This window comes from Micromonospora sp. SCSIO 07396 (assembly GCF_053667945.1).
The window spans coordinates 1,227,445-1,285,115 of sequence record NZ_CM132210.1 but is presented as its reverse complement, the minus strand read 5'-3'; the positions used below and the strand labels follow the sequence as shown (position 1 = coordinate 1,285,115).

Below are 57,671 nucleotides of genomic sequence, written 5' to 3'. Positions count from 1 at the left end.
CGTCGCCACGGCGAGGCAGCCGATGATGACCGTCAACGACAGCCAGATCGGGATGTGCGGGGCCCAGCCGATCGGCTCACCACCGTTGAGGAACGGCAGGTTGTTGTCGGCCAGCGCCTCCAGCACCAGCTTGACGCCGATGAAGCCGAGCACCACGGCCAGGCCGTAGCTGAGGTAGATCAGCCGGTCGAGCAGCCCACCCACCAGGAAGTAGAGCTGACGCAGGCCCATCAGCGCGAAGACGTTCGCGGTGAAGACCAGGTACGGCTCCTTGGTGATCCCGAAGATCGCCGGGATCGAGTCCAGCGCGAAGATCAGGTCGGTGGTGCCGATCGCGATCATCACCACCAGCATCGGGGTGAACAGCCGCCGGCCCGCCTCGTGGGTGGTGAGCTTCGCGCCGTCGTAGTCCCGGGACAGCGGCAGCGCCTTGCGGCTCCACCGGATCAGGACGTTCTCCTTGAACTCGTCCTCCTCCGGCTCGCCCTGCCGGGCCAGGTTGATCGCCGTGTAGATGAGGAACGCGCCGAAGATGTAGAACACCCAGGAGAACTGGGAGATCAGGGCCGCACCGGCGGCGATGAAACCACCCCGCATGACCAGGGCCAGCACGATGCCGATGAGCAGCACCTTCTGCTGGTATTTCCGGGGCACCCGGAACCGGGCCATGATGATCACGAAGACGAAGAGGTTGTCCACCGAGAGGCTGTACTCGGTGAGCCAGCCGGTGTAGAACTGGCCGGCCACGTCGCCACCGGCGGTGACCCACAGCCCCGCGCCGAACAGCAGCGCCAGGCCGACGTAGAAGCTGACCCAGAGGCTCGACTCACGGACGCTGGGCTCGTGCGGCCGACGACCGATGATGAAGAGGTCGGCCAGGAGCACCGCCGTCAGTGCGACGAGGGTTCCCGCCCACACCATTCCGGACACGTTCAATCCATTCCTCCGGCAGACACGCGGCGTCGGGCACACCGTACGCCGCGTGACGGCGAGGTGGGCGACGACGCACACACTGGTGACTGTCGGAGGTCTCTTCCGCCAGCGACCCGCAGGCGGGGCGCTGACCGGCGGAGCCGGGTCGAGCTGTCGGGGGACGCTCGACCGTGCTGACGACTCCGTCGCGGGGGAATACTCCCCTCCTCGGCCGCCATTGTTCACCATCGAGGGCTGCGGGCGCATCTCCTGCGGCGTGCATTGCCGGCAGCATCACGTTCCGACGCCAGGCCGACACCCCGGGCCGGGTCGTCCGTTCCGCTTTTTGCCTGCTCCCGGTGTTCGGTGTGCCGGACGGCCGCGTGCCGTGCCACATCGCGCAAGGCGTCCTAGGAGGCTAGGTGTAGGCGGGTGGGTGACCGGTCGCCCCGGCACACCACCGACGCGCCGCTCCGTGGCAGGCTGTCAGCATGGTGCTTGAGGTCGCGCTCATCGACGTACTGCCCGGACACGAGGACGATTTCGCCGCCGCCTACGCGCAGGCGCACGCCATCATCGTCGCCGCCGAGGGATGCCGCTCGGTCCGGATGACCCGGGGCATCGAGTCCCCCTCCCGGTTCGTGCTGCTGGTCGAGTGGGACTCGGTACAGGCCCACGAGGACAACTTCCGGGCCACCGAGGCGTTCGACAGGTGGCGGGCGCTGATCGGCCCGTACTTCGCCGGCCCGCCCCGGGTCGAGCACTTCCTCGACGTACCGGCCTGAGCCGGCCCGGGAGCGCGTCCCCGCCGCCGGGCAGCCTTGCGTCGGCGTTCCGGCGGCCGTCCGGCAACTTCCCGAAAAAATCCACCTTGGTCGATCAGATTCTGTCGTACCCCCGGGTTACCGTGCGGCGCACGCGCGGCAACCGGCCCTGACACGTTCGGGGGTGCCGGGTCCGGTGGTCGCGCGGCGAAGCCCCCTGGCCGCCGGCTGCCCGGCTACCGGCCCGACCCCGTCGCGCGCCACCGTCGGCCACCTCCGGCGGTGCGCCGACGGGAGTGGCACACACGGCGGGGAGTCGCCGCAGGTCCGCCCCCAGGCGCACCGCCGACGCCGCCCCACGAGCGGCTCACCAGCGATGCCCCGCCTGATGGCGCACGGGGCGACAGACCGGCGGAGACGTACGCGGGGTGGGCGGTCGGAGGCCGCCGTGCGGGGTTAATCCGTGGCGTCGGGACCGACCGGTCCGGTTGACTGCCCGGATGACCGCACGGGTGTTCCTGGTGACCGGGGTGAGCCGACGGGTCGGCATCGGCGCGGCAGTCGCCCGCGCCCTCGCCGCCGACGGGCACCGGCTGTTGCTGACCGGGCTACCCGGCTACGACGAGGCGCAGCCCTACGGCGGTGATCCGCAGGGCGTACCGGCGCTGCTGGCCGAACTGGGCGACGCCGCCGCCCACACCGCCGCCGACCTGCTCGACCCGGCCGCCCCGGCCGCGCTGGTCGCCGAGGCGGTACGCCGGCACGGCCGGCTCGACGGCGTGGTGGCGGCACACGCCTACTCCACCCGCACCAGCCTGGGCGGGTTGGACGCCACCGAGATCGACAGGCACCTGCTGGTGAACGTCCGGGCCACCCTGCTCCTGGCCGACGCGTTCGCCACCGCCTTCACCGCCGGGTCGGGCGGCCGGTTGGTGCTCCTGTCCAGCGGCCAGCGCCTCGGCCCGATGCCCGACGAGCTGGCCTACGCGGCCAGCAAGGCCGGGGTGGAGAACCTCGCCACGCAACTCGCCCCGGTGTTGATGCCCCGGGGGATCACCGTCAACTGCCTCAACCCCGGGCCGACCGACACCGGTTACGCCCCGCCCGAGGCGCACGCCGCGGTGGCGGCACTCTTCCCGTCCGGGCGTTGGGGCACCCCGCAGGAGGCCGCCCGGTTGGTGCGGTTCCTCTGCTCACGGGAGGCGGACTGGATCACCGGCCAGGTCATCGACTCCGAGGGTGGCTTCAACCGCTACCGGTGAGCCCGGACCGGCCGCCCGGCCACCGCCGTCCAGGCTCGGGGGCGCAGTCCCGAGGGCCTCCCGACCGTCGCCGCCGCTCGCGTCGTCCGCCGCCGGCCCGGCGGTCAGGGCGGCGACCCGGCGGCGGAACAGTTCCACCGTCTCCGCCGTGCTGAGCGCGGCGGCGGACAGCCAGCCGGTCATCCGGTCGTAACGACCGACGTCCGCGTCGGAGGCCAGCCGTACGTCGGTGGTCAACGCCTCCAGCATCACCGTGCGCGGATCGGCCGGGTCGGGGAACGAATAACAGGAGAAGGCGGTCAACGGGTACGCCCCACCGCGCGGGGCCGCCGTCCCCGGCACCACCCGGATGGTGACGTGCGGCAGCTCGGCGAGGGTCAGCAGGTGCTCCAACTGCTCGTGCCAGACGTCGGCGGGCAGGCCGGCCGGGTCGCAGACCCGCTCGTCGAGCAGGGCGGTGTAGTGCGGCGGTTCGGGGCGACGCAACAGCCCCTGCCTGGTGAGCCGGGCCCGCAGGTCGGCCTCGACGTCGACGTCCGGGTGCAGCAGCCGGCCGGCCGTGATCCGCAACCTGGCGTAGCCGGGTGCCTGGAGCAGGCCGGGCAGCACCGTCGGCTGGTACTCCACGATGGTCGCCGCGCCCGCCTCCAGCTCGGCGTAGGTGCGCTGCCGCTCGCTCATCTCGCCGAGCGCCTTCCACCAGCCGCGCCCGGTCGCCGCGTCGCGGGCGATGACGATCAGCGCCTCACGCTGCGGCGACGGAACCTCGTAGATGTCGAGCAGGTCGAGCACGTCGGCCAGGTCGGGTCGACTCTGCCCCAGCTCGATGCGGGACAACTTGGAAGTGGAGGCCCAGCCCAGCCGGGCGCAGACCTGTTCCAGGGTCAGCGCCTCCCGTCTGCGCAACTGGCGCAGCTCGGCGCCGAGCCTCGCGCGTCGAATGACAGGACTCGATGACAATGGCATCCCAGCCTCCCCACGAGGGAGGGTACGCAGGATCATCACCCAGGGCAACATTTTGCTTGCACACCGCAACGCCTATCTGAGTCGTCCTCGGATGACGCCGTCGTCGTCCGGCCCCGAACGGCAGCCCCCCCGTTCCCCACGGCTGCCGTTCGGGGCACCCGGTCAGGGCCGGTAGGTGCCGAACGACCAGACGTTGCCGGCGAGGTCCCGGGCCGCATAGTCCCGGGAACCGTAGTCGGTGTCGAACGGCTCGCGGATGATCTCCGCCCCGGCCGCCCGCGCGCGGTCGTGGTGGGCGTCCGGGGCGTCGACCGCCACGTAGACGGCGTAGTCGTCGTCGGCCGGCCGGTCCGGTCGAACCCGGCCGGTGCCGAGCATGACGATGCCGTCGCCGAGCGCCAGTTCGGCGTGTGCCACCGTCGCGTCCGGGCCGTCGTGCACCGCGTGGACCCGGAACCCGAACGCGGCGCAGAGCCAGTCGATCGCCGCCCGCGCGTCGGGGTACCGGAAGGTCGGGTAGATGTTCGTCATGCGCCGAGTGTGCCGGCCGCCGGTCAGCCCGGATTGGACGAATGGGAACCCGGCCGGCCCAGCGCCGCCGGGGTCGTCCCGGTGAACTCCCGGAACTCCCGGATCAGGTGCGACTGGTCGTAGTACCCCCAGTGTGCCGCCAGCCCGGCCCAGCCGTCCATTGGCCCCGTCCGGCCGTCCACCGACCCGGGACCCTGAGGTGGGGCGGGCCCGGCGGAGGCCGCGTCCTGCCGGCCCAGCGCCGCGTATGCCCGCTGGAAACGCAGCAGCCGGGCGGTTGTCTTCGGGCCCAGCCCCAGTTCCCGGCGGAACCGCGCGGCCAGGTGCCGGCGGCTCCACCCCAGCTCGTCGGCCAACCCGCCGATGCCGATCCGGCCGGCCGAGCCGGTGAGCAGGTCCCAGGCCCGACCGAGGTGCGGATCGACCGGGTCGGCGTCCGCCAGCCGGGCGTCGAGCGCCGCGTCGAGCAGGGCGAACCGGTGTGGCCAGTCCGGTGCCCCGGCCAGCCGGGCCCGCAACCGGTGAAGCCACGGGTCGGGCAACCCGTCGAGTGCCACCGCCCGGTTGGTCAACTCCCCCAACGGCACCCCGAGGACCCGGCGGGCCGCCGGCGGGGTGAGCAGCAACTGCACCCCCGCCCCGGCACCGGCCGTCGAGGTCGTGCAGTAGCCGTCGTACGGCCCGGCCACGAACGAGTCCACCCGGTACGCGCTGTGCGCCGCCGAGCGCGGGTTCAGCACGTCGAGCGGGGCGCCCCAGCCGAGGATGAGGACCACGAACGCGCCGGCCGCCTCGTGCCGTACCAGTGCCGGCGCGTCCCGCCCCGACGCCACGCCCACCGGAGCACCCTCCCGGTAGCCCAGGTACCGGCCCACGACGGGACGCAGCCGTGCCGCCGGCAGGCCGACACGCACCTCGTCCAGCACCGGCCCGTCCGTCACTTCACCCCGGCGGCGTCCATCCCCCGCAGCTCCTTCTTGAGATCGGCGACCTCGTCACGGATCCGCGCGGCCAACTCGAACTGCAACTCCCGGGCGGCGGCGAGCATCTGGTCGTTGAGCTCCTGGATGAGTTGGGCCAGGTCGGCGCGGGCCATTCCCTCCCGCGACGGCGTGCCGGCGGTGGCCCGACTGCGGCTGCGGGTCTCCTTGACCGGGGCCTTGCCCCGGGACAGCTGCCGCGCGGCACCGCCGACCCGGGCGCTCTCGGTGTCCTCCGCCTCCCGGTAGATGTCGTCGAGGATGTCGTGGATCTTCTTGCGCAGCGGCTCGGGGCTGATCCCGTGCGCCTCGTTGTGCGCGATCTGCTTGGCCCGGCGACGGTTGGTCTCGTCGATCGCCGACGCCATCGAGGGGGTGATCTTGTCGGCGTACATGTGGACCTGGCCGGAGACGTTACGGGCGGCCCGGCCGATGGTCTGGATCAGCGACCGGCCGCTGCGCAGGAAGCCCTCCTTGTCGGCGTCGAGGATCGCCACCAGGGAGACCTCGGGCAGGTCGAGACCCTCCCGCAGCAGGTTGATGCCGACCAGCACGTCGTAGTCGCCCTTGCGCAGCTCGCGCAGCAGCTCCACCCGGCGCAGGGTGTCGACCTCGGAGTGCAGGTAGCGCACCCGGATGCCGTTCTCCAGCAGGTAGTCGGACAGGTCCTCGGCCATCTTCTTGGTCAGCGTGGTGACCAGCACCCGCTCGTCGCGCTCGGTGCGCAGCTTGATCTCGTGCATCAGGTCGTCGATCTGCCCCTTGGTCGGTTTGATCACGACTTCCGGGTCGATCAGACCGGTGGGGCGGATGACCTGCTCGACGAACTCGCCCTGGGCCTGCTCCAACTCCCACGGGCCGGGGGTGGCGGAGAGGAAGACCAACTGGCCGACCCGCTCCAGGAACTCGTCGAAGCGCAGCGGCCGGTTGTCGGCGGCACTGGGCAGCCGGAAGCCGTGGTCGATGAGCATCCGCTTGCGCGAGGCGTCGCCCTCGAACATGCCGCCGATCTGCGGGATGGTGACGTGCGACTCGTCGACCACGGTGAGGAAGTCGTCGGGGAAGTAGTCGAGCAGGCAGTGCGGCGGGCTGCCGGGCAACCGACCGTCGATGTGCATCGAGTAGTTCTCGATGCCTGAGCAGAAGCCGACCTGCCGCATCATCTCCAGGTCGTAGGTGGTGCGCATCCGCAGCCGCTGCGCCTCCAGCAGCTTGCCCTGCCGTTCCAGCTCGGCCAGCCGGTCGGCCAGCTCGGCCTCGATGTCCCGGGTGGCCCGCTCCATCCGCTGCGGGCCGGCCGCGTAGTGGGTGGCCGGGAAGATCAGCAGATTGTCGACCTCCCTGACCACGTCCCCGGTGAGCGGGTTGAGGTAGTAGAGCTTCTCCACCTCGTCGCCGAACAGCTCGATCCGGACGGCCAGCTCCTCGTATGCCGGGATGATCTCCAGGGTGTCGCCCCGGACCCGGAACGTGCCCCGCTGGAAGGCCATGTCGTTGCGGGTGTACTGGATGTCGACCAGGCGGCGCAGCAACTGGTCGCGGTCGAGTTCCTGCCCGACGACGACCCGCACGGCCCGGTCGAGGTACTCCTCCGGGGTGCCCAGGCCGTAGATGGCCGAGACGGTCGCCACCACGATCGTGTCCCGCCGGGTGAGCAGCGACATGGTCGCCTTGTGCCGCAGCCGCTCGACCTCCTCGTTGATCGAGGAGTCCTTCTCGATGTAGGTGTCGGTCTGCGGGATGTACGCCTCGGGCTGGTAGTAGTCGTAGTAGGAGACGAAGTACTCGACCGAGTTGTGCGGGAGCAGCTCGCTGAACTCCTTGGCGAGCTGGGCGGCGAGGGTCTTGTTGGGGGCGAGCACCAGGGTCGGCCGTTGCAGCCGCTCGACCAGCCACGCCGTGGTGGCGCTCTTGCCGGTGCCGGTGGCGCCGAGCAGCACGGTGTTACGATCACCACGCCGGACCCGGCGCTCAAGATCATCAATGGCGGCCGGCTGGTCGCCGGCCGGCTGGAACTCGCTGACGACCTGGAAGCGACCGTCGAGCCGGGGAATGTCGAGCGCCATGACCCCCACGGTACGCCGCGGGTCCGACACTTCACCGCGATCGCCGGACAGCCGGTGATCAGCTTCGATATTGCCATTGTGGCCCACATCGCAGCGGGCTAGCCTGGACAGCGTAGGCCGCTCGCGGCGGCCGACCGCGGCGGTGGCCGGGCCCTCGACAGGCTCCCACCGCCCGGCACCTGGGGTCGCAGCACCCGGACATCACCGGCGTGCGCATCCCGCGTGGTCGCGCCCCTGGCGCAGACCGGCCGCCGCGAGCGCCCCTGCACGTCTCCCCCACCCCCACCGGCACCACCGATCCGCCACCGGCACCCCGTCTGCCCCGCAGCGCCCCGTCCGACCCCGGCGGCGTCACTCCGGTCCGGCTGACCCCGGCGGCGTCACTCCGCCCCGGCCGGCCCGTTCAACCACACGTGGACACCTCGCCCGACCAGCCACCACGCCCATCGGGAGCCGGTCCGGACCACCGCCGCGCCGGCCGCCACCACCGCGACGCCGCCGCGGACGGCACACCGGGCCGGCGACGGACCACCCTGGTCGCCCTGGTCGTGGTCGCCGTCACGGCCGCAACGGCCCTCGTGGCCGGCCTGGTCTCCGGCGCACCCGCCCCGACCACCACGGCGCGGGCCCTCACCGACGACGAGGCCGAGCGGCTCGCCGCCGTCCGGGTCGGCACCTACCGGGACGTCCGGGCCGGGGTACGGGTGGCCGTCGGCACCGGGGCCGGGCGCACCGACCTGGTCGGCTGGGTCGACTGGTCCCGCCCGCTGGCCTACCTCGACGTCGGCGGCCCGGGAGCCGGACCGGACCGGGGCCTGGTGCAGGCCACCCCGTCGGCGGTGGTGCAGCGCCCCGACCCCGCCGCGATCGTGGCCCCGGGCCGGCCACCGCTGGTGCCGCCCGGTGACCGCTGGCGGCTGCGGAACCCGGCACCCGGGCGGGGCCTGGGCGGGGCGCTCACCGTGCTCTTCGCCCTCGCCGCCGACCGGGCCGCACCCACCGCTGCGCTGCGCGCCGGAGGCGGCCGGTGGCTCGGCCGGGAGACCCTCGGCGGCGACCAGGTCGACGTCCTCCAAGCGGCGCTGTGGCCGGCTGCAGGACCCGCCACCGGAGCGCCCACGGCCAACCCACAGGCCACCACGGCACCCGCCACCGCCGTGCCGGACGGGCGTCCGGCCGACGACGCCGACCCCCGCTGGTGGGTCGACCGCGACGCGCGGCTGCGCCGCTGGGCGGGTCGGCTCGCCGACGGCACCCCGATCACGGTCGACCTGGACCGGTTCGACCGGCCGATCCCCTGGCCCGTCGACGTGCTCGGCGGCCGGCCCGGCCTGCCCCGCGCCCCCACCGACGAGGAGACCGCCCGGCTGGACCGGCTCGCCACCCGGCTGCGCTCCGGGACCGGGAGCGCGGCGGTCACCGTCACCGCACCCCTCGGCAGCGCCGCCAACCTGCGCGGCGGCGGCTGGCTGAGCTGGACGGCCGGCGTCGCCTACCTGTCCGTCGCCGAACTGGACACCCTCGGCCGCCGGACGCTGCGGCGTCGGGACCGGGCCGGCTTCGCCCGGGCGGACGTACCGGTCGGACCGCACACCGCGGCCTCCGGCCCGTCGGCGGCACCGCCGCTGCCGCTGCCGACCGGGGCCGGCTGGCGGCTCGCGGCCCGGCCGGCCGACGAGTTGGACACGCTGGTCGAGGCGGCGGTACGGGCCGCCACGTCGAGCCGGGACACGACCACGACGGTCCACGTCCGCAGCGACCGACAGGCCGACCGCCCGGTGGACGTGTTCGAGGTACGCCGCCAGGGCCAGCGGCTGCGGTACTGGCTGGACCGTTCCGGCTTCCTGCACCGGTTGGAGCTGCGCACCACCGGCGGGCTGTGGGCGCAACTGGAGCTGACCCCCGGCCCGCTGCCGGCGGGGATCGTCCCCACCCACCGGAAACCGCCCCCGCCAGCCCGGCCAGGCTGACCCGGCGGCAGCACCGTCAGGCTGACCCGGCAGGACGGCAGCCGGTCAGGGCCGCCAGCCGGTCCGCGCCGCCCACTCCTGCGCCCGCAGGTACTCCTCGGCGAACCACGGGTCGGCGGCGGTGCCGGCCCCGTCGCCGGCCGGTGCCGACGCCGCCGCCTCCCGGTTCACCAGCAGGTACGCCGCCCGCCGATCGGGGTCCGCGCGCAGGTGGTCCCGCATCATCAGGGCGTGCCGCCAACCGGCCGATCCCGCCACCCGCAGGTGCACGGCGACCGGCCGGCCCGGATCGGCGCTGCCGTGCAACCGCTGCGCCCAGCCCCCGTCACCGTCCCCACCCGTCCCGGCGTCGCGGTCCGCCCAGCGGGGGCGGTTCCCTTGCACGCCTGGCACCCTCGGGAACCCGGCGTCGGCGAGCCGGCGCGCCACCGGGCCGTCCGCCTCGGCCATCGACGGCACGGTCACCTGCACGTCGATGACGTCCCGCCCGGCCAGCCCCGGGACAGCGGTGGGACCGACATGGTCGATCCGCAGGTCGTCGGGGGCCAGCGCGTGCCGGATCCGGGCGGCGATCCGGGCGTACTGCTGCGGCCAGGTCGGGTCCGGCGCGGTCGACACCGCCGGCCCACCCGGGACCACCAGCTGTTCCCGCACGTTACGTTCGTAGGGCACCAGGCGTGCCGACCAGAGGGCGTCCACGGCGGCGTGCAGCTCGTCGAGGCCGCCCTCGTTGTCGAGCACCACGTCGGCCGCCGCGCGGCGACGGGCGTCGTCGGCCTGCGCGGCGATCCGCCGCTCGGCCTCCGCGCGGCTCATCCCCCGGGTCCGCACCAACCGCTCCACCCGGATGGCCACGGCCGTCCGCACCACCACCACCAGGTGGTACGTCGGCGCGAGCCCCACCTCCACCAGCAGCGGTACGTCGTTGACCACCACCGCGTCGGCGGGTGCCGCGGCGAACAGCTCGGCGGACCGGGCCCGTACCCGGGGATGGGTGATCTCCTCCAGCCGGCGACGGGCGGTCGCGTCGGCGAAGACCAGTGCGCCCAGCGCCGCCCGGTCCAGCGTCCCGTCGGCGGCCAGCACCCGCTCGGAGAAGGCGGCGACGATCGCGGCCAGCCCCTCGGTGCCCGGTGCCACCACCTCCCGGGCGATCCGGTCCGAGTCGACGATCACCGCGCCCCGCTCGGCCAGCCGGGTCGCCACGGCGCTCTTGCCGGACCCGATGCCGCCGGTCAACCCCACCCTCAGCACCCGCCCAGTCAACCGGACCGCCTCCCACCCCACCACACCGCCCCACCCCTGAGTCGATCGTCCCGTCGCGGGACGGGAGCGGAGGCACCCGGACGGCACAGAGCCCCGCCCCCGGTCCGCGTGGCGGATCGGGGGCGGGGCTCCTGTGTCAGCGGCTACCCGGACCCGGTGACGTCAGACGTCGTACCGGGTGGGAGGCAGCGTCCGGCTCACTTGCCGCCGGCGAGCTTCTCCCGCAGCGCGGCGAGCGCCTCGTCGGTGGCCAGGGTGCCGGCCGGCTCCTCGGCCTGCCGGCTCGGGGTCGACGAGCTGGTCGAGGTGGTGGTGCCACCACCGGCGGCCACGGGCGGAGCCGGGTTCGCAGCGGCCTCGGCGTCGGCGGCCCGGGAGGTCTGCACCTGCTTGGTGTGGGCCTCCCAGCGCTGACGCGCCTCGGCGTACTGGTTCTCCCAGGTCTCGCGCTGCTTGTCGTACCCTTCGAGCCACTCGCCCGTCTCCGGGTCGAAGCCCTCCGGGTAGATGTAGTTGCCCTCGTTGTCGTACGTCGCGGCCATGCCGTAGAGGGTCGGGTCGAAGTGCTCCTCGCCCTCGACGAAGCCCTCGTTGGCCTGCTTGAGCGACAGCGAGATCCGGCGGCGCTCCAGGTCGATGTCGATGACCTTGACCATGACCTCGGAGCCGACCTGGACGACCTGCTCCGGGATCTCCACGTGGCGCTCGGCCAGCTCGGAGATGTGGACCAGGCCCTCGATGCCGTCGTCGACCCGGACGAACGCGCCGAACGGCACCAGCTTGGTGACCTTACCCGGCACGATCTGCTGGATCGCGTGGGTCCGGGCGAACTGCCGCCACGGGTCCTCCTGGGTCGCCTTCAGCGACAGCGAGACCCGCTCGCGGTCCAGGTCGACGTCCAGGACCTCGACCTCGACCTCCTGGCCCACCTCGACGACCTCGGACGGGTGGTCGATGTGCTTCCAGGACAGCTCGGAGACGTGCACCAGGCCGTCCACGCCGCCCAGGTCGACGAACGCGCCGAAGTTGACGATCGAGGAGACGACGCCCTTGCGGACCTGCCCCTTCTGGAGCTTGTTGAGGAACTCGGTGCGCACCTCGGACTGCGTCTGCTCCAGCCAGGCCCGGCGGGACAGGACCACGTTGTTGCGGTTCTTGTCCAGCTCGATGATCTTGGCTTCGAGCTCGCGGCCGACGTACGGCTGCAGGTCACGCACCCGCCGCATCTCGACCAGCGACGCGGGCAGGAAGCCGCGCAGGCCGATGTCGAGGATGAGACCACCCTTGACGACCTCGATGACCGAGCCGCGGACGACACCGTCCTCGTCCTTGATCTTCTCGATCGTGCCCCAGGCCCGCTCGTACTGCGCCCGCTTCTTGGAGAGGATCAGCCGCCCCTCCTTGTCCTCCTTCTGGAGGACCAGGGCCTCGATGTGGTCACCGACCGAGACGACCTCGGCGGGGTCCACGTCGTGCTTGATCGACAACTCCCGCGAGGGGATGACACCCTCGGTCTTGTAGCCGATGTCGAGCAGGACCTCGTCCCGATCGACCTTGACGACGGTGCCTTCGACAATGTCGCCGTCGTTGAAGTACTTGATGGTCTCGTCGATCGCGGCGAGGAAAGCCTCCTCGGAACCGAGATCGTCGTGGGTGACCCGGGTGGCGCTCGAGGGGGCCTCGATGCTGCTCGTCATGTGGGCGGTTGCTCCGGTCGGATGGGTTGTCACAGCAGGCGTGGTGTCGCAGTGACCCGTTCGCGCCAGCGGATCCGCCACCGACCCCACCTGACGATCGCCAAGAGAGGATCATCGGTGCTCCGGTGACCGCGCACCTGCTCCCTGCCGAGGTACACGATCCACGAGCGCATCGTCTAGCCTACCCGCTGCATTACCACAGCGTGCAAGCCCTCCCGGGTCCTCACGACCTCGTCTGCTGCGAAAGCGGAGATTTCGGTGGGAAAGCACCTCCGCTGTCTCATCCGTCACATCCGCCCCACGGGACCGACAGCGTACGGCCGTCCGCCGCGCCGCGCACGCCGGGGTCCGGCGGACGACGCCACCGCAGGGCCTAGCGTGAACGGGTGGACGACGACGAGCGGGTGATCCGACGCCGGGTGGGCGACACCGAGGCACGGCGGGCCAACCGCGGCTGGTGGGACGCCGATGCCGACGACTACCAGGCCGAACACGGGGCCTTCCTGGGCGAGGTGGACTTCCGCTGGTGCCCGGAGGGGCTGCGCGAGTCCGAGGCGCGGCTGCTCGGCGAGCTGGCCGGGCGACGGGTGCTGGAGGTCGGCTGCGGCGCGGCATCCTGCGCCCGCTGGCTGGCCACCCAGGGGGCCGAGCCGGTCGCCTTCGACCTCTCCGCCGGCATGCTGCGGCACGCCACCCGCGCCGCCGGCACCACCGGGGTACGCGTCCCGCTGGTGCAGGCCGACGCGTTGGCCCTGCCGTTCGCCGGGGCGTCGTTCGACATCGCCTGCACGGCGTTCGGGGCGATCCCGTTCGTCGCCGACTCGGCCGCCCTGATGGCCGAGGTGCACCGGGTGCTGCGCCCCGGCGGGCGCTGGGTGTTCTCGGTGACCCACCCGATGCGCTGGGTCTTCCTGGACGACCCCGGCGAGGGCGGGCTCACCGCCGTGCACTCGTACTTCGACCGCTCCCCCTACGTCGAGCAGGACGAGCGGGGGGTGGCCAGCTACGTGGAGCAGCACCGCACCCTCGGCGACCGGATCCGCGAACTGATCGGTGCCGGCTTCCGCCTGGTCGACCTGGTGGAACCGGAGTGGCCGGCCGGCCACCGGGATACCTGGGGGCAGTGGAGCCCGCTACGTGGGCGGCTCTTCCCCGGCACCGCCATCTTCGTCACCGAGAAGCCGGCCACCACCTGACCGACCACCACCTGGCCGGCCGGCGTTCCACGGCGCCGAACGGCCGCCGTCGCACCGCCGGTGCGCCCTGACGCCCCGTGCCCGGCGGTACGCTGCCGTCATGAGCGCCGAGTCCATCCCGACATCACCTGGCCCCTGGTGTCCGGACCCGATGCGGCAGCAGCGTGCCGACTACACGCTGGAGGATCTGCTCGCCCTGCCGGACGACGCCCCCCGCGTCGAACTCGTCGACGGAGTGATCCAGGTGACGCCCTCACCCACCCTGGGCCATCAGAACATCGCCAGCCTGCTGTGGTTGTGGCTGCACAGCCGGGTGCCCGACCGCCTCCGGGTCGCCCAGGCGGTCGGGGTCGGGTTGAGCGCCAACACCAGCCGTCAGCCGGACGTGCTGCTCTACCGGGCCGAGGTGCCGGCCGACCGGTTCCGCCTGCGCCCTTCCGACGTCCTGCTCGCGGTGGAGATCGTCTCGCCCGGCACCCGACGGGTCGACCGGTTCGCCAAACCCGGTGAGTACGCCGCCGCCGGCATCCCGTTCTACTGGCGCGTCGAACAGGACCCGGTGCACCTCTACGCGTACCGGATCGGCGACCGGGTCGGCCCCGGCGGGGAGCGGCAGTACGAGTTGGTCGCCGACAGCGCCGAGCTGATCGAGCTGACCGAACCGTTCGACATCAAACTGCCGATCGCCGAGATCACCCCGTAGCCCGGCCCGGTGGCCGCCGGGCAGCGCCTGTTTCGGGGCGGTGCCGCAGGGTACCCGCCGGCCATGGCCGAGCACCGGTTCCAGCGCCGCACCGTGAGCCGCGCTGACGACCCGCAGCAGACCTACCGGGAGTTCACCGAGGCGGTGAACATGAAACCCGGGGAGTTGTCGTCCTGGTTGCAGACACCCGAGTCCAAGCAGGTCGGCTGGCACAAGGGTGGCCGGTCCGGCGGCGGCGAGTCGGTGGGGCACTCGTCGGGCCGGCGGATCGTCGACCTGCTGCGCCGTAAGCGGGCCGAACTGTCCGCCGCCGACTACCGGCACATGCGCACGGTGATCGGCTACGTGCACCGGCACCTGGCGCAGCGACCGACCGGCGACGTCCGGGACACGAAGTGGCGCTGGTCGCTGATGAACTGGGGCCACGACCCGCTGCGCTGACCGGGCCGGGCCTGCCGCCGGGCCAGGTGCTGCCCGGGTCAGGCGGGCCGGCCGCGACAGCCGGAGGGTGGGGTCAGGCCGTCGTGGCGAAGTCGACGTCCTTCGTGGCGACCGTGCCCGCCGTGCGCCCCGGGGCCTGCTGGTGCGTCCAGTAGAGGTTGGTGTGCGCGACGACCTGCCCGGGCGGCGGCGCGCCCCACCGTGTGCGGTCCTGGGTGGTGTGGGCGTCGGCGACCAGCGTGGTGTCGTAGCCCCGCACGAACGCGCCGTGCAGGGTCGACCGGACGCACGCGTCGGTCTGCGCGCCGACCACCACGAGCCGCCCGACGCGCAGCCCGGCCAGCACCGACTCCAGCTCGGTGTCCTCGAAGGAGTCGCCGTAGCGCTTGTCGACCAGCGGTTCCGCCTCGGCCGGGACCAGCTCGGGCACGATCTGCCAGTCGTCACCGCCGGGGACGAGCCGGGCGTCGGAGTGCCGCACCCAGACGACGGGCACCCCCTCCCGGCGGGCCCGCCGCACCAGGGCAGCCATGTTGGCGACCACGTCGTCACGCCGGTACGCCCCGGCGACGACCCCGTTCTGCACGTCGACGACGAGCAGTGCGGTGTGCGGCCGGTCGGCGAGTGTGCTCATGTCTCCCCCTGGTCGGGCCGGTGCGGTGGGTGCGGAGGCTAGTGGTCGGCGCTGTTCCAGTCCCGGCCGACGCCGACGGAGACCTCCAGCGGCACCGACAGCGGGTACGCCGCCCCCATCTCCTGCCGAACCAGCGTCTCCAACGCCTCCCGCTCGTCGGGGGCGACCTCGAAGACCAGCTCGTCGTGCACCTGGAGCAGCATTCGGGAGCGCAGCCCGGCGTCGCGCAGCGCGGTGTCGACGCGCAGCATGGCGACCTTGATGATGTCGGCCGCCGAGCCCTGGATGGGGGCGTTGAGCGCCATCCGCTCGGCCATGTCCCGGCGCTGCCGGTTGTCGCTGACCAGGTCGGGCAGGTAGCGGCGGCGACCCAGGACGGTGGAGGTGTAGCCGTCCTGGCGGGCGCGGGCCACCACCTCCTGGAGGTAGTCGCGGACGCCGCCGAACCCGGCGAAGTAGTTCTCCATCAGCCCCCGGGCCTCCTCGGCGGTGATGCCGAGCTGCTGCGACAGGCCGAAGGCGCTCAGGCCGTACGCCAGGCCGTAGTTCATCGCCTTGATCTTGCGGCGTTGGTCGGCGGTGACCTCGCCGACCGGGACGGTGAAGACCGACGACGCGGTGGCGGCGTGGAAGTCGTGGCCGGAGTTGAACGCCTCGATCAGCGCCTCGTCCAACGACAGGTGCGCCATGATCCGCATCTCGATCTGGCTGTAGTCGGCGGTGAGCAGGGTCTGGTAGCCGTCGCCCACCACGAAGGCCCGACGGATGCGCCGGCCCTCCTCGGTACGGATCGGGATGTTCTGGAGGTTGGGGTCGGTGGAGGAGAGCCGACCGGTGGCCGCCACCGTCTGCTTGAACGTGGTGTGGATGCGCCCGTCGTCGGCGACCGACTTGAGCAGGCCGTCGACGGTGGTCTTGAGCTTCGCCACGTCCCGGTGGCGCAGCAGGTGCTCCAGCACGGGGTGCGGGTTCTGGGCGTAGAGCCACTGGAGCGCGTCGGCGTCGGTGGTGTACCCGGTCTTGATCTTCTTGGTCTTGGGCAGCCCCAGCTCCCCGAAGAGCAGCTCCTGGAGCTGCTTGGGCGAGCCGAGGTTGAACTCCCGCCCCACGGCGGCGTACGCGCCCTGGGCGGCGGACTTCACCTCGCCCGCGAAGTGCGCCTCCAGTTCCTGGAGGTAGTCCAGGTCGGCGCCGATGCCGACGCGTTGCATCCCCGCCAGCACCTCGGACAGGGGCAGCTCCACCTCGGCCATCAGCCGGGCGGACTGCTCGCCGTCGCGGGACAGCTCGGCGTCGATCGCGTCGGCCAGGTCGAGGGTGGCGCGCGCCTGGAGCATCAGGTTCTGCTCGGCCTCGCCGTCGTCGCCGAGGCCGTCGAAGGTGAGCTGCCCGGTCTCCGGCGCGTCGACCCGCAGCTCGCGGTGCAGGTAGCGCAGCGCCAGGTCGGTCAGGTCGTAGGAGCGCTGGTCGGGGCGGGCCAGGTAGGCGGCCAGCTCGGTGTCCCGGGCGACGCCGGCCAGCGACCAGCCCCGCGCGGCGAACGCCAGCCGGGCGTGCTTGCTGTCGTGCAGCACCTTGGGCTGCCGGGGGTCGGCCAACCAGTCGGCCAGGGCGCGTTCGTCGGCCTCGGCCAACGTCGCCGGGTCGAGCCAGGCGGCCGGGCCGCTGGCCAGCGCGATGGCCAGCGCGTCGAGCTGCGGCTCGTAGCGCTCGCGGGGGTCCTTCGGCTTGGCCGGCGTCTTCACGGCGACGCCGACCTGGGTGCCGGTGGGGACGTGTGCGGCCAGCCAGTCGACCAGCGCGCCGGGCGCGGTGAGCCGCTCGCCGGCCAGGTCGAAGCCGGCCTCGGCCTCCGGCTCCACCGCCTCCAGGTATTGATACAGCCGGTCACGCAGGATGCGGAACTGGAGGGTGTCGAAGACCTGGTGCACGGCCTCCCGGTCCCAGCCCTGCCAGCGGGCGTCCTCGGGGCGGATCGGCAGCTCCAGGTCGGAGACCAGGCAGTTGATCTCGTAGTTGCGGATCACGTCGGCGAGCCGCTCGCGCAGGCTGTCGCCGGCCTTGCCCTTGATCTCGTCGGCGTGGGCGATCACGCCCTCGACCCCGCCGTAGGTGTTGATCCACTTGGCGGCGGTCTTGTCGCCGACGCCGGGGATGCCGGGCAGGTTGTCGCTCTTCTCGCCGACCAGGGCGGCCAGGTCGCGGTAGCGCTGCGGGCCGACGCCGTACTTGGCCTCGATCGCCGCCGGGTCCATCCGGGCCAGGTCGGAGACGCCCTTGCGGGGGTAGAGCACGGTGACGTCGTCGCCGACGAGTTGGAAGGCGTCCCGGTCGCCGGTGCTGATCAGCACCTGCATGCCCTGGTCGCGGGCCTGGCAGGCGAGGGTGGCGATCACGTCGTCGGCCTCGTAGCCTTCCCGCTCGACGACCGGGATGCGCAGCGCGTCGAGGACCTCCTTGACCAGGCTGACCTGGCCCTTGAAGTCGGCCGGGGTCTCGCTGCGGCCGGCCTTGTACTCCGCGTACTTCTCGGTGCGGAAGGAGCGGCGGGAGACGTCGAAGGCGACCACGATGTGGGTGGGCTGCTCGTCGCGGAGCACGTTGATCAGCATCGAGGTGAAGCCGTAGACCGCGTTGGTCGGCTGCCCCGTCGTGGTGGAGAAGTTCTCCACCGGCAGGGCGAAGAACGCCCGGTATGCCATGGAATGTCCGTCGACGAGGAGCAGGCGCGGCGTCGTAGCTGTCACGGCAGCGACTCTAGCCCGTACCCCCGACAACCCCCGGCGGCGGCACGGCCGCCGCCGGGGGTGGACCGGAACTCAGAGCACCTTGGCGAGGAACGTCCTGGTCCGCTCGTGTTGCGGATTGGCGATCACCTCGCGCGGGTCGCCGGACTCGACGACCACGCCGCCGTCCATGAAGACCAGCGTGTCGCCGACCTCCCGGGCGAAACCGATCTCGTGGGTCACCACGATCATGGTCATCCCGTCCCGGGCAAGGTCCTTCATCACGTCCAGGACCTCGCCGACCAGTTCCGGGTCGAGCGCGCTGGTCGGCTCGTCGAAGAGCATCAGCTTCGGCCGCATCGCCAACGCGCGGGCGATCGCCACCCGCTGCTGCTGCCCGCCGGAGAGCTGACCGGGGTACGCGCCGAGCTTGTCGCCCAGCCCCACCCGCTCCAGCAGCTGCGCGGCCCGCTCCCGGGCCGCCGCCTTCTTCTCCCGGCCCAGCAGCACCGGCGCCTCGGTCACGTTGCCCAGCACCGTCATGTGCGGGAAGAGGTTGAACCGCTGGAACACCATCCCGATCGAACGGCGCTGCGCGGCCACCTCCTTCTCCCGCATCTCGTGCAGCCGGCCGCCGCGCTCCCGGTAGCCGATCAGCTCGCCGTCCACCCGGATCGACCCGGCGTTGATCTTCTCCAGGTGGTTGATGCAGCGCAGGAAGGTCGACTTGCCGGAGCCGGACGGCCCCAGCAGGCAGCACACCTCGCCCGACCGGACCTCCAGGTCGATGCCCTTGAGCACCTCCAGCGGCCCGAACGACTTGTGCACCTGCTCGGCCCGCACCATCAGCCCGGACCCGTCGGCCGACGCACCGGCCCGGCCCGACTCGGCGGCGGGAGCACCCGCCTGGCCGGGAATCAGCTCGCTCATGCCTGACCCACCGTCCCCGCGTTGCCGCCGCCACCGGTCTCCGCCGCCATCCCGCGCAACCGCAGCCGGGCCCGGCCGGCCGGGCCGTAGCCCTTGCCGAAGTGCCGCTCCAGGAAGTACTGCCCGACCAGCAGGATGCTGGTCAGGAAGAGGTACCACAGGCAGGCGGCGACATACATCGGGAAGATCTGGAAGGTCCGTTTGCCGACCGCGTCGAGCTGGAAGAACAGCTCCACGCTCACCGGCACGTAGAGCAGCAGCGAGGTGTCCTTGAGCATCGCGATGGTCTCGTTGCCGGTCGGCGGGATGATCACCCGCATCGCCTGCGGCAGCACCACCCGACGCAGCAGCTGACCCCGGCTCATGCCCAGCGCCTGGGCCGCCTCGGTCTGCCCCTCGTCGACCGACTGGATGCCGGCCCGGACGATCTCGGCCATGTAGGCCGCCTCGGACAGCGCCAACCCCAGCAGGCCGGCCATGAAACCGGTGAGGATGTCCCGGGAGGAGAAGCCGAACAGCCGCAGTTGCAGGTTGTCGATGCCGAAGAGCTGGCCGAGCTGGGTGTCGAACGGCACCCCGAACTCGATCCGGCTCCACAGGATGCCGATGTTGCCGAAGACCGCCAGCAGCACCAGCCGGGGCACCGCCCGGAAGAACCAGGTGTAGAGCCAGGCGACCCCGCGCAGGATCGGATTGTCCGACAGCCGCATCACCGCCACCACCACACCCAGCGTGACGCCGATGAGCATCGCGCTCACCGTCATCAGCACCGTGCCGCGCAGCAGCCCCTCGATGATCGGCGGACGGAACATCTTGTCCACCATGAACGACCAGTTGAAGGCGTCGTTGGTGACCAGCAGGTGGACGAACATGGCGACCAGCACGGCCAGCACGGCGACCGCGACCCAGCGCCCCGGGTGCCGTACGGGCACGGCGCGGAGAGGCTCCGGCCGCGCCCGTACGGTGGAAGTGTCGTGGGATTCCATGACCTGTTACGGGTTGATCGCGGGGTCCGTGATCGCGCCGTCCGCCACCTTCCACTTGTCCAGCACCGACTTGTACGACCCGTCGGCGATCAGCGCCTTGGTCGCGTCCCGCACCGCCTCGGCGAACGCCGCCTGGTCCTTGCCGACCACGTAGCCGTACGGGGCCGCCTCGTACTGCTTGTCGAGCAGTTCGAGGGCGTCGTTGGACTGGGTCACCGCGTACACCCCGACCGGGTAGTCGGCGAGCATCGCGTCGTCCTTGCCGGAGACCACCGCGGCGGTGGCGGCGTCCTGGCCGGGGAACTGCTCGACGGTGATCGCCGGCTTACCGGCGTCGGTGCAGGTCTTGGAGCGCTTCTGGATGTCCTCGACCTGGACGGTGTCCTTCTGCACGGCGATCTTCTTGCCGCAGGCGTCGTCGATCGTGACGCCGGCCGGGTTGCCCTTCTTGGTCACCCACTGGGTGCCGACCTGGAAGTAGCTGACCATGTTGGCCTGCTGCTTGCGCTCGTCGTTGATGGTGAACGACGAGACGCCCACCTCGTACTTGCCGGTGCTCACGCCGGAGATGATGTCGCCGAACGGCGCGGAGACGAACTCCGCCTTGAGGCCGAGCTTCGCCGCCACGGCGGTGAACAGCTCGACGTCGAAGCCGATCACCGTCTTGCCGTCGCTGTCGAGGAACTCCGCCGGGGCGTACGTCGAGTCGGTGCCCACGACGATCTTGCCGTCGGCCTTGATGGCCGCCGGGACCTTGTCGGCCAGCGAGGTGTCGGCCGACGCGCTGACCGAGGGACCGCCGCCGGGCTGCTCGGTGCTCTCCTCCTCGCCACAGGCGGCGAGGGAGAGCAGCAGGGCGGTCGCGCCGGCGACGCCGAACGCCGCCCGCCGACCAGGGGTGAGGTGGAACATGCGTGTACTCCTTTGCGAGGGGGCGACGGTCAGGCCACGCCCAGGTAGGCCTCTTTGACCGACGGGTCGTGCAGCAGGTCGGCGCCGGTGCCGCTCTTGACGATGCGGCCGGTCTCCAGCACGTACGCCCGGTGGGCCCGGGCGAGCGCCTGCTGCGCGTTCTGCTCCACCAGCAGGATCGTGGTGCCCTGCTCGTTGATCTCGGTGATGATGGAGAAGATCTGCTGGATCAGCATCGGGGCCAGACCCATCGACGGCTCGTCGAGCAGCAGCAGCTTGGGCCGGCTCATCAGCGCCCGGCCGACGGCCAACATCTGCTGCTCGCCGCCGGAGAGGGTGCCGCCGGCCTGCTTGCGCCGCTCGGCCAGCCGGGGGAACAGCTCCAGCACCCGGTTGAGGTCCTGGGCGATGCCCGCCCGGTCCCGCCGGGTGTAGGCGCCCATGTCGAGGTTCTCCAGCACGGTCATGCCGGGGAAGATGCCGCGACCCTCCGGGGCCTGGCACAGCCCCCGCCGGACCCGCAGGTCCGCCCGGAGCTTGGAGATGTCCTCGCCCTCGAAGCGGATCGCCCCGGAGGCGATCGGCCGGATGCCGGAGATCGCCCGCATGGTGGTGGACTTACCGGCGCCGTTCGCGCCGATCAGGGCGACGATCTCGCCCTCCCCCACGGTCAGGCTGATCCCGTGCAGCGCCTGGATCCGCCCGTACAGCAGGCTGACGTCGTCAATCTCAAGCAGCATCGTCCGGTACCCCCAGGTACGCCGCGACCACCTTCGGGTTGTCCCGCACCTCGGCGGGCAGCCCCTCGGCGATCTTCTTCCCGAACTCCAGCACCACGATCCGGTCGGTGACACCCATGACCAGGCGCATGTCGTGCTCGATCAGCAGCACGGTCACGCCGGTGTCGCGGATCTGCCGGATGAGCTGGAGCAGCTCCTCCTTCTCCGCCGGGTTGAAGCCGGCGGCCGGCTCGTCCAGGCAGAGCAGCACCGGGTCGGTGGCCAGGGCCCGGGCGATCTCCAGCCGGCGCTGCTCGCCGTAGGACAGGTTGCGGGCGAACTCGTGCATCCGGGGCCGGATGCCGACGAACTCCAGCAGCCGTTCGGCCTTCTCCCGGCCCTCGCGCTCCTCGCGCCAGTGCCGGGGCAGCCGCAGCAGCGCCGAGATCACGCTGGTCTTGTGGTGCGCGTCGGCACCGACCTGCACGTTCTCCAGCGCGGTCATCTCCGGGAAGAGGCGGATGTTCTGGAACGTCCGCGCCATGCCCATCTTGGTGATCTGGTGCCGCTTCTTGCCGCTGATCTTCTCGCCACGGAACCGGATCTGACCCTCGCTGGGCTGGTAGATGCCGGTCATCGCGTTGAAGCAGGTGGTCTTGCCGGCGCCGTTCGGGCCGATCAGCCCGAGGATCTCCCCCTTGTAGAGGGTGAAGTCGACGTCGTTGAGCGCCACCACGCCGCCGAAGCGCAGCGTGACGTGGTCGACCTCCAGCAGCGGTTCCCGCCCGGGGATGGTCTCGACGGCGGGCGCGCCCGCCTGGGCCGGTACGGCCGGGGTCTGTTCGGTGTCACTCACCGACGATCACCTCCTTGCGGCGGTCCTTGAACTCCGCCGCCCGTCGTCGGTTCGGGATGAGGCCCTGCGGCCGGAAGATCATCATCACCACGAGCACCAGGCCGAAGAAGAGGAACCGGTACTCGTACAGCTCCACGCCGAACAGCTCGATGCCGCGGAACCGCTCGATCATGTACGCCACCAGGCCGCCGCCGACGATCGCGCCGACGATGTTGCCCGAGCCGCCCAGGATGACCGCGGCCAGGATGATGATCGAGTTGAGCAGCTCGAAGTTCTGCGAGTTGACGAAGTTCTGCTTGCCGGCGAAGAGCGCACCGGCCAGGCCGGCGATCGCCGCGCCCGAGGCGAACGCCCAGAGCTTGAACTTGAACGTCGGCACGCCCATCAGCTGCGCGGCGTCCTCGTCCTCCCGGATCGAGATCCAGGCCCGGCCGACCCGGCTGTGGGTCAGGTTCCGCACCCCGATCACCACCAGGATGATCAGCGTGAGCACCAGCCAGTAGTACGGGCGGGCGTCGAGCACCCCGAAGAACGGCTTGCCGTCGGCGTACTTGCCGGGCGGGTGCGGGATCTGGTTGAAGCCCCGCTGGCCCTTGAGGAACTCGGAGCTGGTCGCCGCGATCCGGATCATCTCGGCGAAGCCGAGCGTCACCAGCGCCAGGTAGTCACCGCGCAGCCGCAGGGTCGGGGTGCCGAGCATGACCCCGGAAACCATGGTGAGGGCGATCGCGATCGGCACCACCAGCAGCCACGGCCACAGCGTCTTGAGGTCGCTGCTCGGCGAGGTCAACACCGCCACGGTGTACGCGCCGACGGCGAAGAAGCCGAAGTAGCCGAGGTCGAGCAGGCCGGCGAAGCCGACCACGATGTTCAACCCGACCGCGAGCAGCACATAGATCGAGACGGTGAAGAGCACCTGGGTGAAGTTGGAGCCCGTGGTCGGGATCGGCCCCAGGTACTGGTAGAACTCCTTGTTGGGCAGCGCGTAGAAGAACGCGATCAGCGCCGCCAGCGCCACCCAGCGCACCCAGCGCGGGGCGTCGTGCCAGCGCTGCGCGACGGCCTCGCGGCCGTGCCGCAGCCGTGTCCCGATCCCCTGCTGCTGCTCGGGGGTCGGCGGATTAACCGTCGTTGTCATGCCCGTGCCCTTCCCAGCGATTCGCCCAGCAGACCGGTCGGCCGGAACATCAGCAGCACCACCAGCACGGCGAAGGCGGCGAAGTCCTTCCACTGGCTGCCGAACAGCCCCGAGGCGTAGTTCTCCACCACACCCAGCAGCAGGCCGCCGACCAGGGCGCCCCGCAGGTTGCCGATACCGCCGAGCACCGCGGCGGTGAACGCCTTGAGGCCGAGCAGGAAGCCGACGCTGTAGGTCAGGGTCTGGATCCGCACGTCGTAGAGCAGGCCGGCGACGCCGGCCATGGAACCGCCGGCGATGAAGACCATCAGGATGATCCGGTCCTTGTTCACACCCATCAGCGCGGCGGTGTTGGGGTCCTGGGCGACCGCCCGGATGCCCCGGCCGACCCGGCTGCGGTTGATGAACTGGTCCAAGGCGACCATCATCACCAGCGCGGCGCCGAGGGTGAGCAGCTGCACCGCGCTGATCGGCACGCCGAAGAGGTGGAACACGGGCTCGGAGCTGACCAGCTTGGGCGCGCTCTCGGGGAGCCGGCGGGTGTAGACGCCGAACGCCTCCGAGATCGCGATGGACGCGCCGATCGCGGTGATCAGGAAGGCAAGCGGTGGTGCGTTGCGCTTGCGCAGCGGGCGGTACGCCACCCGCTCGATCACGGTGGCCGTGCCGGCCGACGCGATGGCCGCGACGATCATCGCGACGAGCAGGTAGAACAGGATCGAGCCGAGCCCGCTGACCTGGGAGTCCTGGTTGAGGCCGAAGCCGTTCCAGGTCCAGATGGCGGCGAACGCGCCGGCGATGAAGACCTCGGAGTGAGCGAAGTTGATGAGTCTGAGTACGCCGTAGACCAGCGTGTAGCCGAGCGCGACCAGGGCGTAGATCGCACCCTGTGTCAGGCCGGTCGTGGTGAGTTCCCCGAAGTTGGAGAACAGTCCGTCGAAGTTCACGGGAGGGCCGCTCCGTCAGGTGTGGAGAAACAGGTGGTGCGGCCGGGAGCGAGCTCCCGGCCGCACCCGCGATCTGTCGTCAATCGCTCTCGGCGACCGTGGTCAGGCCTTCGGGATCTCCTGGTCGGGGACGACCTTGCCGCCCTGGACCTTGAACGCCCAGACCTTGACCTGCGCCGGGTCCAGCTCGCCACCCTCGACGAACTTGTAGCTCGACGCGACGCCCTCGCCGCTGTAGTTCTTCACGAACTCCAGCAGGTCGGCCCGGGTGGTCTTCTTGGCCTTGATGCCGGCGAGCAGGATGTTCGCGGCGTCGTAGGCGGTGTCGCTGTAGGTGCCCGGGTCGGCGCCGTTGAGGGCCTTGAACTCCTCGACGAAGGTGCCCCGGGCCTCGGCGGCCGGTGCGCACGGGCAGGTCATGATGGTGCCCTCGGCGGCGGCGGCACCGGCGGTGGTGATGTACGCCGGGTCGTTGGAGCCGTCACCGACGACCAGCGGGGCGGTGACGCCGGCAGCGGTGAGCTGCTTGCGGATCAGGCCGGCCTCCTGGTAGTAGCCGCCGAAGAAGACGGCCTTGACGCCGGCCGCCTTGACCTTGGTCACCACGCCGGAGAACTCGGTCTGCTTGCCCTCGCCCTGGACCTTGTCCGAGCCGACGACCGCGCCGCCGAGAATCTTCTTGACCTCGTCGGCCAGGCCCGCGCCGTAGGCGGACTGGTCGTCGATGACGTAGACCTTGTCGGCCTTCATCACGTTCTTGATGTAGGTGCCGGCCGCGGGGCCCTGGCTCAGGTCGTTGCCGACCGCCCGGAAGAAGGTCTTCCAGTTCTGCTGGGCGAGGCTGGGGCGGGTGGCGGAGGGGGTGATGGTGACCAGCCCGGCCTCGTTGAACAGCGGGCCGGCGGCCTCGGACTCGCCCGAGTAGGCCGGGCCGACGATGCCCAGGAGCTTGGCGTCGTCGATGGCCTTCTGGGCCAGACCGGGCGCCTGGTCCGGGCTGCCCTGCGAGTCCAGCTCGGCCAGCTCGACCTTGCAGTCGGCGTTTTCCTTGTTGTACTTCTCGACGGCGAGCTTGACGCCGTTCTTCTCGTTGATGCCCAGCGCCGCCGAGCTGCCGGTCAGCGCGCCGAAGAACGCGATCTTGCTACCGCAGCCGTCCCCACCGGACGCCTCCTCGTCGCTGCCGCTGGAGCAAGCGGTGCCGCCGGCGACGAGCGCCAGCATGGCGACTCCACCGATCACGCGTGCGAGCTTCTGCCTCAAGGCCGGAACCCTCCTCCGTCGCATGGTCCGAACCACCCGCTGCCTATTGGCCCTTGCGGGGGCGGACGAACCAGACCGTCGTCGCCGGTCTGGGCCGGGACGTTATCCCACCGGGAAGCTGCGACGTAAGCCCCAGCAAGCGGGGTTGATCGAACCGTTACACGCCGTGGCGGATTCGAAACGATCGCTGTAAGAACCATCAGTTCCGAGAGACTTTCACTTTTTATTCGAAGGCGCGCACCCGTACCGGCCACCGCCCCCGCCTATAGCCACTCAAACCCGCCCCCACCAGGCATGGGAGCCTCTGCCGTCATCGGCCAGCAGCAGCAGTCGACCATCGCCGCCGGCCACCGTCAGCGCGGTGTCGCCGCCGTCGGCCACCGGCAACGGCACCCGCACGGAGCGCCACGACACCCCACCGTCCGTCGACACCCACACCGCGCGACCGACGCCGTCACCGGTCACCGCCACCAGCGCCCCACCCACCACGGCCAGCCCCACCACCGACAGCACCCCCGCGCCGGCCGTCCCGAACCCGCCGACCTGCCGCCACCGCGACCCGTCGTCGGCCCACCACACGGCGAAACCGTCCGAAACCGCCCCCACCGCCACCGGCCCGCCGTCGCGCGGCACCACCCGCTCCGCCCGCCCCCGGCCGTCGGGCACCGGCAGTTCCGCCCGCCGCCAGGAACGCCCGTCGACCGAGGTCCAGGCCATCGGCCGCAGCGCCGTGCCGCCCGCCGGCAGCAGCGACCCGACCACCAGCCACCCCACCGGCAGGGCCACCGCGTCGTACGCCGCCGTCCGTCCCCGGGCGTCGCCGGCCAGTTCCGGCAGCCCCTCGGCCAGGGTGAACCCGCCCGCGTCCGGCGACGTCCAGACCGCCGCGCCGTCGGCCCGGGCACCCGCGATCAACCAGCCCTGCGCACCGGCCGCCACCCGGGCCACGCTGACCGCGCGGGGGCCGCCGAACAGCTCGAACGCCGCCGGTACCTCCCGCAACGGGCCGTCGCCGTCGCGGACCCAGGTCCCGGTACGCGGGTTGCCGTGCACCCCACCGTTCTTCGCGCCCAGCGCCGCCACCCGCCCTGCGGCGCAGGCCGCCGCGTAGAGCACGTGCTGCCGGCCGTAGAACGTGCTGGCCGCGACCGGCACCGGCAGCCAGGTGGAACCGTCCGTGCTGGACCAGGCCGCCGGGCGGCTGCCACCGGTGGCGTCGACGACCCCGCCGACCAGGAACCAGACCCCGGCGCAGGAGACCGCGTCGCGCAGCACCAGCCGGCCGGCCGGACCGGGCGGCACCGGCAGGGTCGCCTCCCGCCACGCCGGCTCGACCGGCGTCGACCGGCCGTCACCCCGCCCGGCCACGTCGTTTCCGTGCCGGTCGCAGCCGGCGACCACCAGGACCAACAGAGCGCACACCACGAGTACGCGCCGGGCAGACATGCATCGATGCTAGGCAGCGGAACCCCGCCGTGGGGGGCGGGTCGGGCCGCCCGACCCGGCGAACCGATCGATCACTGCGCAGACGGGAGCCGGGTGATCGGGGGCAGGGGTCCACCGGCCGAGCGGACGGCCGGCCGGTACGGCGTGGTGTCGCCGCCGGCGCGGGACGGACCGCGCCGCACGGGTCGACGTCAGGACGGAACCGGACGGCCGTCGGGGCGGATTCGTCCGCCGGTTCGGAGTGGGTCGCCTCGCCGACCGGACGGGGTGGGCCGCCGGGCGGGGAGGAAAGACGGACCGATCGGCGACCGGTGCGCCGACAGGTCAGGAGGTGGGCTGCTCGGCGATCTCGCCACCGGCGGTCTCGGCGAGGATCCGCTCGGCGACCTCCTTCATGGTCATCCGGTGGTCCATGGCGGTGCGCTGGATCCACTTGAACGCCTGCGGCTCGGTCATCCCGTACGTCGTCATCAGCGCGCCCTTGGCGCGTTCGACCGTCTTGCGGATCTCCAGCCGGTCGGTGAGGCCGGCCACCTCGGACTCCAGGGCGGCGATCTCGGAGTAGCGGGACAGCGCGATCTCCACCGCCGGCACCAGGTCGCTCTTCTGGAACGGCTTGACCAGGTAGGCCATCGCACCGGCGGCCCGCGCCCGTTCCACCAGGTCACGCTGGCTGAACGCGGTCAGGATGATCACGGGGGCGATCCGGGCACCGGCGATCCGCTCGGCAGCGGCCAGGCCGTCCATGATCGGCATCTTGATGTCGAGGATGACGAGATCGGGCTTCAGCTCCTCGGCCAACCGGACGGCGGTCTCGCCGTCACCGGCCTCGCCGACGACCTCGTAACCCTCCTCGACCAGCATCTCGGCCAGGTCCAGTCGGATGAGCGCCTCGTCCTCGGCGATCAACACCCGCCTGCGCTCGGCATCCGTCTGTGTCTCGGCCACCAGCCCTACCCCCACCATCGATCCCACACGGCTACCACCCATGCTCCCGTATGAGCCTAGTCGGGTACAGTGAGCCACGCGCCCCTCGGGGTGACGCCGGGATGATGGAATCGGCAGACATGAATGCCTCAAAAGCATTTGCCTTAACAGGCGTGCGGGTTCGAGTCCCGCTCCCGGCACCTTGTCACACACCTGTTCGATGATGCCCCGGTGCATCCACCAGAGATCCGGGCCCGCGCCCGGCAGGTGCACCGCGCCGGCGGTTCGGTCGCCGACGCGGCACGTGCCGTCGGCCTTCCCTACCGCACCGTCTGGCACTGGTGCAACGACCGTCCCGAGGCGCGGCAGCGGGGCACCGAGCTGCGGTGCTTCCGGTGCCGGGACGGGCTCGACGGTCCGGCCGACCCGGTGGCCTACGCCTATCTCCTCGGCCTGTACCTCGGCGACGGCCACCTGGTGACGACGGCCCGGGTGCCGGTGCTGCGGATCTACTGTGCCGCCGCCTGGCCGGGGCTGGTCGACGCGTGCGACCTGGCCATGCGGGCCGTGCTCGCCACGACGGTGCAGCGGGTGCGCAAGCAGGGCTGCGTCCGCGTGCAGAGCTACGGCCGGCACTGGCCGTGCCTGTTTCCCCAGCACGGGCCGGGCCGCAAGCACGAACGCCGGATCGGCCTGGCCGACTGGCAACGCGAGATCGTCCAGCGCCGGCCGGGCGACTTCCTGCGGGGTCTGTTCCACTCCGACGGCTGCCGGGTGGACAACCGGGTGACCGTGCGGGGCCGACCGTACCTGTCGGTGGCGCGGCGGGCGGCGGTCGCCACCCTGGACGGCCACGTCGGCCCCAAGCACTGACCCGTCAGCAGGGCCGACCGCCCCACCGGACGCTCACCCCGCCGCGAGCGCGCGGGCCAGGTCGGTCCACAGGTCCTCGGGGTCCTCCAGGCCGACCGAGATCCGCAGCAGCCCGTCGCCCGGTTTCGCCTCCCCGGCCACCGGCCGGTGGGTCAGCGAGGCCGGGTGCTGGATCAGGGTGTCCACCCCGCCCAGTGACACCGCGTGGGTGATCAGCCGGCAGGCCCCGGCGACCCGGGCGGCGGCCGACGCGCCGCCGCGTACCTCGACGGCGAGCAGGCTTCCGGTGCCGACGAGCTGCCGGCCGACCAGCCCGGCCGGGTCGTGCACCGAGGGGTGGTGGACCCGCGCCACGGCCGGGTGCCCGGCGAGCCGCAGGGCCAGCTTCTCCGCACCGGCCTGCTGCGCGCGGACCCGCAGCGGCAACGTCTGCAGGCCCCGGTGCAGCAGGTACGCGCCGAGCGGGTGCAGCACCGCGCCGGTGACCGCGCGCACCTGGCGCAACCGGGCGGCCCAGTCGGCGTCGCAGGCCACCACGCCGGCGAGCACGTCACCGTGTCCGCCGATGCTCTTGGTGGCGCTGTGCAGGACGAGCGCGGCGCCGTGCCGGGCGGGCTGTTGGAGCACGGGGGTGGCGACGGTGTTGTCGACCAGCAGCGGCACGTCGCCCACGGCGGCGGCCAGGGCGGCGATGTCGACGAGGTCGAGGGTGGGGTTGGCCGGGGTCTCCACGACGACCAGTCCGGTGTCGGCCCGTACGGCGGCGGCGACCTCGTCGGGACGGGCCCAACTGACCTCGGTGCCGAGCAGGCCGGTGGCGAGCACGTGGTCGGTTCCCCCGTAGAGGGGACGTACGGCGACGACGTGCCGGCGACCGTCCCGGGTGGCCGCGAGCAGGGCCGCGGTGAGCGCGGCCATGCCGCTGGCGAAGGCGACCGCCGCCGGGGTGCCTTCGAGGGTGGCCAGCGCGGCCTCGAAACGGGCCACGGTGGGATTCCACAGCCGCTGGTAGACGGCGCTGTCGCCGGGCGCGAGGGTGCCACCGGTGGCGAGCAGTTCGTAGGCCGCGCCGCCGGCCTCGACCGACGGCAGCGGGTTGGTGGTGGACAGGTCGATCGGCGGTACGTGCACCCCGAGGGCCGCGAGGTCCTCCCGGCCGGCGTGCACGGCCCGGGTGTCCACCGACGTGTCGTCGAGGGTCGCCCCGACGCTGGGGGTAGGGGGTGCCGTAGCCGCCGTCATGCCGGAAAGCCTCGAACATCAGCGTGACGACAGGCAACACCTTCGAACGATATTCTGGCGGTGCGGCTTTTCCTACGCTCGAATTCGCGGGAGGATGCCGGGATGCCCCCCGCACCGAACGATGTACGGCCCTTCGCCACCCTGGACGACGTCGACCGCGCGATCCTGACCGAGCTGGCCGCCGACGGCCGGCTGCCGAACAACGCCCTCGCCGAGCGGGTGGGGGTGGCCCCGTCGACCTGTCTGACCCGAACCCGGGCGCTGCGGGACTGCGGGGCGATCCGGGGCTTCCACGCCGAGGTGGACCCGGCGGCGGTGGGGTTGCCGTTGCAGGCGCTGGTGTCGGTCCGGCTGACCGCGCACGAGCGGGCCGCGGTGGACGCCTTCCGGGCCCGCTCGGTCCGGCTGCCCGGGGTGGTGTCGGTGTTCCACGTGGCGGGCGCGGAGGACTACGTGCTGCACGTCCGGGCGGCGTCGGGTGACGCGCTGCGCGACTTCGTCCTGGACCAGTTGGCGGTGGACCCGGCGGTGCAGCACACCCAGACCAGCCTGATCTTCGAGCAGGCCCGCGGCCGGGGCTGACCCGGACCCGGGACCGGGCCCGATCAGGGAACAAGTCCGGGCCGGGGCGGGTTGGGCCCAGGTGTGATCGACGTACCGTTGTCTGTTCTTGATCTTGCTCCGGTCGCCGCCGGGGCCACCGCCTCCGAGGCCCTCGGGCACACCACCGAGCTGGCCCGCCGGACCGAGGAACTGGGCTACCGCCGGTTCTGGGTGGCCGAGCACCACAACATGCCGGCGATCGCCAGCTCCGCACCGGCGGTGCTGCTCGCCCACCTGGCGGCGCAGACCACCACGATCCGGCTGGGCTCGGGCGGGGTGATGCTGCCCAACCACGCGCCGCTGGTGGTCGCCGAACAGTTCGGCACCCTGGAGGCGCTGCACCCGGGTCGGATCGACCTGGGCATCGGCCGGGCCCCCGGCACCGACCAGCGGACCGCGCTGGCGCTACGGCGCACCATGGAGGGGCTGTCGGCGGAGGGTTTCCCCCGGGAGCTGGCCGACCTGATGAACTACTTCAGCGGCGACGACCCGGGCGCGATCACCGCCAGCCCGGGGCTGGGCCAGTCCCCCGCCGTCTGGCTGCTCGGCTCCAGCGGGTTCAGCGCCCAGCTCGCCGGGCTGCTGGGGTTGCCGTTCTCGTTCGCGCACCACTTCAGCTCCCAGCACACCCTGCCCGCGCTCCAGCTCTACCGGCAGAGTTTCCGGCCGTCGCGCTGGCTGACCGAACCGTACGCGATGGTGGCGGTGAACGTGGTCTGCGCCGACACCGACGAGCGGGCCGAGTGGCTGTCCGGGCCGGCCGGGCTGTCGTTCCTCAAGCTGCGCTCGGGCCGGCCGGAGCCGCTGGCCAGCCCCGACGACGCCGCCCGGTACCCGTACACGGAGCTGGAGCGGGAGTTCGTGCGGCAGCGCCGCGACGGTCAGGCGATGGGTTCACCGGAGACGGTCCGCCGGCAGCTGTCCGAGCTGCTGGCCCGCACCGGAGCGAACGAGCTGATGCTCACCACCATGGTGTACGACGTGGCCGACCGGGTGCGCTCGTTCGAGCTGGTGGCCGGGAAGGTGGCCGGCGGGCTGTCCCGGAGCGTCTGAAACACGCTCTTCATAGCCACGTCACCCCACCGTTGCGGACGACCCCTAACTTTATTACCGGTGGTGGTACGGCACTCCCGGTCGGGACGGGTCGGGGGTGCTGCGGTGTGGTGCACCGGGTCGCCAGCTGAGCGGATTCCGCGGCTGGCGACCCGGTGCCTGCTTTTGTGGGGCCCGGTGAACCGCCGGGCCCGCACCGTCAGCGCAGGTAGATGTTGGGCGTGGGCGGGGTGGACATGCCGTCACCGATGAAGAAGCCCGGGTGCGGCGGCTGGTTGTAGGCGGTGTTCTGCCAGGCGATCGCCGCGCGGTACTGGGCGTCGTGCATCAGCGTGTAGATCCGGGTGCTGGTCGGCGTGGGCGTGCTGTAGATCCGCAGCGCCCGGCTGTCGCTGGTGCGCCAGATCACCTCCTCGCGCCAGTCGCCGAGGATGTCACCGGACAGCGCCGGGGTCGACTTGGTGCCGTTGTTGGAGGCCACGTCGCTGCCGGTGAGCAGCCGGGTCTCGCCGCCGGTGCCGTACTTGTCGATCTTGGTGGCGTCGAGCAGCTCACGCACCGGGTCACCGTCCCACCAGGCGAGGAAGTTCGCCGACGACGGCTTGCGCCCGATGTTCTGCCCCCGGGTGTTGGCCAGCCCGTCGACCGCCGACGACCACGACTCGGCCCCCGGGCTGCCGGCCCAGATGTCGGCCGAGACGCCCCGGCCGTTGTCCCCGTTGGCCGCGGTGGACCAGAGGATCTGGCCGGTCCGCGCGTCGGCGAAGTACGAGCTGGGCTTGCTGCCGTCCTCGTCGACCTTGAAGACCTCCAGGCCGGCCCGGCCCGGGTCCAGGTCGCCGACGTGCAGGGCGTCGCCGTGGCCGTTGCCGGTCGAGTAGAGCAGCCGGCCGTTGTCGTCGATGGTGGCCGCGCCGTACACGATCTCCTGGCGGCCGTCGGCGTCCACGTCGGCCACGGAGAGCTGGTGGTTGCCCTGGCCGGCGGCGGCAGAGTTGCCCGAGGCGTTGGAGTCGAACGTCCACCGCTTGGTCAGCGCGCCGTTGCGGAAGTCCCAGGCGGCGATGACCGCCCGGGTGTAGTAGCCGCGCGCCATGATCAGCGACGGCCGCTGCCCGTCCAGGTAGGCGGTACCGGCGAGGAACCTGTCGACCCGGTTGCCGTACGAGTCACCCCAGGAGGAGACGGTGCCGCGCGGCGGGTCGTAGTTGACGGTGGAGGCGATCGCGCCGGTCTGCCCGTTGAACATGGTCAGGTACTCGGGGCCGGACAGCACATAGCCGCTGGAGTTGCGGTAGTCGGCCGACGACGAGCCGATCAGCTGACCGGTGCCGGAGCGGGTGCCGTCGGCGGTCTTCATGGCCACCTCGGCCCGGCCGTCGCCGTCGTAGTCGTACACCTGGAACTGGGTGTAGTGGGCACCGGCGCGGATGTTGCGGCCCAGGTCGATGCGCCACAACCGGCTGCCGGTGAGGGTGTACGCGTCGACGTAGACGTTGCCGGTGTAGCCGGACTGGCTGTTGTCCTTGGCGTTGGACGGGTCCCACTTGAGCACGATCTCGTAGTCGCCGTCGCCGTCGAGGTCACCGACGCTGGCGTCGTTGGCCGAGTAGCTGTACGCCTCCCCGCTCGGGGTGGTGCCGCCGGCCGGCGGCTGGATCGGCACGTCCAGGTAGCCGTTGGCGAACTGGAGGGCGGGCCCGGACGCCGCCTGCTCGGCACCGCCCACCACCGCCCGCACCGTGTACGCCGAGCCGGCCGCCGCCCCGCTGTCGAGGTAGTTGGTGGCGCCGGTGATCGGTGACGCGTTGACCCTGGTGGAGCCCCGGTAGAGGTTGAACGACACCCCGGAGGTCTCGGTGCCCAGCAGCCGCCAGGAGACCAGGTTCCCGTTGCCGGAGCGGACGCTGATCAACCCCCGGTCGAGATCCTCCATCTGCTTGGCCCCGGCGGGCGGGTCGGTCGGCGGGGGCGTGGTCGGCGGCGGTGTCGTCGGGGGCGGGGTGGTCGGCGGCGGCGTGGTGGGTGGGGGCGTGGTCGGTGGCGGTGTCGTCGGGGGCGCGGTGGTCGGCGCGGTGCCGCCGGTGCAGGTCGTGCCGTTGAGGGCGAAGCTCGCCGGCGGCGGGTTGCTGGCGTTGTTCCACGACGCGTTGAAGCCGAAGTTCGCGGTGCCGTTGGTGCCCAGCGCCGCGTTGTAACCGGCGTCCTTGGCGCTGACCTGCGCCCCGGACTGGGTGACCGTGGCGTTCCACGCCTGGGTGACCTGCTGGCCGGCGGTGTAGGACCAGGTCAGGGTCCAGCCGTTGATCGGGTCGCCGAGGTTGGTGACGAGGACGTCGGCGCCGAAGCCGCCGCCCCACTGGCTACTGATCTTGTAGTCGACCCGGCAACCGGCGGCGGCGGCCGAGGCCGTCACGGCGGTGAGGGTGCCGGCGGCGAGGGTGGTGGCCGCGGCGGCGGCGAGCAGCGCGGCGCGACGACGGGTGGGGCTCAGGTGCACGGAAACGCCTTTCGCGGAGGTCAGCGCACGGTGGCGACGCCGGCCTGCCCGGACCGGCGGGATGACGCCGCGCTGACGGTGGTGACGGACGCCTTTGCATCGACATCCATAGTTCGGCTCCGCGCAGTCGGATCGTAGGACAACGCTTTCCGCCCGCACAAGCGCTACCCACTCTTGCTCCCGGGCGGCCCACCTGATCGACTCGGCGGATGGCTGAGCACATGGACCCCGAGGAGTTCCGCCGCGCCGGGTACGCGGTGGTCGACTGGGTCGCCGACTACTGGCGGACGCTGGACCGCCGCCCGGTCACCCCACCGGACCCGCCCGGCACGGTCACCGCCGCCCTGCCGACCGGGCCGCCCGCGCACGGCGAGCCGGTCGCGGCGATGCTGGCCGACCTCGACGCGATCATCGCGCCCCGGGTCACCCACTGGCAGCACCCCGGCTTCTTCGGCTACTTCCCGGCCAACACCAGCGGTCCCAGCGTGCTGGCCGACCTGGTCAGCTCGGGCCTCGGCAGTCAGGGCATGCTCTGGGCCACCAACCCGGCCGGCACCGAACTGGAGACGGTCGTGCTGGACTGGCTGGCCGACCTGATGGACCTGCCGGCGCGCTGGCGATCCACCGGCACCGGCGGCGGCGTCATCCAGGACTCCGCCTCCTCGGCGACCCTGGTCGCCACCCTGGTCGCGCTGCACCGGGCCAGCGGCGGCCGCTGGCGGGAGGCCGGCGTCGACCGCCGCTACCAGGCGTACACCTCGGTACACGGGCACTCCTCGATCGAGAAGGCGGCCCGCATCGCCGGCCTCGGCGAGGCGGGCGTCCGGACCGTCGCGGTGGACCCGACGACCCAGGCGATGCGCCCGTCGGCGCTGCGCGCGGCGATCGAGGCGGACCTGGCCGAAGGCGTGGTGCCGGCCATCGTGGTGGCGACCATCGGGACCACCTCCACCACCGCCGTCGACCCGCTGCCGGAGATCGGTGCGATCTGCGCCCGGTACGGCGTGTGGCTGCACGTCGACGCCGCCTACGCCGGGGCGGCGGCGGTCTGCCCCGAGTTGCGCTGGACGCACGCCGGGGTGGAGCACGCCGACTCGTACTGCTTCGACCCGCACAAGTGGCTGCTCACCGGCTTCGACTGCGACGCCTTCTGGGTGGCCGACCGGGGTGAGCTGATCGAGGCGCTGACCGTCATGCCGGAGTTCCTGCGCAACGCCGCCAGCGAATCCGGTGCGGTGATCGACTACCGGGACTGGCAGGTCCCGCTGGGCCGCCGGTTCCGGGCGCTGAAACTCTGGTTCGTCCTGCGCTGGTACGGCGTCGAAGGGCTGCGCGCGCACCTGCGCGCAGGGATCTCCCTGGCCGACCGGTTCGCCGACCGGGTACGCGCCGACGACCGGTTCGCCCTCACCGCCCCGCACCCGTTCTCCCTGGTCACGTTCCGGTTGCGGGCCGGGGACGAGGCCAGCGCGGCGCTGCTGGCCCGGGTCAACGACAGCGGACAGGTGTACCTGACCCACACCCGGGTCAACGGCCGGTACACCCTGCGGCTGGCCGTCGGCTCGCCACTGACCGGGCCGGAACACGTGGACCGGGCCTGGGCGCTGCTGTCGGCGGCGGCGACGGACCTCCTCGCCGGCGCCCCGGCCCCGACCCGACCCGCCCCGGGCGGACCCGCACCGATCGAACCCGCGCCGGGCGGACCCGCGCCGGGCGACGCGTTCCCGGGGTGACCGTCGCCGCCCCGTAACCGGAGAACCGGTGGTGCGCGACGGTCACCGTGCCGGGGGCGGCGTACCCCGGCCGGGGTCAGCGTTCGACGGCGGCCAGCCGGTCGTCGGCCCCGGCCGGCGCGGACCCGGCGACGACCCCGGCCGGGACGGCCGGAGCCGGGACGTCAGGCGACGGCGTCGCGGCGTCGCTGGCAGCGGCGGTGACATCGGCGGTTTCGGTGCCGGTGGCGTCGGCGGTGGCGGCGTCGACGATGGCGCGGGCGCGGCGGGTGCGGCGCAACGCCCGGACGGCGAACGTCAGGGCGACCACCCAGCCCACGGCGAGCAGCACGTAGACCGCCGGGCGGACGGTCGAGCCGGCGTCACCGGCGTTGAGCAGGATGCGGGCGTTGGTCAGCACGATCACCCCGCCGATGGTGGCGCCCAGCAGTTGGGCGGGGACGATCCGCACCAGCCAGGCGGCCACCGGCGCGGCGATCAGGCCACCGATCAGCAGCGCCGCCACGGTCGGCAGCAGGAAGCCCTCGCTGCCCAGGCCGATCAGGAAGCCGATGCTGGCCGCCCCGGCCACCACGAACTCGGCGGTGTCCACCGAGCCGATCACCTTGCGGGGTTCCATCCGGCCGGAGACCAGCAGCGCCGGCGTGGCCACCGGCCCCCATCCCCCGCCACCGGTGGCGTCGACGAACCCGGCGACCAGGCCCAGCGGGCCGAGGAACCGACCGCGTAGCCGACCCGCGCCGGTGCGCTGCCGCAACGGCCGGGAGAACCGCACCAGCAGGTACGCGCCGAGGGTGAACAGGATGCCGGCCATCCACGGGGCGGCGCTCTCGGTGGAGATGGAGCTGAGGAAGGTGGCGCCGACGAACGCGCCGACCGCGCCGGGCAGGGCGATCCGGGCCACCACCCGCCAGTCGACGTTGCCGAACCGCCAGTGGGCGACGCCGGCGGCGAGCGTGGTGCCGATCTCGGCGAGGTGCACCGACGCCGATGCGGCGGCCGGGGCCACCCCGACGAAGAGCAGCAGGGTCGACGAGGTCAGCCCGTAGGCCATGCCGAGCGCGCCGTCGACGAGCTGTGCGGCCAACCCGACCAGAGCGAGGATCAGAAGCTTGCGCACGAGCCCTCCGAACTTTTCGGCATCTCCTATCGACTTGGTCGAGAATGCGGCACGGGACGCTCCCCGGTCAACCCCCAGATCGGTGAATGGGACGCGTCGGCGCGGCAGGGCACGCCTGGTGGAACCCCGCGCGCCAGGTCAAGGCCGGGTGCGGCGGGTCGGCCCGGCCGGTGCGGCGGGTCAGCTCCAGGCGCGGGGGTCGGCGGCCAGCTCGCTGATCCGGCCCGGCAGCACCCCGGTCGCCACGTCGGCGATGGTGACCTGCTCCAGGATCGCCCGCTCGCTGGCCCGCAGCGCGATCCAGACCTCCTGCAACGCGCGGGCCGCACCGTGGTAGCCGAGCTGCTCGGGCCGCTGCCCCCGGACGTGGGCCAGCGGCCCGTCGATCACCCGGATCACCTCGGCGAGGGAGATCTCGGCCGCCGGCCGGGCCAGCCAGTAGCCGCCCTCCGGGCCCCGCTGGGCGTGCACGATGCCACCCCGACGCAACTGGAGCAGAATGCTCTCCAGGAACTTCGGCGGAATGTCCTGCGACCTGGCGATCTGCTCGGCGGTGACCGGACGGGACCGGCCGGAGTCCGCGCCGTCGGCGACCGACGCGAGTTCGGCCGCCGCACGCAGTGCGTAGTCGACCCGGGCGGAGAGGCGCATGGCCGCAAGGTTAGTCGCCGGCCCCGCCGGCCGGACCGCCGCCCTCCACCGAACGGCCAGGGGTGGGGTGTCCCGGTGGCGTGGGCATGGCACCATACCCGTGTCGCCGGCAGGGTCGCCGGTGGCGGACATCAGCGCACCGGAGCACAGGCCGATAGGGGCAGCGACAGCGATGCCGGACGTGACGCCGCTGAACCCGCGCGACCCGCGCCAGGCCGGGCCGTACGAGCTGATCGGTCGGCTCGGCGCGGGTGGTCAGGGTGTGGTCTACCTGGGCCGCGACGAGCAGGGCCGATGGGTCGCGGTCAAAGTCATCAACGTCGACCTGCACCAGCACCCCCGGGCGAAGGCCCAGTTCGTCAAGGAGATCGCCGCCGCCCGTCGGGTCGCCCCGTTCTGCACCGCCCAGATCCTCTTCGCCGACGTCGACGGTGAGCTGCCCTACGTGGTCAGCGAGTTCATCGAGGGCGTCACCCTGCAACGGCACGTCCGCGAGCAGGGGCCGGTCGCCGGCAACGCGCTGCACCGGCTGGCCGTGGGCACCGCCACCGCACTCGCCGCGATCCACCAGTCCGACGTGGTGCACTGCGACCTCAAGCCGGACAACGTGATCCTGGCGGCGGACGGCCCCCGGGTGATCGACTTCGGGATCGCCCGGGCGCTCGACGTCACCGAGACGATGACCAGCCGGATCATGGGCACCGCCACCTACATGGCCCCGGAACGGTTCCGCGACGACGAGGTCGGGCCGGCCAGCGACGTGTTCGCCTGGGCCGGGACGATCGCCTTCGCGGCGGGCGGGCAGCCGCCGTTCGGCACCGGCCCGGTCGTCGCGGTGATGCACCGGGTGCTGCACGACCCGCCGGACCTGACCGGGCTCACCGGCCCGCTGGCCACCCTGATCGGCCAGTGCCTGGACAAGGACCACCGGGTCCGGCCGACCGCCCAGGAGGTGCTGCTGCGGCTGCTCGGGCGCGACGCCCACCCCAGCGGCGAGGTGCCGTTGCAGACCGTGCTGCGGGCCGGCACCGACGCCGCAGCCACCCGGCACGTCCCGCGTACCGTGACCACCACCCCGCCGGCCGCACCGGCCGTCGCGGCGGCCGACCCGTGGCCGACGACGGCGGCGGCGGTCGACCCCTGGCCGACCACCGGGATGACGCCCGCCCGGCCGGACACCTCGACCGGCCACCCGGTCCCGCAGGCGACCGGCGACCAGGCGGCGACGCCGTGGCCCGCCACGTCGACGGCCCACCCCGCGCCGCAGCCGCCGACCGCGCCTGCGGCAACGGCCTGGTCGGCCCCCGCCCCGCCCGCCACCACGGACCGGCCGGCCACGGTGACCCGGGACGGTTTCGGCCGGCGGCTGCGTCGGCAGTGGACCGACCCGTGGGGGATGTCCCTCGCGGTCCTCCTCGGCGCGGTCGGCTTCGCCACCGGGTACGTCGCCAGCACCGACGTGGGCACCGCCGTCGCCGTCGGTCTGCTCGCCCTCGTCGTGGTCTACGGTGTCCGTCTGCTCGTCGCCGCCGCGCTGACCCCGGCCGGCCCGCCGGACGGCCCCGTGCCGCAGCCCGGCGCGCCGCCCGTGCCGGCACCCCGCGCCGACGCCTGACCCGCCCAACGAACCCCCTGGAGGAGCCGATGGCCGCCGGTCAGCGTCCCGCCCGACCGTGGCTGCCGCACGCGGTGGCCGTCGTCGCGGGGCTCGCGGTGATCGCCGGGGCGTACCTGTACGTCCGGCCGACGACCGGCACGGACCGGACGGACTGCGTACCGCTGGAGGTCAGCTCCTCCACCGAGAAGAGCGAACTGGTCGCCCAGCTCGCCGAGCGGTACAACGCCGCCGACCGGCGCTTCGGCGGGCGGTGCGCGCAGGTGACCGTGCACGGCCTCAACTCGGGCGAGGCGATGGAGGCGCTGGCCGGCGGGTGGGCGCTCGCCCAGCCGAAGGTCGCCGAGCCGCAGGTGTGGCTGCCCACCTCGTCACTGTGGACCGGGCAGCTGCGCCTGCTCGACAAGGCGGCGGGCCGGGCCGCGCAGACCCCCGGGCAGTACCCGTCGATCGCCAACAGCCCCCTGGTCATCGCCATGCCCAGGGACCGGGGCGAGCTGGTGCAGCAGCGTGGGCCGCTCGGCTGGGCCGACGTGCTCGGTCTCTCCGGCGACACCGGCTGGGCGGCGTTCGGCAAGCCCGAGTGGGGCCGGTTCACCTTCGGCAAGGACAACCCGCACCTGTCCACCTCCGGTCTGGCCGCCACCATCGCCACCTACTACGCGGCGGTCAACCGGGCCAGCGACCTGACCAGTGAGGACCTCGCCCAGCCGGCGGTGACCCAGTTCGTCAGGCGGATCGAGGCCAACGTCTCGCACTACAGCGACGACTCGGTGGACCTGCTGCGCAACCTCGCCGAGGCCGACGCCGCCACCACCGGGGACGCCCCGGCGAGCGACATGAGCGCGATCGTCCTGCAGGAGGAGCTGGTCTACCTCTACAACCAGGGGCAGCTCAGCCCCACCGGCAGCAAGCCCCGGGTCCCGCTGGTGGCGGTGCACCCCAAGGAGGGCACCTTCAACCTCGACCACCCGTACGTGGTGCTGCCCTCGGCCGACCCGGCGCAACGCGAGGCCGCCGAGGATTTCCTCACCTTCCTCCAGGACGGCCCGCAGCAGCGCAGCTTCGCCGCCCTGGGTTTCCGGGACGACGAGCGCCGGCCCGCCGAGACGCTGCTGGCCACGGTGGCCGGGCCGGGCGGCGACCGGCTCACCTACTTCGACCCGCCCACCCCGGAGGTGGTCGGCGCGATCCTCGGCAGCTGGGACACCCTGCGCAAGAAGGCCAACATCCTGCTCGCCGTGGACACCTCCGGCTCGATGCAGGCAGACGTCGGCGACCGGACCCGGTTCCAGGTGGCCACCGACGCCGCCAGCAAGGCGATCGGGCTGCTCAACGCCGCCGACCAGGTGGCGCTCTGGTCGTTCTCCAGCGAGACCCCGCAGCGGCCGAAGCGGCCGTACAGCGAGGAGGTACGGCTCGCTCCGCTGAACCGGGACGCGTTCAACCGGAAGCTCGCCGGGCTGCGCATCGGCGGCAACACCGCGCTGTACGCCACCGTCCGCGCGGCGCACCGCAGCCTGCTCGACAGGTACGACCCGAACCGGATCAACGCGGTGGTGGTGCTCACCGACGGCAAGAACGAGTACCAGAAGGACAGCGACCTCGACCGGCTGCTGCGGGACATCGCGCTGGACCCGAACAAGCCGGTCAAGGTGTTCTGCGTGGCCTTCGACCAGGACTCCGACCTGGCCGCGCTGGACCAGATCGCCAAGGCGTCGGCGGGCAAGGCGTTCGACGCCAAGAACCCGGCCACCATCGACGAGGCGTTGGTCAAGGTGGTCAGCAGCTTCTGAGGCCGGCCCGCCCCCGCCGCGCACCCGGCGGCGGGGAGCGTTCAGTCGCCGACGCGGCGCAGCAGACCCTCCTGCACGGCACTGGCGATGTGCCGGCCGTCGAGGGTGAACATCCGGCCGGTGGCCAGGCCCCGCGCGCCCGACGCCGACGGGCTCCAGCAGTCGTAGAGGAACCACTCGTCGGCCCGGAACGACCTGTGGAACCACAGCGCGTGGTCCAGGCTCGCCCCGACCAGACCGCCCGGCCCCCAGACCTCGCCGTGCACCGACAGCACCGAATCCAGCAGGGTCAGATCGGAGGCGTACGTCAGGGCGCAGGCGTGCAGCAGCGGATCGTCGGGCAGCTTGCCGTCGATGCGCATCCAGACCCGCTGGTACGGGTCGGCGGGCCGGTCGCCGGGGCGTACCCAGCCGGGCTCGCCGACGTAGCGGACGTCGATCGGGCGGGGGATCTGCCCCCAGATGCCGAGCCGCTCCGGATAGCGGGCCAGTCGGTCGGACATCGTCGGGACGTCGTCCGGGCCGGGCACGTCGGGCGGGGTGGGCGCCTGGTGCTCCAGGGCCTGTTCCTGCCGCTGGAACGACGCCGACATGAAGAAGATCGGCTTGTCGTGCTGCAACGCCACCGAGCGGCGGACCGAGAAGGAGCGCCCGTCCCGGACGTTCTCCACCTGGTAGTCGATCGGCTCGGCCGGATCGCCGGGCCGGACGAAGTAGCCGTGCAGGGAGTGCACGAACCGCTCCGGGTCGACCGTGCGCCCGGCGGCGACCAGTGCCTGACCGGCGACCTGCCCCCCGAACACCCGCTGCGGGCCGACCGAGGGGCTGACCCCACGGAAGGTCGTCGCGCCGGTGTGGTCGAGGTCGAGGACCTCGAGGAGCTGGTCGACCGCGGCCTGGCCGGTCGCCGCCGGACGCCCGTTCACCGAAATCTCCCTGTGCTCACTGGAGCGCCCGGGCGGAGGCGGCGTCGACCAGGGAGCCGAGCTGGTGCACGCGCAGCGTGTTGGTGGAGCCGGGGGTGCCGGGCGGGCTGCCCGCGACGATCACCACGTAGTCGCCGGGGGTTGCCTGGTTGAGGCCGAGCAACGCCTGGTCGACCTGGCGGAACATGTCGTCGGTGTGCTGCACGAACGGCATCAGGAAGGTCTCCACGCCCCAGCACAGCGCGAGCTGGCTGCGCACCTCGGGGACCGGGGTGAACGCCAGCAGCGGCAGGTCGCAGTGCAGCCGGCTGAGCCGCTTGACGGTGTCACCGGTCTGCGAGAAGGCGACCAGGGCCTTCGCCCCGATGGCGCGGGCGATCGAGGACGCGGCCACGGTCAGCGCGCCGCCGTGGGTACGCGGGTCGTGCTGGAGCCGGGGCACCCCGATCGAGCCGGCCTCGGTGGTGGTGATGATCTTCGCCATGGTGCTGACGGTGAGCACCGGGTACTTGCCGACGCTGGTCTCGCCGGAGAGCATCACCGCGTCCGCGCCGTCGAGCACCGCGTTGGCCACGTCGGAGGCCTCGGCCCGGGTCGGCCGGGAGTTCTCGATCATGGAGTCGAGCATCTGGGTGGCCACGATGACCGGCTTGGCGTTCTCCCGGCACAGCTGCACGGCCCGCTTCTGCACCAGCGGCACCTGGTCCAGCGGCATCTCGACACCGAGGTCGCCCCGGGCCACCATGACGCCGTCGAAGGCGAGCACGATCGCCTCCAGGTGGTCGACCGCCTCCGGCTTCTCGACCTTGGCCAGCACCGGACGGCGTACACCCTCCTCGTCCATGATCGAGTGGACGAGCTTGATGTCCTCCGCCGTACGGACGAAGGAGAGGGCGATCAGGTCGACACCCAGGCCGAGGGCGAAGCGCAGGTCCTCGGCGTCCTTGTCCGACATCGCCGGGACGCTGACGGCCACGTTCGGCAGCGAGACGCCCTTGTTGTTGGAGACCGGGCCACCCTCGGTGACCAGGCACCTGATGTCGTTGCCGGTGACGTCGCTGACCTCGACGGCGACCCGGCCGTCGTCGATCAGCAGCCGGTCGCCCTGCTTCACCTCCTGGGGCAGCTTGCGGTAGGTGCAGGAGACCCGCTCCTTGGTGCCGAGGATGTCGTCACTGGTGATCACCACCGAGTCGCCGGTACGCCACTCGTGCGGCCCGTCGGCGAACTTGCCGAGCCGGATCTTCGGGCCCTGGAGGTCGGCCAGGATGGCGACCGGCACGCCGACCGCCTCGGCTGCTTCGCGGACCATCCGGTACACCGACTCGTGGTCGGCGTGACTACCGTGGCTGAAGTTCAGCCTGGCCACGTTCATGCCCGCCTCGATGAGGCCCCGGAGCCGCTCCGGGGACGAGGTGGCGGGGCCAAGAGTGCAGACGATCTTCGCGCGGCGGTTCACGCCCATCAGGCTAGTCTCTCCTCCGGGTCGACCTGCGGGCCGACCCCTTGCGGGCTGAGGAACAGGGTCCGACGACGCGCGGGGTGGGCGCGTGGCCGGCGGGACGCGGGCCGCGCCGGGAGTACGTCGGACAGTGGCGGGCATCGGCGACCGCGCGCCGGGAATCGTACCGCCCGACGGCAACCGGCGTCTGCGCGCTCCCGTGCTCTCGTGCACCGACGCCGCCACCGTCGGTCACCACCGCGCCACACCCGCCGCCCCGGCGGTCAGCTGTCGGTCTTGACCAGCGGAAACTCCAGTGAGCCCGCCGGGCAGAGGAAGGTCAGCACGTCGACCATGTAGAGGCCGGCCTGCACCGCCGGGTCCGCCTCCATCACGCTGCGTACGTCCTCGACCGAACCGGTGCGGGCCAGCCCGATGCCGATCGGCGGGGCGGGCTCCCGGGCCGGGCCGTCGATCGAGCCGGCCACCAGCACCACACCCCGCCGTTGCAGGGCCCGCATGTGCGCGGTGTGCTCGGCCTGGAGGCGCTGCACGGTCTCCTTCGGCAGCACCCGACCGGCCGGGCCCGGATAGAGCACGATGCACTCGTACGTGTCGAGTGCGAAGTCCAGCTGCGGCGTACCCGTCATCGCGTCCCCTCCCCCGCGTCGGCGCCACACCGCGCCGGTGGTGTCCCCCGGACCCGGCCAGCGTCCCACGGTGGGGACGCCCCTGACCCCCGGTCGGGACAACTCCGGGCCGGACGGGCCCGTCCCCGGGGTGGACCGGGCACGGCAGGCGGCACCGACGCCCTTTCGGTCGGCAGACCCCGACAGATCGGTAGACGTGCCGGTCAGCCGACGCTGGTACGGTCCGACTGATGGGGAAGGCGCTCGATCCGCAGAGCGGAGGTCCCGACATGACTCGCTCCGCCGACGCCCCCCGGCCGCCGGACGACTCCCGCTGGCGCGAGCTGCTCTCCCACGCCGGCCGGGCCGGCCGCCGGATCGTCGGGCACGACTGGGCCGGCACCCCGCTCGGGCCGCTGGCGGACTGGCCACCCAGCCTGCGTACCGCCCTGGTCGTCTGCCTGCACAGCCCGACGCCGGCCGCGCTCTGGTGGGGGCCGGAGCTGGTGCTGCTCGCCAACGACGGCTACCTGGCCCTGCTGGGCCCGGCCGGCACGCGGGCGCTGGGCCGGCCCGCCTCGGCGGTCTGGCCCGAGGCGGTGGCCGCGCTGACCGGGGTGCTGACCGCCACCCGGGTCACCTGCCGGCACGGCGACGACGGGACGGGGACGGTCTTCTCGTCGGGTCCGGTGGTCGACGCCGCCGGCCATCCGCAGGGCGTCCTCACCACCGTCGCCGCCGTACCCGGCGGCGCACCCGCGCCCCCGGGGGTCCCCGACGGGGACCGGCGGCGCGCGTTGCGTCAGGCCGAGGGGCTGGCCCGGCTCGCCGGGGCGCTCAGCGCCGCCGGCAGCCGGGACGCGGTGCTGGACGTGGTCGGCACGGTCACCCCGGGGCTGGTCGGCGCGGACCGGGTCCGGGTCGCGGCGGCCACGGCGGGTGCCTGGGAGCTGACGGTGACCGACGCCGCGGGCACCGTCGAACTGCTGGTCACCGACGACGAACCGCTGGCCCGCGCGGTACGCGAGGAGACGGCCGTGCCGCTGCCGGACGGGCTCTGCCTGCCGCTGCGCGACGGCACCGGCACCGTGCTCGGGGCGCTGGAGGTGCGCTGGGACACCCCGACCGCCGACGAGGCGGCCCGCCGCATCCTGCTCGACGCGGTGGCGGGCCTGTGCAGCCAGGCGTTGCGGCGGGCCGAGCTGACCGCGTCGGCGCGGGCGATGGCGGAGTTCGCCGCCCGGCTCAGCGTCACCCGCTCCACCGGGGAGACGATCGAGGTGATCCTGGACGCCGCCCCGTCGGCGCTCGGCGCGGCGCTACCCGGCCTGGCGATGCGCGACGAGGGCCGACGGGTCCGACTGTGGCACGCGGAGCTACCCAGCGGGCTGGTCGCCACCTTCGACGACCTGACCATCGACGATCCCCGGCCGATCGCCCGCGCGCTGCGCACCGGGGAACGGATCATCCTGCGTAACCGGGCCGAGTTCGCCGCCCGGCATCCCGGCCTGCCCGACCCGGCGGGCGAGTACGGGATGGTGACCACCGTCGTGCTGCCGCTGCTGGACGCCTCCCGGCGGCCCATCGCCGCGCTGGGGTTCGGCTGGCCCCGGGAACGGGCGCTGCACGACGACGACCTGGCCCTGCTGGACACCGTCGCCGACCTGTGTGAACAGACCCTGGAGCGGGTCCGGTTGGCCGCCGCCGAACACAACCTGGTGACCCGGCTGGCGGGCCGGCTGCGCACCTCGGCGACGATCGGGCCGCCCGGCCTGGAGCTGGCGACCCGCTACCAGCCGGCGATGAGCGGCCTGCACCTGGGCGGCGACTGGTACGACCTGGTCGACCTGGACGACGGCCGGCTGGCCGTGGTCGTCGGGGACGTGGTGGGCCACCAGGTCGAGGCGGCGGCCGACATGGCGCAGCTACGGACGGTGGTGAACACGCTGATCCGCTCCGGGGTGCCGCTGGCCGAGGTGTTCCCCCGGCTGACCGGGCTGCTCGGGGTCGGGTTCCTCGGCACCTGCCTGGCGATGGTGGTCGATCCGGTGGCCGGGCAGGCGCAGGTCGCCCGGGTGGGGCATCCGCATCCGGTGCTGCTGCCGGCGGGTCGGCCGCCGGAGATGGTCTGGACGGGGCATTCGCTGCCGCTCGGGCTGGTCCGCGACCCGGTGCCGGTGACCACCGTGGCGTTCGGCCCGGGTGACCTGCTGGTGGCGTACACCGACGGGCTGGTGGAGCGGCGCGACCAGGCGTACGACGCCGGGGTGACGGCCCTGCACGAGGTGCTCGTGCCGGTGCGGGACCAGCCCGTGGAGGTCATCGCGGACACCCTGCTGACCAAGCTCTCCGGCTCCGACGACGACCAGGCGCTGGTGATCATCCGGCACGCCGGCTGAGTGTCGGTGCCCACATTCGGCCCGGGGGTGTTGCCGGCCGCGATCTTCGGGAAAGCCGTCGGGACGGGTGGCTAGATTTGCCACCGACGACTACGAACAGGATCGGGGTACGGCACATGGGTTCCACCAGTCAGCCCGCGAAGGCGTCAGGCACCTACCGGATCGGCGGCGACCTCCAGGTCGACCGGCTCGGCTACGGGGCCATGCAGATCACCGGGCCGGGGGTGTGGGGCGACCCGAAGGACCCGGCCGAGGCGGTCCGGGTGCTGCGCCGGGCCTACGAGCTGGGCGTCACGTTCATCGACACCGCCGACTCGTACGGGCCGTTCGTCTCCGAGCTGCTGATCAGGGAGGCGCTGCACCCGTACGCCGACGACCTGGTCATCGCGACGAAGGCCGGCCTGACCCGCTCCGGGCCGGGCGACTGGCGGCCGGTGGGCCGGCCGGAGTACCTGCGCCAGCAGTGTGAGCTGAGCCTGCGGCACCTGGGCCTGGAGTCCATCGGCCTCTACCAGCTGCACCGGATCGACGCGAAGGTGCCACTGGAGGATCAGCTCGGCGAGCTGGCCCTGCTCAAGGAGGAGGGCAAGATCCGGCACATCGGGTTGTCCGAGGTGACCGTCGCGCAGATCGAGGCGGTCCGGCAGATCACCCCGATCGTGTCGGTACAGAACCTCTACAACCTGGCCGACCGCAGCGCCGAGGACGTCCTGGAGTACTGCGAGCGCAACGACCTGGCGTTCATCCCGTGGTTCCCGATCGCCACCGGCAACCTGGCCAAGCCGGGCGGCCCGCTGGACGCCATCTCCACCGGCCACGACGCGACGCCCGCGCAGCTCGCGCTCGCCTGGCTGTTGCGCCGCTCGCCGGTCATGCTGCCCATCCCGGGTACGTCCTCGGTCGGTCACCTGGAGGAGAACGTGGCCGCCGCCGAGGTGCAGCTCACCGACGACGAGTACGACGCCCTGGCCAAGGCCGCCTGACCTGCCCACCCCGCATTCGTGGCGACGGTGAGCGAGTGCCGGTCGCGGCGGCGGCCGTACGCACCCGGCGTGTCGCGCCGGACAGCAATAGGCCGAACGAGGCTTATGCCTGTCCGTCATCAATATGACGGACAGGCATAAGCCGCTATGCGAGAAGTACACCTGACCCCCGCCGCGCCCGGGCACCGGAGAGCGACCCACCCGGGAGCGCGAGGGTTCGTCGGGGTCAGTCAGGTGGCGGGGGTGATCTCGTCGCCGGGGTCGTCCCGACGCAGGGCCCGCTGTGCCTCGTCGAACAGCTTCGCCGCGTCGGTGCGCCCGTTGACCTGGATCTCCACCTCGGAGTCGCCGACCTGGAGCCGGATGCTGACCTCGGTCCGCTGCTGGTCCACCCAGCTCTGCACGAGGTTGAACAGGCCGGGCAGCAGCCCCTGGGCGACCACCGCGATGATCACCGCGTCGCTGAAGCCGGCCCGGCCACCGGCCCCGCCGGCCGCTCCCGCGTCACGAACCAGGGCCCGGTAGTGCGGGTCGCGGTGCAGCCAGGCCAGCAGCGTCGTCCGCTGCGGGCCGACGCCCGGCCCCGGCTGGCGACGGCCGGCGGGCGCGGCACGCGGGGCCAGCACCAGCCGGGCCGGTGCGGTGGAACGGGGCGCGGTCATCTCGGTCTTCCTCTCGGTCGTTCGCCCACGGTGCGGTCCGGCCGACGGGCGGATCAGTCGTCACCGGGTTGGAAGGTCAGCGTGCCGTCGACCACCGACAGCACCCCGCTGACCCCGAACGTCTCGTTCTCGGTGAACGGGGTGGTCCCGAAGTAGCCGACCGTGCTGCCGGTGGCCTGCGCCGACCCCTGCGCCTCGTACGAGGTGGAGACGCGGGCGGTGGTCGGGCCGGTCAGGGTCAGCTCGATCGTCGGGTACCGGGTGATCTTCCAGGCGATCTTCTTCACCGTCGAGCCGCCGGTGTAGTAGCGGAACGGGCACCCCTGCGGGACGGCCACCGCCTGCGCCGCGCAACCGTCCAGGTAGGACCGCACGCTGCGTTCCGCCGCCGCATGCGCCTCGGGCCGCAGGGTGGGCGTCAGCTCCGCGCCGCTCACGCTCTGCTGCCCGGGTACGACGTAGAGCACCCGGGCCGGCGTCTCGCTGAGCGGGTTGCTCTCCCCCGCGACCGTGTACGCCCCGGGCAGCAGCGGCACCGCCACCGCCAGCCCGTCCTCACCGGCGGGTACGGGCACCCCGTTGAGGGTCAGCGGGGCCGGACCGCCGGGCAGGGTCAGGGTCGCCGGGGCGGCGTCGATGTGCCAGCCGTGGAACAGCCCGAGCGTGGCCTGGTCGTCGCGGCGCAACGGCAGTTCGGCTGTCAGTTTCTCCCCGGCGAGGGTGTAGGCGACCGTGGCGACCGCCTCGTCGCCGTCGCGTTCCACACCCGTCACGGACACGTCGGTGGGCGGGCGGTAGTCCTTCGCCGCCACCATTCGGGCGAGCTGCCCGCTGTCGCCGAGCGCCGCCCGCACGTCGGGGGTGAGCCGTTCGAGCGCCTCCCGGCCGTCGTGGTCGGCCAGTGCCCCGAAGTAGTCACTGACGGCTGCCTGCGGGCGGAAGAACGCCCACTGGGCCGCCGTCAGCCCGCCGCCCAGGCAGCTCACCAGCACCAGCGCGCCGACCAGCAGCAGGGCGCGGCGGGTGCCGACCGCCGTGGTCGTCGTACCGCCGAACAGCTCGTCGAGGCCACGGGCGGTGGCCGCGCGGTCGGTCATCGGGTCGGGGACGGGCCGGTCCAGCCGGTCCAGGCGCAGCTCGGACGGGGGGTGGGTGGCGCAGACCGCCTCGTCCCAGCCGCTGCGGCCGGTCTCGAAGGAGCGCCGACGCTCCAGCATGGACCGCAGCCCCTCCCGGTGTCCGGCGAGCACCGCGCCGGCGTCGGCCCGGTACTCGGCGGCCCGGGCGTCCCGACGGTGGCAGGGCACGACCAGGTAGCGCATGGTGAGCAGCACCGGCCAGAAGAACAGGAACACCACGAAGTCGGTGGCCGGGTGCGGGAACCGGCGCATCAGCCAGGCCGGCAACGCGTGCACCAGCACCAACGGCAGGCCGACACCCCGGATGAAGGCGCTGGTCACCTCGTCGCCGGTGCGCCAGTGCACCAGTTCGTGGCTGAGCAGCGCGGCGATCTCCTCGTCGGTGCAGTCGAGCACGGCGGTGCTCACCACGACGTGCCTGGCGTACGCGCGGGCGTTGGTGAGCACCGGGTCGTCCTCGATCAGCAGCCGGGGCTCACCGGGCAGGCCGAGCCGGGCCGCGCAGTCGCTCAGCAGCGGACGCAGCCGTTCGGCCTCCCGGCGGCTGAGCCGACGCGCCCCGGAGACCCCCAGCAGCCACGGTTCCAGCAGTACCCGCCCGACGGTGTAGAGCACCCCGACCAGGGCGGCGGCGACCACCATCCCGACCAGGCCGGTGAACAGGTTGGCCGGTTCGTCGACGGCGTTGCGCCAGGGCAGCACCAGGATGGCCAGGAAGCCGACCAGGGCACCGAGCGCGAACCCGGCGAACCCGCCGATCACCCCGCCGGACTGTGCCGCGAAGGCCTCCAGCAGCGGCCCGACCAGCGGCGCGTCCCGGAGCAGCGCCGGCACCGCCTCGTCGGACCGGGTGCCCCCGGCGACCAGCCCGTACAGGCCGAGGGCGAGGCCGCCCCAGACCGCCGCCACCAGCGCCAACGGTATGTAGAACCAGGTGGCGATGAAGGCGCCGAGCACGCCCCGCCAGTCCCGCACGATGCCGGCGCGCAGCCAGACCAGGGCGCTCGGGTAGCCGGGCGGGCGGTGGGCGAACCGGTCCCCGGCATCGTCGGCGGGCGGGGCGGTGACGGGCGGTGCGGTGACGGGCGGTGCGGTGGGGGGCGCGGCCGGGGTGACCGGCGGGGCGGCCGGGGCGGGGTCGGGTCCGCGCTGCGGGGCGCTGTCCATGTCGGACACGTCAGGGCTCCTCGACTACAGCGTCACCTGCCGAAACGGCGGGACGATTCCATGGACACGGCCGAATGATCCATGAGCGGGGTGGGACGATTCCACGAACACTGCGGTTCGTACGGGCCGTGGGAGGCAGCACATTACTCGCTGCGAATGCGCTCGGCGATTCATATTCACCGGGAAAGGCGGCGGGGCGGCCCATTGTCGGATATCCGTCCGAGCACGCCGGGTTCGTCGGGCAATGGCGGCGAAACTGCGCCGTCGAACGGGTCGGAACCCCGCCGGATCGGCGGGCCGACGATGCCCGACCGATCAGCAGGTGGCGAGCAGGTCGACGAGCCGACGGACCGCCGGGTCGGTGGTGTCGGTCCGCCAGGCCAGGGCCACGTCGACCGTCGGCACCGGGGCGGCGAACCGCCGCAGGCGTACCCCCGGGACCTTGAGGGCACGGGCCCGGCCGGCCGGGACGGCCGCGACCACGTCGCCGCCGGCCACCGCGCGCAGCAACTGTTCGTCGTCGGGTTCCTGACGGACCAGGTGGAACCCGCCGTCGGGCCAGACCTGGGCGATGGTGCGGTCGAACATGCCGGGGCCGTTCTCGCGGGGCCACATCACCGCGGGCAGACCGGCCACCTCGGCCCGGCGCACCCGGGCCCGGCCGACCGCCAGCGGATGCCCCGCCGGCACCGCCAGCAGCAGTTCCTCCCGGTCGACGGTACGGCAGGTCAGCCCCGCCTCCGGCAACGGCGGACGGACGAAGGCGACGTCGAGCCGGCCGGTGAGCAGCCCGGTCACGTTCGGCGCCGTCCACCCGGTCTCGGGCACCACCTCCACCTCGGGGTGCGCCGCCCGGAACCGGGCCACCAGCGCGTCGACCCGGCCACCCCGGGCCGACCTGGTGTACGCCAGCCGCAGCCGACCGCCACGCCCGCCGACCAGGTCACGGATGCGGGCGGTGGCGGCGTCCACGTCGGCGAGCAGGCGACGGGCCTCACCGGCCACCTGCACGCCCACCCCGGTCAGCGTGCAGCCGTGACTGTCCCGGTGCAGCAGGGCCACCCCGAGCTGCCGTTCGAGGGCGCGGATCTGCTGGCTGAGCGCCGGTTGGGCGATCCTCAGCCGGGCGGCGGCCCGGGTGAAGTGCAGTTCGTCGGCGAGCACCACGAAGTACCGCCACCGGCGCAGGTCGGTGGTCGGTGGTGGCCCCATTCCGGGAGCATAAGCGGCGCTTATCGCCGGCCGCCGATTCCGTCTTGGACCGGACTGTCGGGTCGGGGAGACGATCCAGGTCCGGTCGTCCCGAACTGCGGGCGGCACCGACGGGAGGTCGACGATGGGCATGGACGTATTGGTGGTGGGGGGCGGGATCATCGGGTTGACGGCGGCGGTGCGGCTACGGGAGCACGGCGTACGGGTGACGCTGCTGACCGCCGACCCGCCCGGGGACACGGTGTCGGCGGTCGCCGCCGCCGTCTGGTACCCCAGCCACACCGACGCGGACCCCCGGGTGCTGCGCTGGGCCACCGGGACGTACGCGGAACTGGGCCGGCAGGCCGACGCGGGAGTGCCCGGGGTGGTGGCCCGGCCGACCCGGATGCTGCTGCGCCGCCCGTGGCACGGCCCGCCGTGGTGGGCGGCGGCGGTCGGTGACCTGGCCGCCCACCCCGGCTCCGGGCCGTACGCGACCGAGTTGCGGTTCACCGCGCCGACGGTGGAGATGTCGCCGTACCTGGACTGGCTGGTCGACCGGTTCACGGCGGCCGGCGGGCGGGTCGTGGCCGGCCGGCTGGAGCGGCTCGACGACGGCTTCGCGCTGGCCCCCACGGTGGTCAACGCCACCGGTCTGGCCGCCGGCCGGCTCGCCGACGACCCGGCGGTGCACCCGGTACGCGGGCGGCTGGTGCTGGTGGCGAACCCGGGCCTGACCACCTCGGTGCGCGACGAGGAGAATCCGGCAGGCATCACCTACGTGCATCCGCGCCGGCATGACGTGGTGCTCGGCGGCACCTCCGAGCCGGACGCCCGGGACACCGGGCCCGATCCGGACACCGCGGCGGCGATCCGGGCCCGATGTGTGGCGCTGGTGCCGGAGTTGGCCGACGCCCCCGTCCTCGGGGTGCGGGTCGGGTTGCGGCCGGCCCGGCACGGCGGGCCGCGGGTGGCGGTGCAGGCCGGGCCGGCCCCGGGGCAGCGGCTGGTGCACGCGTACGGCCACGGGGGCGCCGGGGTGACCCTGTCCTGGGGCTGCGCCGACGAGGTGGCCTGGTTGGCGCTGTCCGGCTGACCGGCCGGGGCCGGACGCGACCCGGCCCCGCCGCATCGGGACCGTGGGGCGGGGCCGGACGCCGGGCGGAGGGCGGGCCCCCTCCCCCACGTCACCGGCGTTCGTAGAAGGTGATGCTCACGCCGCCCGGGGCGGAACCCGGGTCGGAACTCAGCCAGGTGTTGGCGTTGAGGAAGGCGTACGGGCCGGCGGCGCGGGCCTCGAACGTCGGCACCAGCCGGCCGAACGCCCCGCAGTTGCGGACCAGGATCAGTTCCCGGTCGTTGGTGGACAGCACATAGCGGGCGTCGAGCGTGCTGGTCGCGCCGATGAGCTGGTAGTCCGCCCCGCCGGGCAGGACGGTCCCGGTCACCCGGCCGGTCACGGTGCCGCCGGTGATGGGGATGATGTTGCGGGTGCCGCGCTTGCTGGCCCCGACCGAGACGCTGGCCCCGAGGGTGACGGTTTCGGTGAAGACCGCCGCGCCCCGGGTGCCGCTGCCGGTCAGGCAGTCCCACGGCTGGTTGGCCGTCCCGGCCGGGTCACGCAGTTGCACGCGCGGGTCGGCCGGGGACACCCCGGCGACGTCGTAGACGGCCAGGTTCAGCGTGTTGGTCGCGGTGTCGACGGTCCGGGTGCCGACGTAGCTGCCGGTGTTCAACCAGGCGTACGGGCTGGAGTTCGGGGCCTCGAAGTCGGGCACGATCCGCACGGTAGCGTCGCCGGCCGGGGCGACACCGCAGCTGCGCAGGTAGATCGGGGTGCCGTCGGAGGTGCGCAGGATGGCGACCTGTTCCAGTTCGGTCGCGCCGGTGCCGAGGGTGAGTTCGAGGTCGAGGCCGCCGGTGAGGATGGTGCCGTTGATCCGGTCGCCGGTGATGGTGCCGCCCCGGATGTCGAGGATGCGGCGGTGGCCGTACTGGGTGACGCCGACGTCGCGGATCGCGCCGAGTTGGGCGGTGGCCCGGAACACCAGCCGGCCACGGGTCGGCGGCACGAGGCCGGTGGACCGGCCGCAGGTCCAGGACGGGTCGGGCACGATGGTCGCCTCCGCGCCGCTCGGGGTGGTGCTCGGGGTGGGTGGCGGTGGGGTGGTGGGTGCCGGTGTGGTCGGCGGTGGGGTGGTCGGGGTGGGCGGCGGCGTGGTGGGGGGCGGGGTGCCCGGGGTGGGTGTGGTCGGTGTCGTGGGGGTGGTGCTGCCGGTGCAGGGGGTGCCGTTGAGCGCGAAGTCGGTCGGTGCCGGGTTGCTGACGTTGTTCCACGAGCCGTTGAACCCGAACGAGGTGCTCGCCCCGGTGCCGAGCGCGGCGTTCCAGGTGGTGTTGCCGACGGTGACCCGGCCGCCGTTCTGGCTGGCGGTGCCGTTCCAGTACTGGGTGATCTGCTGACCGGCGGTGAACGACCAGGTGAGCTGCCAGCCGTTGATCGGGTCGCCGAGGTTGGTGACCGCGACGTTGGCCCCGAAGCCGCCACTCCACTGGCTGGTGACGGTGTAGGTCACCCGGCAGCCGGTGGCGGCAGAGGCCGAACTGGCGACGCCGACGACGCCGGCCAGGGTGGCGGCGGCAAGCGCTCCCGCGAGCAGGGGCCGCCGGTGTACGAGCCTCATCTGGTCCTCCCGGAGCGGCAGCGCCACGCCTTGCACGCACGGTTATGTTTCATCGAGTGTCCCGATCGGACAAACTTCTGTCAATCGATGCTTCTCGATTCCAGGTATCAACCTGGCAGCGGACCGACCCCGACCCTCGTGAAGATCGTTTCGTGTCCTGTTGGTGACCCTCGGTAGGGTGTCGCGCATGGACCGGGGTGCCTGGCGTCGGCATGCGTGGTGGGTGGGCATCCCGGGCGTGGTCGCCGGGTTCGGCGCGTGGGCGGCCGTCGCCGACGACAAGACCGGATGGACCGTCGTCTCCGCTGCCGCCGCCGGGGTGGTCGGGGGCTTCGGGCCGACGGTGGCCGACCGGCTGGCGGCGCAGCGGGAGGCCCGGCGGCGCGGCGAGGACGCGCTGCGCGGCGTGACGTCGGCCGAGTTGCCCGCGTCGGTGGCCTGGCTGCTGCACCCGAGCCGGGAGGTGGTCGACTTCCTCGGTCGCGGCTGGGTGCTGCGCCAGTTGGAGTCCTGGGCGGCCGACCCCGACGCGGTGGCAGTACGGCTGCTGACCGGCGCGGGTGGGGTGGGCAAGACCCGGCTGGCCCGGGAGTTCGCCGGCCGGTTGCCCGGTTGGCGGTGCGAGTGGATCCACGCCGGGGCCGAGGAGCAGACGGCCACCCTCATCGCCTCGGGCGGCGTACCGTCGCGGTTGCTCGTGGTGGTCGACTACGCCGAGACGCGGGACCGGGCCGGGGTGGCGGCGCTGGTCTGCGCGGCGCAGCGGGCCACCGGGGTACGGGTGCTGCTCATCGCCCGGGGTGCCGGGCTGTGGTGGGAGACGCTGTCGGCGGCGTACCCGCAGCAGGCGCAGTTGCTCGACGCGGTGACCGGCCCGTCGCAGGTGGTGGAGCTGCCGGCCCGGATCGAGGAGAGCGAACCCGACGAGATCGTCGCCCTCGCGGCGCGGGACTTCGCCACCCACCTCGGGCGACCGGTGCCGGCGGTCGAGGCGCGGAACCGCCCGGCGGACACGCCGGTGCTGCGCCTGCACGCCGAGGCGCTGCTGACCGTCCTGGACGGGAAACCCCGGCACGGCCGGTACGACGTGCTGACCGAGGTGTTGGGGCACGAGGCCCGCTACTGGCGGTTCGCGGCCCGGCGGGCGGGCCTGCTGACCGCCGACGACCCGGCGTCGGACGCACTCTTGCGGCAGGTGGTCGGGGTGGCGGCGCTGCTCGGCGCGGACGGCCCGGACGAGGTCGCCGGCCTGGTCCGGCGGGTCCCCGCGCTGGTGGCCGCCGAGCCGGAGCGGGTGGACCGGTACGCGGCGTGGCTGGCCGACCTGTATCCGGCCGCCGACGGCACCGGGCTCGGCGTGGTGCAGCCCGACCTGCTGGCGGAGGCGCTTGCGGTGCGGGTGCTGCGGGACTACCCGGCGGCCGACCGGAGGCGGGTGTTCACTGGCCTGACGGTGGCGCAGGCGATACGCGCGTTGACGATGCTCGGCCGGGCGAGGACGCACCAGGCCGACGCGGCGGCGCTGATCGAGGTGGCGTTGGCGGCGGACGTGCCCCGGATGGTCGAGGCGGTGATCCAGGTCGGGGTGCAGTTCCCGGGGGTGTTCACGCCGGGGGCGGTGCGGCTGCTGGCGGACGCGGAGATCGATCTCGGGTGGGCACGGCGGGTCGCGCGCCTCGTGCCGTATCCGTCGATGGAGTTGGGGCGGCTGGCACTGGCGCTGACGAGCCGCATCGTCGCTGGTCTTACCCCGGACACCCCGCCCGACGTTCAGGCCCGCTGGATGAGCGCGCACTCCATCCGCCTGGCCGAAATCGGGCGACGAATCGAAGCTCTCACCACCAGCCACGAAGTCGTCAACCTCCGACGCGAACTCACCACCACCGACCGCGACGCCCACCTTCCCCACCTCGCCATGTCACTCATCAACCACGCGGTCCGACTCGCCCAGGCCGGACGACACACCGACGCACTCACCACCAGCCACGAAGCCGTCAACCTCTACCAAGAACTCACCACCACCAACCGCGACACCCACCTCCCCAACCTCGCCTCATCGCTCAACAACCACGCGCTCCGACTCGCCGAAGCCGGACGACACACCGACGCACTCACCACCAGCCACGAAGCCGTCAACCTCTACCAAGAACTCACCACCACCAACCGCGACGCCCACCTCCCCGACCTCGCCATGTCACTCAACAACCACGCGCTCCAACTCGCCCAGGCCGGACGACACACCGACGCACTCACCACCAGCCACGAAGCCGTCAACCTCTACCAAGAACTCACCACCACCAACCGCGACGCCCACCTCCCTGACCTCGCCGCGTCACTCAACAACCACGCGCTCCGACTCGCCCAGGCCGGACGACACACCGACGCACTCACCACCAGCCACGAAGCCGTCAACCTCTACCAAGAACTCACCACCACCAACCGCGACACCCACCTCCCCAACCTCGCCGCGTCACTCAACAACCACGCGGTCCGACTCGCCCAGGCCGGACGACACACCGACGCACTCACCACCAGCCACGAAGCCGTCAACCTCTACCAAGAACTCACCACCACCAACCGCGACACCCACCTCCCCGACCTCGCAACATCGCTGCTGAACGTCGGATACGTCGGACTCATGGCTGGCACCGTGACCGACGAGGTCATTGCCTTGACCACCGAAGGTGTCCGCTACTTCGACGAGCTTGCGGCTGCGGAACCGGCGGCGTTCGAGGAACGCCGTCAGGCAGCCAGACGCACCCTTGACGAGTTGTACCGTGCGGCTGCCGGAACCGATGTGAACCAACCTCTCCCCGATACGGAGGGATGATCACGGAAGCTCGTCGACAGCCTTGTCACCCAGGATGGCGCGGGCGTCCGGTCGGGTCGGAGGAGCGCTCCGGGAGGTAGCGGCGCGGGAGGCGGGGACGGACTGGCGGGTCGGCGCTGGTTCAGGTGGCAGGAGTCCGGCGGGTTGGACGTAGATCGAGCGGCGGGCCACCGCGTCACCCCTGGCGTCGATCTGG

General features: G+C 72.7%; 46 protein-coding genes, 1 tRNA gene and 1 pseudogene (2 of these 48 only partly in view). 17 read left to right on the top strand and 31 right to left on the bottom strand.

Annotated features, from left to right (window positions below; all coding sequences use genetic code 11):
• Positions 1–936, bottom strand: partial view of a TerC family protein gene (locus ACWCHM_RS05770; protein ID WP_204959176.1) — the 5' portion only. 63 nt of this gene lie to the left of the window's left edge; 936 of the gene's 999 nt are visible here — the first part of the coding sequence; the start codon lies at positions 934–936; its stop codon lies off the left edge, out of view.
• A 467-nt stretch (positions 937–1,403) separates the two neighbouring features.
• Here ACWCHM_RS05770 and ACWCHM_RS05765 point away from each other — a divergent pair, with 467 nt between their 5' ends.
• Positions 1,404–1,697 carry an antibiotic biosynthesis monooxygenase family protein gene (locus tag ACWCHM_RS05765; RefSeq protein ID WP_204959177.1) on the top strand — a complete coding sequence of 98 codons (294 nt, stop codon included), beginning with the start codon at positions 1,404–1,406 and terminating at the stop codon, positions 1,695–1,697.
• Positions 1,698–2,176: 479 nt separating this feature from the next.
• Positions 2,177–2,938 carry an SDR family oxidoreductase gene (locus ACWCHM_RS05760; protein ID WP_454221668.1) on the top strand — a complete coding sequence of 254 codons (762 nt, stop codon included), beginning with the start codon at positions 2,177–2,179 and terminating at the stop codon, positions 2,936–2,938.
• Between the two features lie 108 nt (positions 2,939–3,046).
• On the opposite strand, the pseudogene ACWCHM_RS05755 reads toward ACWCHM_RS05760, so the two are convergent.
• The 4 genes and pseudogenes from ACWCHM_RS05755 to uvrB all read right to left on the bottom strand — a co-directional run.
• Positions 3,047–3,904 (bottom strand): annotated as a pseudogene (locus ACWCHM_RS05755) (helix-turn-helix domain-containing protein); the annotation flags it as partial.
• Positions 3,905–4,066: 162 nt separating this feature from the next.
• A complete protein-coding gene (locus ACWCHM_RS05750) occupies positions 4,067–4,435 on the bottom strand; it encodes a VOC family protein (protein ID WP_454221667.1) in 369 nt (122 codons plus the stop codon).
• A 23-nt stretch (positions 4,436–4,458) separates the two neighbouring features.
• On the bottom strand, positions 4,459–5,361 hold the full coding sequence (locus ACWCHM_RS05745) for a helix-turn-helix domain-containing protein (protein WP_454221666.1): 903 nt from the start codon (positions 5,359–5,361) through the stop codon (positions 4,459–4,461).
• An 11-nt stretch (positions 5,362–5,372) separates the two neighbouring features.
• Positions 5,373–7,481 carry an excinuclease ABC subunit UvrB gene (gene uvrB, locus ACWCHM_RS05740; RefSeq protein WP_204959181.1) on the bottom strand — a complete coding sequence of 703 codons (2,109 nt, stop codon included), beginning with the start codon at positions 7,479–7,481 and terminating at the stop codon, positions 5,373–5,375.
• Positions 7,482–7,894: 413 nt separating this feature from the next.
• Here uvrB and ACWCHM_RS05735 point away from each other — a divergent pair, with 413 nt between their 5' ends.
• A complete protein-coding gene (locus ACWCHM_RS05735) occupies positions 7,895–9,451 on the top strand; it encodes a hypothetical protein (protein ID WP_454221665.1) in 1,557 nt (518 codons plus the stop codon).
• 45 nt (positions 9,452–9,496) lie between these two features.
• Here ACWCHM_RS05735 and coaE read toward each other — a convergent pair whose 3' ends face one another.
• Both coaE and rpsA read right to left on the bottom strand, forming a co-directional pair.
• Complete coding sequence (coaE, locus tag ACWCHM_RS05730; RefSeq protein ID WP_421487825.1) at positions 9,497–10,705, bottom strand: dephospho-CoA kinase; 1,209 nt, start codon at positions 10,703–10,705, stop codon at positions 9,497–9,499.
• Positions 10,706–10,914: 209 nt separating this feature from the next.
• Positions 10,915–12,414: a 30S ribosomal protein S1 gene (rpsA, locus tag ACWCHM_RS05725; protein WP_204959184.1), complete on the bottom strand. Its 1,500-nt coding sequence runs from the start codon at positions 12,412–12,414 to the stop codon at positions 10,915–10,917.
• A 386-nt stretch (positions 12,415–12,800) separates the two neighbouring features.
• Here rpsA and ACWCHM_RS05720 point away from each other — a divergent pair, with 386 nt between their 5' ends.
• The 3 genes from ACWCHM_RS05720 to ACWCHM_RS05710 all read left to right on the top strand — a co-directional run bounded on the left by ACWCHM_RS05720 (position 12,801) and on the right by ACWCHM_RS05710 (position 14,754).
• Positions 12,801–13,610, top strand: coding sequence for a class I SAM-dependent methyltransferase (locus ACWCHM_RS05720; RefSeq protein ID WP_204959185.1), 810 nt, complete (start codon positions 12,801–12,803; stop codon positions 13,608–13,610).
• Between the two features lie 151 nt (positions 13,611–13,761).
• Entirely contained in the window at positions 13,762–14,313 is a 552-nt protein-coding gene (locus tag ACWCHM_RS05715) for a Uma2 family endonuclease (protein WP_204959624.1), read from the top strand.
• A 93-nt stretch (positions 14,314–14,406) separates the two neighbouring features.
• Positions 14,407–14,754, top strand: a complete 348-nt coding sequence (locus ACWCHM_RS05710) for a DUF3140 domain-containing protein (protein ID WP_454223022.1) — start codon at positions 14,407–14,409, stop codon at positions 14,752–14,754.
• Positions 14,755–14,827: 73 nt separating this feature from the next.
• Here ACWCHM_RS05710 and ACWCHM_RS05705 read toward each other — a convergent pair whose 3' ends face one another.
• The 12 genes from ACWCHM_RS05705 to ACWCHM_RS05650 form a co-directional block, all read right to left on the bottom strand.
• Positions 14,828–15,388 carry a cysteine hydrolase family protein gene (locus tag ACWCHM_RS05705; RefSeq protein WP_204959186.1) on the bottom strand — a complete coding sequence of 187 codons (561 nt, stop codon included), beginning with the start codon at positions 15,386–15,388 and terminating at the stop codon, positions 14,828–14,830.
• Positions 15,389–15,426: 38 nt separating this feature from the next.
• Positions 15,427–18,135, bottom strand: a complete 2,709-nt coding sequence (polA, locus tag ACWCHM_RS05700) for a DNA polymerase I (RefSeq protein ID WP_454221664.1) — start codon at positions 18,133–18,135, stop codon at positions 15,427–15,429.
• Between the two features lie 72 nt (positions 18,136–18,207).
• Positions 18,208–19,044 (bottom strand): amino acid ABC transporter ATP-binding protein, encoded by an 837-nt coding sequence (locus ACWCHM_RS05695; protein ID WP_281895719.1) that lies wholly within the window; start codon positions 19,042–19,044, stop codon positions 18,208–18,210.
• Complete coding sequence (locus tag ACWCHM_RS05690; protein ID WP_204959188.1) at positions 19,041–20,030, bottom strand: amino acid ABC transporter permease; 990 nt, start codon at positions 20,028–20,030, stop codon at positions 19,041–19,043. Before ACWCHM_RS05690 ends, ACWCHM_RS05695 begins: the two co-directional genes overlap by 4 nt.
• Before the next feature lie 6 nt (positions 20,031–20,036).
• Entirely contained in the window at positions 20,037–20,942 is a 906-nt protein-coding gene (locus ACWCHM_RS05685; RefSeq protein ID WP_204959189.1) for an ABC transporter substrate-binding protein, read from the bottom strand.
• Between the two features lie 29 nt (positions 20,943–20,971).
• On the bottom strand, positions 20,972–21,682 hold the full coding sequence (locus tag ACWCHM_RS05680) for an ABC transporter ATP-binding protein (RefSeq protein ID WP_204959190.1): 711 nt from the start codon (positions 21,680–21,682) through the stop codon (positions 20,972–20,974).
• Positions 21,672–22,517, bottom strand: a complete 846-nt coding sequence (locus tag ACWCHM_RS05675; RefSeq protein ID WP_454221663.1) for an ABC transporter ATP-binding protein — start codon at positions 22,515–22,517, stop codon at positions 21,672–21,674. The genes ACWCHM_RS05680 and ACWCHM_RS05675 overlap by 11 nt, the downstream gene beginning before the upstream one ends.
• On the bottom strand, positions 22,510–23,655 hold the full coding sequence (locus tag ACWCHM_RS05670) for a branched-chain amino acid ABC transporter permease (RefSeq protein ID WP_454221662.1): 1,146 nt from the start codon (positions 23,653–23,655) through the stop codon (positions 22,510–22,512). Before ACWCHM_RS05670 ends, ACWCHM_RS05675 begins: the two co-directional genes overlap by 8 nt.
• Entirely contained in the window at positions 23,652–24,602 is a 951-nt protein-coding gene (locus ACWCHM_RS05665) for a branched-chain amino acid ABC transporter permease (protein WP_204959192.1), read from the bottom strand. The genes ACWCHM_RS05670 and ACWCHM_RS05665 overlap by 4 nt, the downstream gene beginning before the upstream one ends.
• Positions 24,603–24,704: 102 nt before the next feature.
• Positions 24,705–25,865 carry a branched-chain amino acid ABC transporter substrate-binding protein gene (locus tag ACWCHM_RS05660; RefSeq protein WP_204959193.1) on the bottom strand — a complete coding sequence of 387 codons (1,161 nt, stop codon included), beginning with the start codon at positions 25,863–25,865 and terminating at the stop codon, positions 24,705–24,707.
• A gap of 273 nt (positions 25,866–26,138) precedes the next feature.
• Complete coding sequence (locus ACWCHM_RS05655; RefSeq protein ID WP_454221661.1) at positions 26,139–27,311, bottom strand: hypothetical protein; 1,173 nt, start codon at positions 27,309–27,311, stop codon at positions 26,139–26,141.
• A 324-nt stretch (positions 27,312–27,635) separates the two neighbouring features.
• Complete coding sequence (locus ACWCHM_RS05650; protein WP_088643111.1) at positions 27,636–28,259, bottom strand: ANTAR domain-containing response regulator; 624 nt, start codon at positions 28,257–28,259, stop codon at positions 27,636–27,638.
• Positions 28,260–28,354: 95 nt separating this feature from the next.
• On the opposite strand from ACWCHM_RS05650, the gene ACWCHM_RS05645 reads away from it, so the two are divergent.
• A tRNA-Leu gene (locus ACWCHM_RS05645) sits at positions 28,355–28,438 on the top strand.
• 31 nt (positions 28,439–28,469) lie between these two features.
• Entirely contained in the window at positions 28,470–29,111 is a 642-nt protein-coding gene (locus ACWCHM_RS05640) for a transcriptional regulator (RefSeq protein ID WP_421487819.1), read from the top strand.
• 33 nt (positions 29,112–29,144) lie between these two features.
• Here the strand turns inward: ACWCHM_RS05640 and ACWCHM_RS05635 are convergent, their stop codons facing one another.
• On the bottom strand, positions 29,145–30,353 hold the full coding sequence (locus tag ACWCHM_RS05635; protein ID WP_454221660.1) for a trans-sulfuration enzyme family protein: 1,209 nt from the start codon (positions 30,351–30,353) through the stop codon (positions 29,145–29,147).
• Positions 30,354–30,455: 102 nt separating this feature from the next.
• Here ACWCHM_RS05635 and ACWCHM_RS05630 point away from each other — a divergent pair, with 102 nt between their 5' ends.
• The gene (locus tag ACWCHM_RS05630) at positions 30,456–30,935 is read left to right on the top strand and encodes an Lrp/AsnC family transcriptional regulator (RefSeq protein WP_088643109.1); all 480 of its coding nucleotides are present in this window, start codon (positions 30,456–30,458) and stop codon (positions 30,933–30,935) included.
• Between the two features lie 63 nt (positions 30,936–30,998).
• Complete coding sequence (locus tag ACWCHM_RS05625; protein WP_454221659.1) at positions 30,999–32,009, top strand: LLM class flavin-dependent oxidoreductase; 1,011 nt, start codon at positions 30,999–31,001, stop codon at positions 32,007–32,009.
• Positions 32,010–32,208: 199 nt separating this feature from the next.
• Here the strand turns inward: ACWCHM_RS05625 and ACWCHM_RS05620 are convergent, their stop codons facing one another.
• Positions 32,209–34,509, bottom strand: a complete 2,301-nt coding sequence (locus ACWCHM_RS05620) for a rhamnogalacturonan lyase family protein (RefSeq protein ID WP_454221658.1) — start codon at positions 34,507–34,509, stop codon at positions 32,209–32,211.
• Positions 34,510–34,718: 209 nt separating this feature from the next.
• Here ACWCHM_RS05620 and ACWCHM_RS05615 point away from each other — a divergent pair, with 209 nt between their 5' ends.
• Entirely contained in the window at positions 34,719–36,242 is a 1,524-nt protein-coding gene (locus ACWCHM_RS05615) for a pyridoxal-dependent decarboxylase (protein ID WP_454221657.1), read from the top strand.
• A 76-nt stretch (positions 36,243–36,318) separates the two neighbouring features.
• Here ACWCHM_RS05615 and ACWCHM_RS05610 read toward each other — a convergent pair whose 3' ends face one another.
• Both ACWCHM_RS05610 and ACWCHM_RS05605 read right to left on the bottom strand, forming a co-directional pair.
• The gene (locus ACWCHM_RS05610; RefSeq protein ID WP_204959199.1) at positions 36,319–37,362 is read right to left on the bottom strand and encodes a sulfite exporter TauE/SafE family protein; all 1,044 of its coding nucleotides are present in this window, start codon (positions 37,360–37,362) and stop codon (positions 36,319–36,321) included.
• A 180-nt stretch (positions 37,363–37,542) separates the two neighbouring features.
• Positions 37,543–38,013 carry an RrF2 family transcriptional regulator gene (locus tag ACWCHM_RS05605; RefSeq protein WP_204959200.1) on the bottom strand — a complete coding sequence of 157 codons (471 nt, stop codon included), beginning with the start codon at positions 38,011–38,013 and terminating at the stop codon, positions 37,543–37,545.
• 172 nt (positions 38,014–38,185) lie between these two features.
• Here ACWCHM_RS05605 and ACWCHM_RS05600 point away from each other — a divergent pair, with 172 nt between their 5' ends.
• Complete coding sequence (locus tag ACWCHM_RS05600) at positions 38,186–39,628, top strand: serine/threonine protein kinase (protein ID WP_454221656.1); 1,443 nt, start codon at positions 38,186–38,188, stop codon at positions 39,626–39,628.
• Positions 39,629–39,657: 29 nt separating this feature from the next.
• Positions 39,658–41,424 carry an extracellular solute-binding protein gene (locus ACWCHM_RS05595; RefSeq protein ID WP_454221655.1) on the top strand — a complete coding sequence of 589 codons (1,767 nt, stop codon included), beginning with the start codon at positions 39,658–39,660 and terminating at the stop codon, positions 41,422–41,424.
• A gap of 41 nt (positions 41,425–41,465) precedes the next feature.
• On the opposite strand, the gene ACWCHM_RS05590 is transcribed toward ACWCHM_RS05595, so the two are convergent.
• The 3 genes from ACWCHM_RS05590 to ACWCHM_RS05580 form a co-directional block, all read right to left on the bottom strand.
• On the bottom strand, positions 41,466–42,350 hold the full coding sequence (locus ACWCHM_RS05590; protein ID WP_374760015.1) for an acyl-CoA thioesterase: 885 nt from the start codon (positions 42,348–42,350) through the stop codon (positions 41,466–41,468).
• 16 nt (positions 42,351–42,366) lie between these two features.
• On the bottom strand, positions 42,367–43,815 hold the full coding sequence (gene pyk / locus ACWCHM_RS05585; protein WP_204959202.1) for a pyruvate kinase: 1,449 nt from the start codon (positions 43,813–43,815) through the stop codon (positions 42,367–42,369).
• A 260-nt stretch (positions 43,816–44,075) separates the two neighbouring features.
• A complete protein-coding gene (locus ACWCHM_RS05580) occupies positions 44,076–44,441 on the bottom strand; it encodes a YciI family protein (protein ID WP_204959203.1) in 366 nt (121 codons plus the stop codon).
• A 269-nt stretch (positions 44,442–44,710) separates the two neighbouring features.
• Between ACWCHM_RS05580 and ACWCHM_RS05575 the strand changes: the two genes are divergently transcribed.
• Both ACWCHM_RS05575 and ACWCHM_RS05570 read left to right on the top strand, forming a co-directional pair.
• Positions 44,711–46,819, top strand: a complete 2,109-nt coding sequence (locus ACWCHM_RS05575; RefSeq protein ID WP_454221654.1) for a SpoIIE family protein phosphatase — start codon at positions 44,711–44,713, stop codon at positions 46,817–46,819.
• A 116-nt stretch (positions 46,820–46,935) separates the two neighbouring features.
• A complete protein-coding gene (locus ACWCHM_RS05570) occupies positions 46,936–47,802 on the top strand; it encodes an aldo/keto reductase (protein ID WP_454221653.1) in 867 nt (288 codons plus the stop codon).
• Between the two features lie 230 nt (positions 47,803–48,032).
• Here the strand turns inward: ACWCHM_RS05570 and ACWCHM_RS05565 are convergent, their stop codons facing one another.
• The 3 genes from ACWCHM_RS05565 to ACWCHM_RS05555 all read right to left on the bottom strand — a co-directional run bounded on the left by ACWCHM_RS05565 (position 48,033) and on the right by ACWCHM_RS05555 (position 51,982).
• Positions 48,033–48,464 carry an effector-associated constant component EACC1 gene (locus ACWCHM_RS05565; RefSeq protein ID WP_454221652.1) on the bottom strand — a complete coding sequence of 144 codons (432 nt, stop codon included), beginning with the start codon at positions 48,462–48,464 and terminating at the stop codon, positions 48,033–48,035.
• A 53-nt stretch (positions 48,465–48,517) separates the two neighbouring features.
• Positions 48,518–50,770: a M48 family metalloprotease gene (locus ACWCHM_RS05560; protein ID WP_454223021.1), complete on the bottom strand. Its 2,253-nt coding sequence runs from the start codon at positions 50,768–50,770 to the stop codon at positions 48,518–48,520.
• 315 nt (positions 50,771–51,085) lie between these two features.
• Positions 51,086–51,982 carry a LysR family transcriptional regulator gene (locus ACWCHM_RS05555; protein ID WP_239485514.1) on the bottom strand — a complete coding sequence of 299 codons (897 nt, stop codon included), beginning with the start codon at positions 51,980–51,982 and terminating at the stop codon, positions 51,086–51,088.
• Positions 51,983–52,106: 124 nt separating this feature from the next.
• Here ACWCHM_RS05555 and ACWCHM_RS05550 point away from each other — a divergent pair, with 124 nt between their 5' ends.
• Positions 52,107–53,057, top strand: coding sequence for an FAD-dependent oxidoreductase (locus ACWCHM_RS05550; RefSeq protein WP_454221651.1), 951 nt, complete (start codon positions 52,107–52,109; stop codon positions 53,055–53,057).
• A 91-nt stretch (positions 53,058–53,148) separates the two neighbouring features.
• Here the strand turns inward: ACWCHM_RS05550 and ACWCHM_RS05545 are convergent, their stop codons facing one another.
• On the bottom strand, positions 53,149–54,645 hold the full coding sequence (locus ACWCHM_RS05545; protein ID WP_454221650.1) for a DUF3237 family protein: 1,497 nt from the start codon (positions 54,643–54,645) through the stop codon (positions 53,149–53,151).
• A 187-nt stretch (positions 54,646–54,832) separates the two neighbouring features.
• On the opposite strand from ACWCHM_RS05545, the gene ACWCHM_RS05540 reads away from it, so the two are divergent.
• Positions 54,833–57,475 carry a hypothetical protein gene (locus ACWCHM_RS05540; protein ID WP_454221649.1) on the top strand — a complete coding sequence of 881 codons (2,643 nt, stop codon included), beginning with the start codon at positions 54,833–54,835 and terminating at the stop codon, positions 57,473–57,475.
• Here the strand turns inward: ACWCHM_RS05540 and ACWCHM_RS05535 are convergent, their stop codons facing one another.
• Positions 57,476–57,671: the 3' portion of a hypothetical protein gene (locus tag ACWCHM_RS05535; RefSeq protein ID WP_454221648.1), read on the bottom strand. The gene runs 140 nt beyond the window's last position; the window shows 196 of its 336 coding nt (coding positions 141–336); its start codon lies beyond the right edge, outside the window — the gene reads right to left on this strand; the stop codon is at positions 57,476–57,478.

Excerpts from the sequence above, each read along its gene's own strand:
- ACWCHM_RS05575 (WP_454221654.1), top strand. The coding sequence starts at position 44,711 with ATGACTCGCTCCGCCGACGCCCCCCGGCCGCCGGACGACTCCCGCTGG.
- ACWCHM_RS05605 (WP_204959200.1), bottom strand. The coding sequence starts at position 38,013 with ATGCGCCTCTCCGCCCGGGTCGACTACGCACTGCGTGCGGCGGCCGAA.
- ACWCHM_RS05670 (WP_454221662.1), bottom strand. The coding sequence starts at position 23,655 with ATGACAACGACGGTTAATCCGCCGACCCCCGAGCAGCAGCAGGGGATC.
- ACWCHM_RS05630 (WP_088643109.1), top strand. The coding sequence starts at position 30,456 with ATGCCCCCCGCACCGAACGATGTACGGCCCTTCGCCACCCTGGACGAC.
- ACWCHM_RS05655 (WP_454221661.1), bottom strand. The coding sequence starts at position 27,311 with ATGTCTGCCCGGCGCGTACTCGTGGTGTGCGCTCTGTTGGTCCTGGTG.
- ACWCHM_RS05690 (WP_204959188.1), bottom strand. The coding sequence starts at position 20,030 with ATGGAATCCCACGACACTTCCACCGTACGGGCGCGGCCGGAGCCTCTC.
- ACWCHM_RS05550 (WP_454221651.1), top strand. The coding sequence starts at position 52,107 with ATGGGCATGGACGTATTGGTGGTGGGGGGCGGGATCATCGGGTTGACG.
- ACWCHM_RS05760 (WP_454221668.1), top strand. The coding sequence starts at position 2,177 with ATGACCGCACGGGTGTTCCTGGTGACCGGGGTGAGCCGACGGGTCGGC.
- rpsA (WP_204959184.1), bottom strand. The coding sequence starts at position 12,414 with ATGACGAGCAGCATCGAGGCCCCCTCGAGCGCCACCCGGGTCACCCAC.
- pyk (WP_204959202.1), bottom strand. The coding sequence starts at position 43,815 with ATGGGCGTGAACCGCCGCGCGAAGATCGTCTGCACTCTTGGCCCCGCC.
- ACWCHM_RS05570 (WP_454221653.1), top strand. The coding sequence starts at position 46,936 with ATGGGTTCCACCAGTCAGCCCGCGAAGGCGTCAGGCACCTACCGGATC.
- ACWCHM_RS05560 (WP_454223021.1), bottom strand. The coding sequence starts at position 50,770 with ATGGACAGCGCCCCGCAGCGCGGACCCGACCCCGCCCCGGCCGCCCCG.
- ACWCHM_RS05685 (WP_204959189.1), bottom strand. The coding sequence starts at position 20,942 with ATGTTCCACCTCACCCCTGGTCGGCGGGCGGCGTTCGGCGTCGCCGGC.
- ACWCHM_RS05555 (WP_239485514.1), bottom strand. The coding sequence starts at position 51,982 with ATGGGGCCACCACCGACCACCGACCTGCGCCGGTGGCGGTACTTCGTG.
- ACWCHM_RS05595 (WP_454221655.1), top strand. The coding sequence starts at position 39,658 with ATGGCCGCCGGTCAGCGTCCCGCCCGACCGTGGCTGCCGCACGCGGTG.
- ACWCHM_RS05695 (WP_281895719.1), bottom strand. The coding sequence starts at position 19,044 with ATGAGCGAGCTGATTCCCGGCCAGGCGGGTGCTCCCGCCGCCGAGTCG.
- ACWCHM_RS05680 (WP_204959190.1), bottom strand. The coding sequence starts at position 21,682 with ATGCTGCTTGAGATTGACGACGTCAGCCTGCTGTACGGGCGGATCCAG.
- ACWCHM_RS05540 (WP_454221649.1), top strand. The coding sequence starts at position 54,833 with ATGGACCGGGGTGCCTGGCGTCGGCATGCGTGGTGGGTGGGCATCCCG.
- ACWCHM_RS05580 (WP_204959203.1), bottom strand. The coding sequence starts at position 44,441 with ATGACGGGTACGCCGCAGCTGGACTTCGCACTCGACACGTACGAGTGC.
- ACWCHM_RS05615 (WP_454221657.1), top strand. The coding sequence starts at position 34,719 with ATGGCTGAGCACATGGACCCCGAGGAGTTCCGCCGCGCCGGGTACGCG.
- ACWCHM_RS05545 (WP_454221650.1), bottom strand. The coding sequence starts at position 54,645 with ATGAGGCTCGTACACCGGCGGCCCCTGCTCGCGGGAGCGCTTGCCGCC.
- ACWCHM_RS05565 (WP_454221652.1), bottom strand. The coding sequence starts at position 48,464 with ATGACCGCGCCCCGTTCCACCGCACCGGCCCGGCTGGTGCTGGCCCCG.
- ACWCHM_RS05750 (WP_454221667.1), bottom strand. The coding sequence starts at position 4,435 with ATGACGAACATCTACCCGACCTTCCGGTACCCCGACGCGCGGGCGGCG.
- ACWCHM_RS05765 (WP_204959177.1), top strand. The coding sequence starts at position 1,404 with ATGGTGCTTGAGGTCGCGCTCATCGACGTACTGCCCGGACACGAGGAC.
- ACWCHM_RS05715 (WP_204959624.1), top strand. The coding sequence starts at position 13,762 with ATGCGGCAGCAGCGTGCCGACTACACGCTGGAGGATCTGCTCGCCCTG.
- ACWCHM_RS05600 (WP_454221656.1), top strand. The coding sequence starts at position 38,186 with ATGCCGGACGTGACGCCGCTGAACCCGCGCGACCCGCGCCAGGCCGGG.
- ACWCHM_RS05705 (WP_204959186.1), bottom strand. The coding sequence starts at position 15,388 with ATGAGCACACTCGCCGACCGGCCGCACACCGCACTGCTCGTCGTCGAC.
- uvrB (WP_204959181.1), bottom strand. The coding sequence starts at position 7,481 with ATGGCGCTCGACATTCCCCGGCTCGACGGTCGCTTCCAGGTCGTCAGC.
- ACWCHM_RS05635 (WP_454221660.1), bottom strand. The coding sequence starts at position 30,353 with ATGACGGCGGCTACGGCACCCCCTACCCCCAGCGTCGGGGCGACCCTC.